The organism is Stieleria sedimenti (assembly GCF_025060895.1).
Classification (GTDB): Bacteria; Planctomycetota; Planctomycetia; order Pirellulales; family Pirellulaceae; genus Stieleria; species Stieleria sedimenti.
This window is the reverse complement of record NZ_JANZKV010000261.1, coordinates 1-57,671: the sequence shown is the minus strand read 5'-3', so window position 1 is coordinate 57,671 and position 57,671 is coordinate 1. Positions and strand designations below refer to the sequence as shown.

Below are 57,671 nucleotides of genomic sequence, written 5' to 3'. Positions count from 1 at the left end.
TCTTCGAAATCCGCGGCACCGTCACCAACGCACTCAAGAGCGCCGAATGAGTCGGCCATCGCGATGACGGAGCGTGGTTTCATCACGCCGCTCGGGGGCGCATTTCTGTCGATCGATCAACGTGTCTCTGGATGATGGGAACTCTACCAAGCGAATCGGGTGCAGCGGGCGGGGGCCGATATCTGATTCTGGTCGTCGAAGATTCTGTCGTCGATGCGATGGTCGTGCGAGAACGATTGGAACGTGACGGGCGTTTTACCGTCACGCACGTTGCGACCTTGGCAGAGACGCTCCAGCGGTTGTCTCAAGGGGCCTTGCCCGATGCGGTGATCTTGGATCTGAACCTGTCGGATTCATCGGGTTTGGAGACGTTTTGTCAGATTCACGATCCGTTTCCCAGTCAGCCGATCATCATTTTGACCGGCGAACATGATGAGTCGCTGGGGATCAAGGCGATGCGGTTGGGCGCCCAGGACTATGTCGGTAAATCCCATCTGGACGGACAGGTCTTGGTCCGATCGCTGCTCTACGCGATTGAGCGAAACAAGCGGCGTATGGTCGAACACCGTCAACGGGCGGTGGATCGTGAACTGCAGTTTGCCAAACAGATTCAAGAGTATTTGTTGCCCAATGATTCACCGAAGATTCCCGGGTTCGACGTCGCGGGCCGTTGTGTCGCGATCGATTCGACGTCGGGAGATTTCTTTGATTTCATCGACCACGGGGACGGCAAATGGGACATCGTTTTGGCAGACGTTTGCGGGCACGGAATTGGACCGGCCATGATCACCGTTGGAACGCGTCGATTGTTGAGATCGACCGCCGAACTTTATGAAAACGTGGGCCAACTGGTCACAATTGCCAATCGTGGAATTTGCGAAGACACGTTCCAGTCACTCTTCGTCACGCTGTTCTTTGCCAGACTCGATTCCAATGCAATGCGATTGACCTACGTCGGTGCCGGGCATTTGGGGTTCTTGATCGATTCCGATGGCGAAGTCGTTGAGTTGAGCACGCGAGGAATTCCGACCGGGGTCGATCCGGACTACACCTACCAGGTGGACGGATCGGTCGAGCTTTCGGACGGACGCATCGTGTTGCTGATGACCGACGGCATTTGGGAAGCCCGCGGAGACGATCACGTTCCGTTCGGGAAAGAGCGCGCCGCCGATGTCGTTCATCGCAACCGCAGCAAGCCGGCCTCGGAAATCGTTGCCGAATTGATCTCCTCGGTGACCTTGTATTGCCATCCCCATCCGATCAAAGACGACATGACGGCGGTGGTCATCAAATCGCTTTGACGTCCGCGTTGCTGGGGAGCGTCAGCGAAAATCGGGCTCCTCCCAATTCACTTTCAGTCACGCTGACCCGGCCTCCCTGCCGCTCGGCGATGCGTTTGACCAATGCCAAGCCGAGCCCTGTGCCGGTCTGGTCCCCTTTCGAATCGGTTCCTTTGGTGAGCCGCTGAAAGGGTTCAAACACCGTCTCACGGTCCTCGGGGGCGATGCCGGCTCCGTCATCGTCGATCCGGATGCAAAGTTCGTGGTCGGATTCGGCCGCCGAGACGACGACTTTCGATGCCGCGTGTCTGCCGGCGTTGCTGATCAGGTTGCCGATCGCCCGCGAGATGGCGGCGCGGTTGCCGGTCAATTCGGCGCTGTTCCCTTCACTGCCGGCATCTTCACTGCCGGCGGGCGAAACCCCGTTGTGGAATTCGACGTCGCCGTACAGCGGTCCGTGCAATTCGATCAGCTCCGTCACCAGTTCGCGGACGTCAACGGTTTCCATGTTCTTGGCGCCGCAATCCGATTCTGAAGCCTGCGCGTCCAGTCGCACATAGGTCAGCAGTTCGCCGACGAGCGCATCCAACTGATCGGTGGCCGACTCGATCGAGGTCAGGCGTTGTTTGCGTTGCTCGTCGTCTTCGGCCGTCTCGATCAGCTCGGTGGCGAATTTGATTCGAGCCAACGGGGTGCGCAGTTCGTGCGAAACCGTCTGCAGTAATTCGCGTTGGGACCGCAGCAGATTTTCGACGCGATCGGCCATGGTGTTGAACGCTTCGGCAAGCGGCCCGCTGTGTCGAAATTTTCCATAGTCAATTCGCGCACCCAAGTCACCGCCGGCGATGGCCAGTGCCGCTTTTTCGACGCCACGCAGCTGCTTGCTGACCGGGTGCAGCAAGATCGCGATGCCGATCGCGGTCAACAAGAACACGCCGCCCAACGCAAACGACAGCTCCGTCTGGCTCGGTTCGTCAAATCGGGGCAGCGGTCCCAGTTCAACCAGAAAGGGAGTGTCGGCAATGGCCGTCTCCAGTCGATCGTAATACAAGATGCTTTCACCGCGGTCCAACCGTGCGGTCGACGCTTCATCCATCGGACGTTTGTCTCGATGCAGCACACGGATCGGATAATCGAATTGATCGTCCAGGTACTGCATCGTTTCGGAAAACCCTTCTTCGCCCCCGTCAACGATCCGATCACGAGCCAGTCGCCCGCTGCTGGCAAAGATGTCTTCGATGACATGGATGTTCTCCTGGATCGAGCTCTTGCGAAACACAGAGGTCTGAATCAACCAGGCCGCGATCAGGATGCCGATGACGCCTAGGTAGAATCGCAGGAACAGTCGCGTCATGTCGTCACATCATTTGGCAAAAAGATACCCGACACCGCGAACCGATTTGATGCGGGTCGGCTTGTGGGGATCGTCGCCCAGCTTGCGCCGCAGTCGTGAGACGCGCAGGTCGAGCGACCGGTCCATGCCATCATAGGGGATTTCCAGCAAATCGACGTACAGTTCCTTGCGTGAAACCACGCTGCCGGCGCGACGGGCCAGGTATTCGATCAGGTCGAATTCGGCGGTCGTCAACTCGATCGGTTGATCGCCAACGACGACGCTGCGGCTGCCCAGACTGATGCTCAGGTCACCGACGACGATGTCCGCCGGTTTGACGCTCGAATCGGCAGGCTGCAAGTCGAATCGACGAAGGTGGATCTTTAGGCGTGCGAGCAGGGCATTGGGGCGCACGGGTTTGCTCATGAAGTCATCCGCCCCGGCTTCCAACGCGACGACTTCATCCAGTTCCTCCCCCCGCGCCGTGAGCACGATGATCGGGCCCTTGAAATGTGGTCGGACACTCTTGCAAACACTGAATCCGTCCGTCCCCGGAAGACCGATGTCCAAGATGACCGCATCGTAGGCTTCGGATGCAATGCGTCTGATCGCCGCCAAGCCGTCGGCCTCCACCGAGACCTGGTATCCCTTGCCGGTCAAGAAATCCTTCATCATGCCGGACAACTCGGTATCGTCTTCGACGAGCAGCAAATGATGCGGTTTGTCACTCATGCGACACTTCCTTCGGCGGGCTGGGGACGCCCGACGGTTGTGGATGATTCAGAATCCGTTGCGCCTGAATCCGTTGCCGCTGACGCGGCTTTCGGGCGATTCCGCTTGCCGTTGAGCAGGGTTCCGATCGGCGTGTAGCGGATCAATAGCTGATAGCTGAGTAGGAGTAAGACGCTCGTGACCACGCAAACGATCAGAAATTTTAAAAACGGCGGCAGCGGGTAATCACGAACCCAGTACTGCGCATAAATGATAAGCGGGATGTGGGTCAAATACAGCCAGTAGGATGGCAGGGCAATGCCCAGCAACATCGCGATCGCCCGGAGCGCGTCGAGATCATGTCGTCGGGGAATCGACGGAGCGGGTGTGGTCGACATCTTGAAACTTCAGTTTGCGAATCGCGGTCGGTTGAGACTGGACTGTCCATGCTCAGGGGCTCAACGGACCCTGGCGTCTGGCGCGTATCGATTTGTAAACAGGTGACGCTTCGGATCTTTCGAGTGGGATAGGCTTCCAGCCTGTCATCGAGCATCGGCGGACTGTGCCTGACGGCCCGTTGGCATGCACAGCATGCCCTACGCGGCGAAGATTTCAGACGCGTTGCTTCGGGGGCTTCGGCTATTCGTCGTTGGTGATGCAAACCAGCTTCGTCAACGTGCGAATCAGCAATCGCCCGTCGGCAACGCTCGGGGTCGCGATGCAAAGTTCGTCGAGCGGATTGGTGTGCAGGATTTCGAAGTCGCGGCCCGCTTGCACCACGTAGGTCAATCCGTCTTCGCTGAGGCAAAAGACTTTGCCGTCATACGCCCAAGGCGATGCGGTGAACGAACCCGACGGCGAGAACCGGCGTTTGCCATAGACCTCCTCGCCGGTCTTGGCGTCGTGACAGGTCATGAAGCCTTGATCGTAAACGGTATACAGGTAATCGCCGTAGACGATTTGGGACGTGTTGTACGGCGACGCGGTGGGCTGGTACCACTGAATGAACTCGCTGTCGCTGAAGTCGCCGTCGGGTGTGATGTCACCGCTGGCACCCGGACGAATCGCAAACGTCGGACGGTGCGAATCACCGACGTATCCCGAGGCGAGGTAACAATAGCCGTGTGCTGCAAACGGCGACGGAATCACCAACACCGACATGTCGCCATCGAATTCCCACAACAGGTCGCCGCCGAGCGAGTAGCTGCGATTCTTCTTTCGCCCCGTCACGACGATTTCGGTGCGTTGATCATGTTCCCAGACCAACGGTGTGGCCCAGGAATGGGTTTCGTCACGCGGGGTTCGCCATTTCTCTGCGCCCGTCTTCGCATCAAAGGCCGCGATCCATGATGATTCCAAGTTGTCGTACACGACGATCACCTGGCCGTCATGAACCACCGGTGACGCGGCGGCACCATAATCCAAATTGGTTTTTCGCGGTTCAATTTCGCGCGACCAAAGCGGTTCGCCATCCAGGCTGTAGCAATACAATCCGACGTCACCAAATAACACGTACAGACGCTGGCCGTCGGTGGTCGGTGTTTCGGCGGCGTACGAGCTTTTGGGGTGACGCGGTACGACCGGGCGCCCTGTCTTTGCTTCATGTTGCCAGAGTTCTTTTCCGCTGTTCAAATCGAAACAGTAAACCATCCAGTGGTGAATCCCCTTGGCCGGATCACGAACACCTTTGCCGAGATACAGTCCTTTTTGGGGCTGGATGTTCTCTTCATCGGCGACGACCGATGACACGAAGACGCGTTTGCCGACAACGATCGGACTGCCCCAGCCCTGACCGGGAACCTTGATCGACCAGGCGACGTTTTTGGTTAGATCCCACTGGGTCGGCAAACGCGGGTCGTCGGCCACCACGCCGGTCGCATCCGGTCCGCGAAACCGACTCCAATTTTCGTCGGCGTCACTGGTGGTGTCGAAAATGCACCACACCCCGATCAGTAAAACGACCGTCAACGATGGTCGATCGAACAGAGATTTTGTCATAGAAGACCACTCAACGGCAAAAAGCAAGGTGAAATGCGGGGACCAGGCGAGCGCATTGTGCGAGCGCATTGTGAGTGACACCCACGTCCATTGCCACGCTAAAACAAAAGCGTTCAGTATCAAACTGTAACGGAGCCCAAAGTGGGGTAAGCTTCCGGTTTGCCAATCCAAAGCCACGGGTAAGCTTCCGGTTTGCCGGTCCAACGCGGATGGCAAGCTGGAAGCTTACCCCACTTGATCAATGTCATGCTGAAACTTGTTAGCTCTGTTTTTGTTCTGATGACGATCTCGGTCGCCGTTGATTGCGGCGCCGCCCCCCCGATCACCTCCGTCGTGTTTGCTCCCGATGGATCGTCGGTGGTCGCGTGTTCTCAAGCCGGAGTCACGGTGTACGGCTGGCCGGATCTCAAGCCGCTGACAACGATTCAAACGTCGTCTCCGAATCTTCACGAGCTGGCGTTTGCCCCCGGCGGCGATCGGCTGGCCGTCGCCGGTGGGACGCCCGCGGAAGACGGCACCGTCGAAATCCTGTCCTGGCCTGATGGCAAATCGCTGCGTGTCCTGAATGGGCATTTTGATTCGGTGATGGCCGTCGACTGGTTGGACGAAACCACCTTGGTCTCGGCCAGCCTGGACCACCAGATCTTGCTATGGGACACCTCGACGGGCGAGAAATCGGTGACGCTGAAAGGGCACTCCCGTGGGGTTTGGGCGATCGGTCATCTGCATGACCCGCGGCTGCTGGTCAGTGCCGGCGGCGACCAGAGTCTTCGCGTTTGGGAGATCGAAACCGGAACGCTGATTCGCAGCATGGCGATCCATCTCCAACCGGTCGGCAGCGTCGCGGTGCGTCCCCCGCGTGAAGGCCTGCCGATGATCGCTTCGGCCAGCGACGATCAAACGGTACGGTTTTGGCAGCCGACGATCGGACGCATGGTGCGGTTTGCCAGACTGCCGTCCCAGCCTCGCCAGATCCGGTGGGTGCGTGATGGTTCACGGATCGCCGCTTGCTGCAACGATGGGCGGGTCTATTTGGTCAACCCGGAAACCGTCGAGGTTTCCGACGGCATCCCGGCGATCGAGGGTCGGGCCTACACGATCGCCGTCGATCCGTCCGGCGGAAACGCCGTCGTCGGCGGCAGCGACGGTGCGCTCCAACGGATCGCGTTGCCGTAGTGGTCCGTCGATCGATCAAGGTCATCATTCTGCCCCGAATCATTCTGCCACACCTCCCCTCGACACCGTTCCCCCGCCCCGGCGCACCGAGCACCCGGGGCATTCTATAATGCGTCGCTGAGTTGAAGTGCCGTTGAGTGCGTTTTGCCCCGTTTGCCTCCCCCACCGCGAGAAATGCCATGCGAGTTGTCCCGGTTTCGGTGATGTTGCTTTCTACAGCCATGATGGTTTCGAATTTAGATGCCGCCGATTGGCCCCAATTTCGCGGCCCCGGTGGCCAGGGCGTGACGAGTGAAACCAATCTGCCGCTGGTCTGGAGCGAATCGGAGAACGTCGCCTGGAAAACGGAGCTACCCGGATATGGTGCCTCGAGTCCGATCGCGCTCGGGGATCGCCTGTACCTGACCTGTTACAGCGGTTACGGCATCGACCGCGAAAATTCCGAACGGATGGAAGACCTGACGCTGCACGTCGTCTGTCTGACGAGCGACGGAACGATCGTCTGGGATCAACACGTCCAGCCCAAGCTGCCCGAATCGGAGCGCGTGCGAGACCACGGCTACGCGGCAGCAACCCCGGCAACCGACGGCGAGTTCTTGTATGTCTTCTTCGGCAAGACCGGTGTGTTGAAATTCGACTTGGATGGAAATCAACTCTGGCAGGCCGACGTGGGCGACCAGACGCACGGTTGGGGCTGTGGCACCTCGCCGGTCTTGTACAAAAATCTGGTGATCGTCAACGCGAGTGTCGAAAGCGGTTCGCTGGTGGCGATCAACAAGAACGACGGCCAGGAGGTTTGGCGTGCCGACGGGATGAAGGCTTCCTGGAATACTCCGCACCTGGTCGACGTCGGTGGCGGCAAGCAGGAACTGGCGGTCAGCGTCAAAGACAAAATCTTGGCGTTTGACCCGGCGACCGGCGCACCGTTGTGGAACTGCGACGGGATCCAAGACTACGTTTGCCCGAGCATTGTCTCGCAAGACGGCGTCGTTTACGTCATTGGCGGGCGAACGTCGCGTGCCATCGCGGTGCGCGCCGGTGGCCGCGGTGACGTCACGGACACGCATCGATTGTGGGAAGCCAAGGCGGGCGCGAATGTCGTTTCGCCGGTGATTCACGACGGGCACCTGTATTGGGTCAGCGACCGCAACACGATCGCTTACTGCGTGCGACTTGCCGATGGCGAAGTGATCTACGCCGAACGATTTCGAGGGCAGCCTTACGCGTCCGCCCTGGTCGGCGATGGCAAGCTGTACGTCGTCACCCGCAACGGCGGCACCTACGTCTTGGCCGCCAAGCCCGAGTTTGAGCAACTCGCCCACAACCGGCTCGATGATCGCAGCACCTTCAACGCCAGCCCGATCGTCGCCGATGGCAAGCTTTATTTGCGCAGCGACAAATATCTGTATTGCATCGGCAATTGAAACTGCGGTCATTGCGTTTTAAGACGTCGACCGATCATTCCATTGATTGACGCCCGTTGTCATCCGGTGGCGAACTCAATCGGTGATGCAATCGACACAACAGCGTCACGATGCAGGTCAATCCGATAAAGGCCGCAAACAGGTCAACCGTATTCGGATAGGACAGTGCCAGAAGAAGCATCCGATTTAGTTTCCGTGCCCGACGTCCGAACGCATTTTTCGCCAGGATGGGAACGGCGAGCTGATGAACGTCCATCAAGACCGCAACGCAGGCGATACCGATCGCGACGACCAACCCATTCGGAAACTCCGCGGCAACGTCCTTTTGAACTTGCTGCGCGGTAGGTTTGTTGCCGAGCGACTGGAGCCAATCGTCATCGACACGGTTTTCGAAAACCCGGTAGGCGATCGTCACCGTCAGCGAATACCAGCAAATGCTAAAAAAGAACACGCCAAGGCAAAAGGCGAGCCGAGCTGCCGCCGCGTCCCATTGATCACCCGCAGGCAGCTGGAATCCGACAAAGAAGACAATCGCAAACCAACTCCCGATTGCCAGGAGCGTGTAGGCGAGCAGCAGGAATTGCAAAGCCCTCATTGCTGTTGGGAGAATTTTGGTCGGCGTACGTCCGCTGCGTTTGGCATCCAAACGGTCAAGCCATACGCTCGAGAGAAAGAATGTCCCTCCGCCCAACACGGTCCATCCGAGACTGGCCCAGAACGGCTGGGCCCGCAACACGAACTGATTCGCGAAGATCGCGATCGCGGACAGCGCGGCGGCAATTCCCAGTAGCGTTGATAAAACGGAGTACATCTTCGCACCCGACGATTTGGTTGCGCGTCTGGAGAACAGCAATCATCTTACGGCAGCGTCGCCCGACTGCATGGGCGGTCGCTCGTGATCAACGCGCTCCCTTCGCCGTCAAGTCACGGCTTCGCGCTGTCTGCTTGATGGCCGCCAGCTCTTCACGCAACGATTCAACCAGCTCCGGATGCTGGTCAACCACGTTGTGCGTTTCCCCGAGGTCCTCGGCCAAATTGTAAAGTTGGCCTTTCGAATTCTTGGGATTGCCCTTGGTGCCGCGATCGCTGAACCCTCCCGATCCGTCTCCGTCGATGAACTTCCAGTCCCCACGGCGAATCGTCATCAGGCCTTTGCCGCTTTGGAGTGCGAGGGATGGACGTTGGGGCGCTGTGGAGGGTTTTCCGGTCAGTTCGCCGAGAAAGCTGAAACTGTCCGGTCCGACATCCGTCTTGTCTTTGTTTTGGAAGACTTTTGCACCGGTCAGTTCGTCGGCGGTGGCGAGGAAATCGACGAAGCTGATTGTTTTGTCGCTGACCGAATTGGCCGCAACGGTTCCCGGCCAACGCGCGATCATCGGCATCCGGTGGCCGCATTCCCAGGCATCGGCTTTCATGCCGCGCAGTCCGCCCGAGCTGTCGTGTCCGAAACGTTCGACGTCGGTTTCGTACCAGACCGGGCCGTTGTCGCTGGTGAAGATCACCAACGTGTCGTCGGTCATCTTTGCCGCATCGAGTTGCTTGAGAATCTTGCCGATCATCGCATCGACCATCATCGCAAAATCACCGTACATCCCCGCGCCGGACTTGCCGGCAAACTCATCGGCGGGCAACCACGGCGTGTGGGGCGCCGGATAAGCCACGTACAACATCAGCGGTTGATCGCGGCCGGCGTGCGACTGGATCACCTGGCAAGCTTCGTCGGTGAATTTTGGCAAGACGTCTTTCAGTTCCATTCCCGGTGCGATCCCGCCGGCCCGCCAAAAAGCGCCTTGGATCGGCGACCAGCCGTCGCTTTGATTCGCCTCGATCGAATCCGACGGCGGCGCGACCGCCATCCGGTCTCGGATGTAGAAGTACGGTGGAATATCCGTTGACGCCCGGATGCCGAAGAACGAATCGAATCCACGATCGACGGGACCGCCGGGCAAGGGTTTGTCATAGCCGTCCTCATCGAACCCCACGTGCCACTTGCCGACCATCGCGGTTCGATAACCGACGTCCCGCAGCAGCGACGGCAAGGTGACTTCGTCGGGCTCGATCAACGCCTGTTTGGGCCAACGCCCCACATTGATTCGAAACGGATAGCGACCGGTCATCAGCCCGTATCGCGACATGTGACACAGCGGCCCCGACGCGTGTGCATCGGTAAACCGCATGCCTTCGGCCGCCAAGGAATCGATGTTCGGGGTCGGGATCTTGCTGTCGGGATTGAAGCAGCTGGGATCCCCATACCCCATATCGTCGACCAGGATCAGGACGATGTGGGGCGACTCGGCAGACTGGGCCCTGCCCCAGGAGGCAAAGATCGACAACGCGACAATCGCCAGAGATGCGATCGATTTTGGAGGCACAGGCATCGGTGAAATCTACGTGCTAAGGATGTGGGGGGAGCATCCCGTTGGGACAGAGAGGGACAGTCGCCACATTCTAATCGACATTGGAGCACGTACGCGAATTGCACGCGATCTGATCGTGGACTGAAGACGGGCGACTGTTTATAACGTGAGGATGGTCCTGCACGCGATCGTTGGTTTTGCGTGGAAGGCTCATTTCGCAGGTCCTGTCAGTTTGCTCGGAACGTCTTCCGGATGACATCGCGCCCTGGGGGGCGCGCAGTACTGCCGTGATTTCTGGGAGATTCGTTTGCGTTTTAATGTGAATTCTTCGTCGTGGACGGTTCTGTTTGCCGCTGTAGCTATCGGCGTTTGGATGGAGCCGTTAACGGTGAACGCGGAGGAATCCGCGGCGCTGAGAATGCCGATTGAGATTCATTCGATCATCGAATCGGTTTGCGTGGATTGTCATCATGGAGAGTCGGCACAGGCGCGGGTTCGGTTTGACCAGTTTGCGACGTTGAACCGGGGAGCAAAAATTGACTTACTCAATCGCGTTCAGGATCAACTCTTTTTTGATCTCATGCCGCCGGAGGATGCTGATCAGCCGAGTGCTGCGCAACGTGAGCGGCTCAGCGGATGGTTACGGCAGGAGCTTCGGGCGCGGCAGGCGTCCAAACTGGATGAGAAGCTTCGTGAGCCGGCGTATGGGAATTATGTCGATCATGAAACGTTGTTCGATGGTTCGATCACAGAGAAGCCGTTTACATCGCCGCGACGCTGGCTGGTGAGTCCGCAAATCTTTCACGAGCGTGTCAATGCGATCTTTAAACTGGAAGGACGATCGCGGCAATCAAAGTTTTACGGCGTGACAAATCCGATCGTGTTGCCGGATCATTCAGGCGTTCGATACTACGATACGGCGACGCTCGATGGGGGGCATTTGCTGGTGATGCTCAATAACGCCCAGTGGATCGCCGACAAGCAGATCTTTGCGGCGATGCATCACGGAAAAGATCGACGCACGCTCCAGTTCCCAAATCCGAAAGACAAGTGGGTTCCCTCCTATTCACCGGAATCATTTGTTGCGGTCGTGCAGAAGGAGTCGCTGCCGAGTGAAGAGGAAATGGTTGCAGCCATTGAAGCACAATTTGATTGCGTGCTGCAACGAGATGCGACGGAATCGGAGTTGGATCAATATCTGCCGTTGGTGAAGTCCGCGATGGATCTGGGGGGCAACGTCGAAGGGCTGCGTCAAATGCTGATTAGCGTCCTGCTGAAATCCGAGTTCTTGTATCGGTTGGAATTTGGAGCGGGGAAGCCGGATGATTTTGGTCGCCGCAAGTTGTCACCGCGTGAAGCTGCGTATGCGATTGCATATGCGATTGATGATCGGATTCCGGATGAGCAACTTTTTCAGGCGGCTCGTGACGGGCGGTTGTTGACCAAAGACGACTATCACCGCGAAGTGACCCGGCTGCTGAACGACCAGCGATCGTTTTATGGGGCGGCGGATCCCACGTTGTCGGGGATTGTGATTCACGGAAGTTCCGTAACGCATCCCAAGATCAACCGATTCTTTCGCGAATTCTTCGGCTATCCCAACAGCACGAAGTTGTTCAAGGATGTGGCCCGCAGCGGCGGGTTCTACGACAATCTGGATCGAGGCTACAGCGGAACCGCTGGTTCTGTGACGGGGGAGGCGGATCTCATTGTCGATGCGATTTTGAGAGAGGACCAAGATGTCTTTGCCCGCCTGCTGACCACCGACCAGTATTTCGTGCTACGCAGCACAGGTGACGACGAGGGGCGAAAGCTTGTCGAGCAGTGGCGGCGCGCTTACGAAGGTTTGAAGCAGACGGATTGGAAAAATGATACCGAGCAGGCGCTGTTGGATAACTTCGAAAAACACAAAGAGCTGTTTCAGATTCTCCGAATTCAGGACCTGCGGGAAGACCGTCGCCGGGTGCATGTCCGTGACTACGAGCGGTTCATGAGCTTTTTTGAGAATACGTTCGGCAAAGGGCTCACGCCGATCACTTACCCGTGGTTCTTTCACGGCGGACAGAAATACCGCCATTCGGAAATCTACAACTTGCCACACGTCACGGGCGCGGGGCCGCTGCATTACAATGGGGTTTACTCACGCGGTGAATATGCCGACATCGAGACGTGGGACTACCCGATCGAACAGCCGTTTCAGATCGCGCATCGCAAGGGGATTTTGACGCATCCGGCGTGGCTACTCGCACATTCTCAAAACACGGCGACCGATCCGGTCCGTCGTGGACGCTGGATTCGTGAAAAGCTGCTGGCGGGGCGCGTACCTGATGTACCGATTACGGTTGATGCTCAGATTCCGGAAGATCCGCACCGGACGTTGCGCGAACGTCTCAATTCGGTGACCACGCGACAGGAGTGTTGGAAGTGCCATCAGCACATGAATCCGTTGGGACTGACTTTTGAGATCTTCGACGACTTCGGTCGGTATCGGACCGAGGAGAGTCTCGAACATTCGGAGAACATCATCCGCGAAGGCGACGGCGAGACCGTCGTTCATGTGTACAAGACAAAACCGGTCGATGCGTCCGGGACCTTGTCGGGAACCGGTGATCCTGCACTCGATGGTGACGTGCAGGATGCCTTTGATTTGATTGATCGACTGGCAAAATCAGATCGCGTCCGGCAGTCGATCATTCGGCATGCATTTCGCTACTTTATGGGGCGAAACGAAATGTTGTCCGATTCACTGACGTTGATTGACGCCGATCAAGCGTATTTGCAGAGCGGCGGAAGCTTTCGAGCGGTCATCGTTTCATTATTAACTTCGGATTCATTCATGTATCGCAAGGGCAAATCAGGTTCCTTCGACGATTAGACTATTAGCTGACCAGAGGTTCATCCGTGATGATCAGCACGCGGCGTTGCCGTGGTGATCAATTGAGCGAGCGCGGACCATCATCATCACCGCAGAAATCAGAAATCAGAAATCAGAAATCAAGCATGACAACTCGCCGAGAATTCCTATCGCACTCCCTGGCCGGTATTGGAGCGTTGAGTTTGGCGTCGCAGTCGCTGTCGGCTGTGAGTTCGCCGTCGAAGCCGCCGATGCGATTCATTTTCATGCACAAAGGCAATGGGCTGCTGCCTGATTCACTCATGCTGCCGACCTTTGAGCGGGAGCAACTTGACGCGGAGAAAAGAAAGTCTGCCTTTGTGGCTGATTTAGACGATCATGAACTGCCGGAGTGGATGAGTCCGCTGGCCGGTCACAAGCAAAACATGACGATCCTGCAAGGCCTCTCGGGCAAGATGTGTACGACAGGGCATCATACCTGGTGTTCCTGCCTGGGAGCGTACAAGGCGAACGAACGCTTGAGCACGATTCGATGGGCGACGGTCGATTTCGAATTGGCGGATCTATGTCCGTCGCCGTTTCACCACATCGAGTTGGCGTGTTTCCCGAGTGGAGGAGGCAATTCACGGGGCAACATCAACGGCATTGAGAAAGGTTTCTCAGCGCGTGGTCCCCAGCAACCGAACTATGCGTTCGGCTCGCCGAAGATTGCGATGCAGGAGTTGTTCAAGTCGGTCTCGGCCGACCAGGACGCACAGACGCGGTACCAACTCGAACGTCAAGTACTCCAGTTCTTGTCGAATGACGAATCATCCCTGGCGAGGCAACTCAGCGGGATCGAGCAGCGCAAAGTCGGGAACTATGCCAACGCGCTCAATGATATCCGCCAGCAAAACGCGCGTGTCGAGGCGATGGGCGAAGTGATACGTCGACATGTTCCGCAACTCGATGTGAAGTATCTGTCCGAGAACTTGACGACCGTCGATCGTCAAGATGGGCTGGTGGAAGTGTTGCTTTCGACGTTGATCTCTGGGATGACCAATGTCGTCGCCTTCACAGCGGATGAACTGGGTACCCCGTACACCGGTCTGCCGGGAATCGAAGGCGAGAACGTGAATCTGCATGATGTGGGGCACGGCAAATCGTTCGGCGGTGTCGAAGCACTCGATATCCGGGGTAAGGTGCGTCACCAGCACATGACGCTGATCGATCGGATGGTGAGCCGTCTGAAGAGTGTGCCGGAAGGACAGGGGAACATGTTTGATAACACGGTGCTGTTTTATCTGCCGAACAACGGGGAAACGCACCACAGTAAGGGGACGGAGTGGCCGTTTGTCGTGCTGGCGGGGAACAACGCGCGGCTCGATATTGCCCGGCGTTACATCCGACTGCCCGGTTACAATCAAAGCGGCCACAAGACCCTCGGGAACTGGTACACGACGATTCTGAATGCGTACGGGAATCCGATCAATCATTACGGAGCTCTCGATGTCGCGCTGACGATCGATCAGAAGGGGCCGATCGAGCAGTTCCTGGGATAGTGCCGTTGAAAGTCACTTCTCATTTTTCCGTATACGACCATTTCTCATGTTGCGTCTGCTCGCCTGCTGGTTGACTTGTTTCTGCTGTGTCGTCTCGACCGATTCGGCTCGCGCCGAGACGCGGCCTAACATCGTGGTCATCCTGGCCGATGGCCTGGGCTGTTGCGATATGGCCTTGTACGACGGCTGGGTCAAGACTCCGCGGATCGAGCAGATGGCGAAACAGGGGATGGTATTCACCGACTTCCACACCAACTCCTCGGTCTGCAGTCCGACAACGGTGCAGTGGGGATGAGCCCGAAAGCGTTTCGTCGGTTGCGTGGTGGCAAGTTCAGCCATTATGAAGGTGGGCACCGCGTACCGGCCGTCGCGTGGTGGCCGGGCAAGATCAAGGCGGGGAGCCGATCTGATAAGTTGATCGTTGGCTTCGATCTGTTCCCCACACTCACCGATATCGCCGGCGTTTCGAAAGATAACCCGGAGAATCTGGACGGGGCGAGTTTCAAGATGCACCTGCTTGAGCAAAAAGACTTTCCGGACAGGGACATCTTCTTCGGATACGAACCCAAACTCGGAACGGCGATGCGGCGCGGCGATTGGAAAATGATCGTCAAGGAAGAAAACGTTCAACTGTTCAATCTTGAGCTTGATCCGCAAGAAACCACCAGCGTGGCAGACCAGCATCCCGAAGTGACACGGTCCATGAAGCAGGCGATTGATCGGTTCAAGACAAACGTCACGCCGGGCTCGTAGTACTCCGTATGGCTTCGATGTCACGCCCAGGGTGGCTCGCCGGCCGGTATTCGTCAACAATGGACTGGAATGCAATTCCACGTGCGAAATCGAGAATTTGATACCCGTCGAACGGGGCTGCCCGAGCCACAGCTAATACGATGAAACGACTACCGCTTATTCTTTTGGTGCTCTGCATCGGGGCACACGCGTCAAAGGCGCAAGATCTCGCTCCTGTGAAACACCTGATCGACACCCACATCCATCTCTACGACACCACTCGCGATATTGAAATCTCGTGGCCACCAAAAGATGACAGAGTGCTCTACAAACCGCATCTGCCCGCGGAGTATTCCAGGGTCGCCAAAGCCTCTGGGGTGACGGGAGTCGTGATCGTTGAAGCAAGCAAACATCTGGCGGACAATCGGTGGGTCCTTGACCTCGTCGCCGGTGACGACTTCTACCTGGGGCTTGTCGGGAACATTGATGTCTATCGCGAGGACTTCGAAGACCAGTTGGTGACGCTCAAGCGAGACCGCCGATTCGTCGGCGTGCGTCCACGCGGAACAAAACCGATCGATTTCTCGGATGAAATCGTGCTCAAAAATCTGGCGTTGCTTGCCGAGCATGACCTGGCGATGGACTACCTCACCAACAGTGGCGGAATACCCGGAATCGAGACGATCGATGGCGTTGCCCGCAAGATCCCTCGTCTCCGCATCGTGGTGAACCATTGCCTGGGTTACAACTTTGACGGAAAGCGACCTCAGCGAGAATGGATCGCCGCCGTTGAAAACCTGGCACAGAACAAAAACGTCTACTGCAAGATATCCGGCCTGTACCAGCGATCCGTCCCACAGCCTGCCCCACAGTCGATCGATCACTACCAACCCGTTCTCGATTTGCTCTGGAAGAACTTTGGGAAGGAGCGCCTGATCTACGGTAGCAATTGGCCCGTCACGAAGCACACCGGTTCTTATGCAAGCTTCATGCGGCTGGTGGATCGGTTCATCAGTGAAAAAGGCCAAGATGCCCGAGAGCACTACTATTGGAAGAACGCCGCGACTGCTTATCGCCTTCCGCTGCGTTAGCGTCGGTACTCATTCAAGAATCCACCGCGGGATGCGGTCTCGGTGCGGGGATTGAAAATCTTTCGCGTGCGTTGCGGGGCGTAGGGTTGTTCGTGAACAGGATAGGCGGCCTGACCGGGTGACTCGATGATGATTTCACCTGTCGGTGGCCCATAGCTTTCGCTGATGGCTCCGCCGCAGTTGCAACCGCCTTCGCATCCGCACGCCGGTTCGCAACTGCAAGGGCCTTCACATCCGCAGGCCGGTTCAAAGCCGCAGGCCGGTTCAAAGCCACAGCCGGGTTCAATCCCACAGGCCGGTTCGAAACCACAGCCCGGCTCAATGACGGGGCAGTCGCATGAGCCCTCGCAACCGCATGCCGGCTCGATGCCGCAGCTGTCACAGCCATCGCATCCGCTTGCACACGTCGGGGCGAATCCGCGTCGCGTTGTGGAGATCGGACCCGGGTCGCAGCCGCAGCGGTATCCCCAAAGCGTTCGGAAGCCTGCGAACACACTGCGGCACTTGCCACAGCTTTGCCCGTTGTAGTTGCCACAGGCATCGCAGGGGTCGACGCAGTCGGCCGGATGGTTGATCCATGGATCGACGTACAGCTCGCCGCATCCGGTGCACGCATTACAGCTGCCGCAAGAGGAGTCGCTGCACCCGGCGTCGCAACTGCTGCCCCATCCCGGTCCGATCGACGTGCCGCAGCAGCCGGCTCCCATCGGTCCGACGCATCCGGTCAGCGAGACGGTGATCCATCCAACGAGTAACAAGCCCAACACGCGTGACATCGTGATTCATCCCTGAAACGAAATCGCTTGCGAATTCCTTTGCAAAAAGCTTTCGCACGCCTTGTGATCTAATCCAACAACAGGCGACCGGGACGCCCTACCTGCTGGCACGCCCTGTCTACCGTCGTCATCGTCAACGCAACCGTCAAAGTTGACTAAAACTGCTCAAACGGATTCTTTCGGTTCCCGGCTGGTGTTCCGGGCGGTGTGAAAATGCGTCTTTCATTCTGGGAGGAGATTTCGCTAGTGTCCGACGTTGAACGAGGATTGCCGGTCGCGACTTGGTTGGCACCCGGCGATCCTGTTTCACGAACCGATGTTTCACGGACACCGCTCAACGCCCGAGAGTTGCCTTCCTCATGCGATCTGCAGCACCACTCCACGAGACCCCCAGCGGCGATGAACCCGGCCGGCCGACACCGCGGTCCGAACCCGCGGTGGGCGATGCAAGCTTGCGTTTGGTCTATCCGCAGACCGACGGGTCTGTGGCTGCGTTTCGGGTCAGCGCCCTGCTCTGGTTCGCCGGAATGCTGTTGCTGTCGGTGCCGATGATCACGTTGATCGACATCTCCGTGGCGCGGTGGTTTTCGAGTGATCCGTTGCCCCGCGAGTTTCGCAACGGATTGGAATTGATGCAGATCTTCTCGCACGGCAGCGGTGTCTTTCTGGTGCTGTTCGGGATCTTTTTGATGGCTCCCCAGTGTCGCTGGCATTTGCCTCGCCTGGCGACGCTGGCGATCGGTGCCGGAGCGATTGCGACGTTGGCAAAGATGTTTGTTTTGCGTCCGCGTCCGTCGGGATTGAACTTGGACGTCGCGTCGATCGATTCGGCGTGGCTGTGGGCGTTCGACTGGACGCTTTCCCAAGTCGCCACGTTTGATGCCAGCACGCGCGCCTTTCCCAGTGGGAACATGGCGACGGCCACTGCGTTGACGGTTGGGTTGTGGATGGTGTTGCCCCGCGGCCGCTGGCTGTTCGCGGCGATCTGCTTGGGGACCGGGTTGCAACGGTTGGCGAGCATGGCCCACTTTCCCAGCGACATCCTGGGTGGTGCGGCGTTCGGATTGATTTGGGCGTCTGTGTGTTTGCACCCTCGGTTGCTGGGCAACTTGTTTGACAAGATGCAACCCGAATCGGAACCACGTCGACGCCGGCGGCCGGCTGGTGACGCCACAGAGCAGGACACGTCCCACGCAGCGGCCTAAACGCCCAAAGGTGTTAGCAGAACCCGACTAAACCGACGGCCCGCGAGCCGTCCGGTTACGCTTTAAAAACACCGTGAAAAACCGGAGGGCTCGCGCCCTACCGCTAACAAAAAACACCCCGTTTGTCGCGCTGCGTTACTCTTTGAAACGGTAGCCGACACCGCGAACGGTTTCGATCAAGTCGGCGGCGGTTCCCATTTTTTTGCGGAGCGCGCGGACATGAACATCGATGGTGCGATCCAGGACAACCGTGTCTTCGCCCAAGGCGGCGTCGACCAGTTCGCTCCGGCCGAAGGCGCGTCCGGGTTGTCGGATCAAGGCGTCGAGCAGTCGGAATTCGCTCTTGGTCAACTTCAGCGGTGACTCCTCGACCGTGACCACGAAGCGTCGTCGATCGACGGTCACGTTTTGGTGGCTGACCGATTCATGGTCGTCCAAGATCGGTTCGCGTCGACGCAGCAACGCTTTGATTCGTTGCAGCAGCACCTTATAGCTTTCGACGGGTTTGACGACGTAGTCATCGGCTCCGACGGCGAACCCGACCACCTGATCTGATTCTTCGCCCATCGCGGTCACCATCAGAATCAGCGTTTCCCGCGTCTTGGGATCGGCGCGCAATTGTTTACAGACTTCGATGCCACCGAGGATCGGCAGATCGATGTCCAGGATGACGAGATCGGGAAGATAGAGTTTCGCCTGATCGACGCCCTCGCGTCCGTCGCTGGCGCGATAGACTTCGTAGCCGGCTCGTTTGAGTTGGTACTCGAGCGACTCCGCCAACGGGCTGTAATCTTCGACGACCAAAACCTTGGTATTGGTGGACATGCCTCAGCGTTTGACTGGATCCATGCGGACAAATCTCGAAACGAGGCTGGCCGCCGTTTCCGCGTTTGGGGCGGTCGGCGGGCGGACAGCTCGCAAAACGACATCCTGGTGAAATTACCTGAAAAGTACACCCTACTGAAGCACTTTTTCACCATGAAGCTTTGGTGAAGGCGTGGCGGGAATCAGGGTTTGGGCAGCCAGACTTCGAACGTCGCCCCCTCCCCGGGGCTGCTGGTCACCGAAACCGTGCCCCCCAGGGCCCGGGTCAGATTCTTGACGATCGCCAAGCCGATTCCGGTCCCCCCGTCGACCGCCTTGCGGGCCCGTTTGACGCGATAGAACCGTTCAAAGATCCGCTCCTGGAACTCCGGTGCGATGCCGACGCCGTCGTCTTCCACGGCCATCATCCAACCCTCGTTCTCTTGGCGGCAAGACACGGTGACGTGCCCGCCGGCATCGGTGTGCCGAATCGCATTGCTGATCAGGTTTTGGGTGATCGCCAAGGCGGCTTCTTCGTCGGCCAGGACGTGAACCGGGGCACCGCTGGGACGCAGGGTCAATTCGATTTGCTTGGCCGCGGCGACCGGCTGAAACGAGCTGAAGGCCTGCCGGATCACTTTCTCCAGATCGATCGTCTGGACCATCAGCGTGCCCTTGCCGGATTGGGCGCGGGCCAATCGCATCATGTCCGCGATCAGGTCTTCCAGTCTCAAGCATTGCGTGTCGATTTGGGCGATGAAGTGCTTGGCCGCTTCGGGGTCGTCCTCGATCGCCAATTCCACGGTTTCGGCATACCCCTTGATGGCCGCCAACGGGGTTTTCAGTTCATGCGAAACGTTGGCGATGAATTCGCGCCGGATCGCTTCGACACGATGGGCGTCGGTTTCGTCGCGAAAGACGAGCAACAGGTGCGGCGGATCGGCGTCATGGATCCGGCTGATGCGGACGGCAACCGGTCGAACGATGGAGCCGTCGACGATTTCGACGGAGACGTTTTGATCGACGTTGTCACGTTGAGCCTTTCCAGTGGCGCGAATGATTTCGGGCACGCGAACGAGTTCTGCCAGACGACGCCCCAAGTAGACGCTATCGACCGGGATCGCCAACAACCGCGCCGCCGCTTCGTTGATCAGCAGGATCTCGGTCTTGGGGGACAACATCACGATCCCATCGGACATGTGTGACAAGACCGCGGCGGTGCGTGTCGATTCAGAATGCAGCTTTCGAAATCGCGCGTTCCAAGTCACCGCACTCAAGCGTTGTTTCTCGTAGGCGTTCTCTGCGTTCTCCCAGCGAAGCAGGTTGTTGATGACCAGCGCGGTGCCGGCCAGAAAGCAACTCGCAGCGGTCGCGACGAGTGTTTCGGTCGTGCCCGCATCCAACAGCGTGGTCAACCACACGGTGAGGAACACGAACGCGATGCCGGTCACGATCATGCCCGAACGCGGTTGATAGCCGACGCGGGGGAATGAATCTGCCGTCGCTTCTGTCGGTCGCGACGGGCCGGGTGGTTGGTGCGCGGGCGCGACGGCGATGCCGCCGGAGCGTGTCGGCATCGCAGTGGAACCCTCTGCTGTGCCGTCTGGTGACGTGTTGCTCATCACTCCGGTTGATCGCCGGGTTTCGGCGCGTTGAGAGGTTCGGCGGGGATTGGCAGTTCCACTCGGCGGCGTTTGGTGATCAATCGGTGGACAAATTTGAACGCATCGGCGACGAAAAGCAAAAACGCCGCCGCCGGGACTCGCCGGCGGAACCCCTTTTTGTCCACTTGGATGATCTCATTGGTGGCCACGTTCATACCGGTCAAAAAGCCGTTGCCGAAGCAATAGGTGTCGACGCAGACCAGGTAGCCTAGATCGAGCACCACGCCGGTGGGCTGAGGCGTGTGCCCGACGAAGACTTTTTTGCCCGAAAAGTGCGGGCCCGGCGTGGTGTTCAGGTGGGTCCAGTAACGCAGCTCTTCGGGCTGTTGGTCCATCGGCGTTCGCGCATCGTAACAGGCATGCACGAAGATCGACTGTTGCGTTTCGTAGTGCGGAAGCAACGACAGCAGAAACTTTTTGTGGGCGGCGGGAATCTTGTCGAGCGATCCGCCGTAGCTGGTCACGGTCGCCTTGCCACCGGCGGCCAACCACATCTCCCCGTCGAGCCCACCGAAGGCGACGCCGCACAGCATGATCTCATGGTTGCCACGCAGCGCGACGACACGGCAACGCGATTGCAGTTCGATCAACTGGTCGATCACGCCACGGCTGTCCGGGCCGCGATCGACGTAGTCGCCCAGGAAAATCAGCTCATCGTCCGGCTCCGGCGCGATGCATTCGATCAGCGTTCGTAGTGCCTTGTCGCAGCCGTGAATGTCTCCGATTACAAAACGCCGCATTCGCCCGACCGCTTTAATTCACCGACGGATCGTTGAAACGCAATCCGGGCGAGAGTGAAGAAAGGATTTCGTGGCCGCAGCGTTTGACCGCCGACTCCCAAACCTGTTCCGGGTCATCGAACACCACGTCGGCTTTGGCCGCGCCGACCAACCAGCCCCCGCACTGCATTTCGTGATCCAATTGACCCGGGCCCCAACCCGAATACTGCGACACGAATCGGACGCGGGCATCGACACGCGACAACAGCAACCGCAGGTGGTCTTCTTCACCGGTCAGCCATAACCCGGACGAATTTTGGCCGACCGGTGAGCCGATTCCGACCAAATCGTGTAACGCCAACAGCGGGCCGTCGACCGGACCACCTTCGAAAATCAAGTCATCGTCGCGGACCGAACCCTGCGGCATCGACAGTTCCACGATTTGGCTGAGCCGTTGGTCGGTGGGCCGATTGAGCGACAGGCCGAACGCCCCCTCCTCGTCATGGCTGACAATCAAGACGACGCTGCGCAAAAAGTTCGGGTCGTTTAGATACGGCGACGCGATGAGCAGTTTTCCGCTTAAGAATTCGACCATGGTTGGATGCTACCTGTTCAGTCGGACCCGATACTTTGTGGACCAGACATGGTCGCTTCTCGGGTGACGGTCACAACGCCATTGTTCAGCCCGCAATTCAGCCCGCAATTCAGCCCGCCAGATCTTGCCAGACGCAGCCTGCCCAGGACAGGCCGACACCGAAGCCGATCAGCATGTTAACGGATTCGCGGTCCAGTCGACCAGACTTGCGCAGCTGGTCGATCAGGATCGGCAGCGTGCACGAGACGGTGTTGCCGATGTCCGCCAACTCGATCGGAAGCCGCTCGGGCGCCAGATCCAGTCGAATTCGCAGCTCGTCGAGCATTTTCCAGGTCGCCTGATGCATTAAGTATTGCGAAATATCGGCGTCGGTCAGCTGCTCTTGCTGCAAAACTTGCTCGATCAATTGGGGCACGGCGTCGACGGTGAAATTGATCAGGCTCGGCCCGTCCATGTACAGACGGCTTTTCCAGCGTTTGCGATGTCGCGGTGGGATCGCGTCGTCGGGGGCTCGGGCGCCGCCGTCGCCGACGATCAACATGTCCGCACCGCTGCCGTCACTGCCGAATTTGAACCCTCGCAAGGAGGGCGTGTCGCCGGCGGTGACCAACGTCGCCGCGGCTCCGTCGGCGAAAATTGTTCGCAAACTGCGGTCCGCCGGGTCGATGTATTTGGTGTACGTTTCTGCGGTCAGAAACAGGATTCGCTTGGCCACCCCGCTTTGGATCAGACCATCGGCGACGGCCAGTCCGTAAACGTAGCCGCTGCAGCCGAGGTTGAAATCCAATGCCCCGCAGTGCGTCGGAAGCGCGAGCCGATCCTGGATCAGGCAGCTGGTCGTCGGCAGCGGGTAGTCGGGCGTTTGTGTGCAAAAGAGCACGAAATCGATGGAGTTCGGGTCGATTTGCTGTTCCGCAAACAGTTTCTCGGCCGCGGCCACCGCCAAGTCGCTCGATGTCTCGTTCTCGGCGGCAATGTAGCGCTGGCGAATCCCCGTTTTCTCTTCAATCAGCGCTAAATCCCACCTCGGGAATTCCCGCTGAAGCTCCTCGTTGGTTTCTACCTTTTCCGGTAAATGAACGGCGATAGGGCCAATTTGGGCGTACGGCACAGACGGCATCCTAAAATTGCCAAGTGAATAAAGACGTTCAAAAGGAAAGCCTACCAATGTTCGTCCCCAGCGCGGACCCGGGGACCGCCCTGACAGCCCATCAATCGCTTCTCGGTGACCACCCAATCCATCGAGACGTCATGATCGTCCAGCGGGACGTGTGGCACGATCTGGCACTCAAAGGCCACCCCGACGAGCACCGTTTCAGCCCGCACGCCGGCCAACAGACGGTCGTAAAATCCGCGACCATGCCCCAGCCGCCCCCCGTCGGGGTCAAAGGCAACACCCGGAACCACGATCAAATCCAGTTCCGTCGCGGCAACCGAGCGGTCCGCTCGGCCGCGTCGCTCGGGACGCGGTTCCAAGATGCCGAATGCCCCGGGTGACAGATCGTCCCACCCGCGCAAATCGAACAGATGCAGGTGCTCGCCGACACAATACGGCACCACGATCTTTTTGCCCGACCGCCGGGCTCCCCGCAGCGCGTCCTGCAACGCCTGTTCGGTGCGGACTTCGTCCCGCACGTGGACGTACCACAGCACGCAGCCGGCCGCGGCATACTGCGGCATCGATTGCAGTCGGTCGGTGATCTGGCGGCTGAGCCGTTCTTTGTCATCTTGAACGCGTCGTGCAGCGGCTGCGGCGCGGCGGATCGAGTCTTTGCTTGGGACTCCCATCGGCTGGTTCTCCCGCGGAGCCGGATGCATCAATCGGCCAGGCCGACGAAGCGCTCGGCGGGCTCGTCCCATTGGGCCGCATTTTGTGGCGTGTAGGTCTTCACCGCAAAACTCTCTCGCACCAGTTTGCGGGACTGGAGGACTGCGGTGGTGAGTTCCTGTGGATTGCCGCTGCCGATCACTCCGGTGCCCACCATTTGCATCAACAGGTTCCCGATCGCCGTCGCTTCGACCGGCCCGGTGATCACGGTTCGATTGCAGGCATCGGCGGTCATCTGGCACAGCAGCTCGTTCATCGTTCCGCCGCCGACGATATGAATCGTCTCGATCCGGTTGTCGACGAGCTGCTCCAACATTCCCAAACATACTCGGTACCGCAACGCCAAGCCTTCCAATGAGGCGCGATAGTAGCCGCCCTCGGAATCCGGTTTCGGCTGTCCCGTTTTCGTCGCAAACTCTTCGATCGCATCAAGCATGTCGGTCGGAGCGGCGAAATCCGGATGGTCCGGGTCGATCAACAACTGAAACGGTGCCGCCGACTCGGCTTGGGTGACCATCGATTCCCACGTCACCTCGTTTCCGCGGCGTTGCATGGACTTGCGAAGCTGTTGAAAGATCCACAAGCCGCCGAGGTTCTTCAGCAAACGGGTGCTGCCGCCCACGCCGCCTTCGTTGGTGAAGTTGAATTCCGAACACCGCTGGGTGACGCGTGGTGACGCCAATTCACAGCCCATCAGGGACCAAGTCCCGGAGCTGATGTAGCACCAATCTGGCTTTTCGGGCGCGAAACCGTCGACCGGCACCGCCAGCACCGCCGACGCGGTGTCGTGCGTGGCCGGCAAGACGACGGCGACATCTTGCAAACCCGTCACCTCGGCAACCGAGGGTTGAACATTGCCCAAGGTCGTCGCGGGCAAGGAAACGGGACCGAGCAGCTTGGTCGGAATGCCGAGTGCTTCGATCATCTCCGTCTGCCACCGGCCCGTTCGGGGATCGAGCATCTGGCTGGTGGAGGCGTTGGTGGCTTCGATGCTGCGTTTGCCCGAGAGCAACCAGTGAAAGAAGTCGCCCATCATCATGAAGCCGTCGGCAATTTGCAGTGACCGTTCGTTGTGGGTGACGGCCGAAAGCAGTTGAAAGACCGAATTGATTTGCATGAACTGCAATCCCGTCGCTTCGAACATCCGTCGACGCCCTTGTTCGGCACCGCCGAGAATCTCAAAGGCGCGTTCGACCATGCCGTTGTTGCGGGCGTCGCGGTAGTGCCGAATCGGCGCCGCGATCTGGTCGTTGTCGTCGACTAAGACATAGTCGACGCCCCAGGTATCGACGCCGACCGATCGAATCGACTCGAAGCGAGTCGCCGCGATCCGCAGCCCTTCCAGGATTTCGGCCCACAAACCGTGAACGTTCCACTGCAGCGAATTTTGAATCGTCACCGGATCGTTGGCGAAACGATGCACCTCTTCCAGCTGTAGCTTTCCGCCGTCGATGCGTCCGGCAATCACGCGGCCACTGGAGGCTCCCAAGTCAACGGCAAGATGAACGGGTGTGTCGGGCATGTGAGTGGCTCGGGGGGGAAAAGAGGAAGCAGGGGGGCAATATTCCAGGTTCGGCGTGTGAATCATGACAATATAAATCGTTGTGCGCGCCCCGAGTAGCAGTCTCCGGCCGCATGCAGGCTCAGGGCCTGCCGGTGCAAAAAAGGGTCAGGAGCCTTTTAGGAAGAATAGGCAAACGTCAGTTGCCCAGAGTACCAAAAAGGCTCCTGACCCTTTTTCGCCTCGGCTCGGTCCTAGACGGTCAGGCCGATCTCCGCATTCACTTCTCGGCCGCGACGTAACAACAAGCTGATGGTCAGGATCACGCCGGCATACTCAAACAACTCTTCGCCGACCGCAATCAGTTCAAAGGTCAACGAGTAGTGCGTTTCGCCATCGTAATCGTGACCCGCCGTTTGGTATTCGACGTAGGTGCTGGCCATTTCCAGCACGATGGCACCAAAAACGAAAAGTCCTGCGGCGGTGATCAATCCGATGGCCAGCCACTTCGGCTGTCGTGTCAGGAATCGAACAAAAAAAATGGCGACAACCAGACAGAGAATGCTAGCCGGGATGACCCAGGCATTCATCATGATGCCGCTGCGGTTCCCGAATAACTCACCGACGATGCGGCTGGGGGCATTATGGATTGACGCGATTTCATCGATTCCCATCAACAACAATAAAACCGCGATCGCTTGCCAGCTGAGTCGGTTTTCTACTTTGTCCCGGGGTGAAATGGACCACGCCACGAGCGCGGCAAAGTGCAACAACGCGGCTGAGAACCAGGTCGGCAAATTGCCCTCGGCATCCACGTCAACCAGTTGGCGAAACCCCATCAACGACGATGTCTCTGGACCGAAGATCAGATGGGCCGCGGCCGTCAAAACCAGAAAAATTGCCGCGATCAGGGCAAGGAACCAAGGAGTTCGCCGGCTGATCGTTACCGTGGGGCGACCTTGAGATGTGTCTTCTAGCACTCAAACATTACTGCTGTACAAAAATGAAGTTCCGCGACCGCCATCACCGGTTGGTTTGGGGCGGCGGTAGCGGCGGACGTGCCGACTGAACGTCGCCTGATTTTAGTTTGCCGGCACGCGGTGTCAGCCGAGTTGCGCAATCTTTGACACGAGTTTCTGTCTGAAAAAGCCTCAAGGCGTCGGTCACGCCGAAGATGATGCCAGAATCGAATTCTCTAACTGCTTCGCGCTTGAATCCCTGATAGAACGCAATGGTTCAGCCTGCGGCCAACGCACTCAGGATGGCGAGGGCATAGGGTCAAAAGATGGATTGGTCAGAAAATGTGAATGCGTGAGACGAGGGTGGGCAAGGAGTCGGGGCGCTCACATTTTATGACCAACACATTTTTTGACCAACATCCTGGCACGTCGTCCAAGAGACCTTCTGGAAAGCGCCGGAGTTCCGCCTCCCGGCGCAGATAGCTACGCTCGAGTGGAGCTAGCCGTTGTTGAGCTTTTGACGGTTACTCTTTGGACCGCATGTGTGGTAGTCGGCGGCCTTGGGACTGGGCGACGTCGAGTTGATTGTTCAGGTCGTCGATGGCCAGCGGAACGATCGGGATGGTCATCAATGACTCGGGATCGATCTCGCTGCTGGCGCTGCGTTTGGCCAGTTGCTCGACCTCTTCTTCCAAGGCCGCCAGCCAAGCGGGCACGTCCAACCCGGCACCGGTCGGCGTGCGGGCCAGCAACTCGGCTTCTGCTTCCAGCAATTCAAATCGCGAACTTTCGCGGCCGGCTTCGGCGTCCCGCATCGCGGGTTGGACCAGGGCGCGCATCCGCGCGATCGTCATCGGCTGGACGAAGCGTTCCAGGATGCGATCGGCGACGGTGGGCATGCGCATCGAGTAGTTCTTTTGCATCTTGCGAAGCCGCATGACGAACTTCTCGGCCTCGGCGCCGATTCGTTCACTCAAACTGCGGCGCCACATCATCGCCGCGTTTTCCAGTCCGTTTCCGACCAGCACTTCGTGCGCCCACATGACGGGTTTCAAGTTCCACGCGATGCGTTCATAGCTGGCCCGCAGACGGAGGAAGTCCATGAACATGTAAACCAGATCACCGCGATCGCTTTGCGTCGTCGTGCTGTTGTAATCTTGGTATTCGGCGTGATGATCGATCAGCGTTTCGTAGACCAGCGTGATCCAACGATTGGCTTGGTTCATGGACAGTTTTCCATTCCGCAGATCCTCGAACAGTTGCATGTCGGCGATCTGGGCGTCGTCTTCGTCGATCACCCGTTGCAGCCAGTCCGAGACGCCTTGGTGCAGGATCGCGCGGACGTTGCCGAGTTGCAAAAACACTTGGGTGAAAATCGGGTCCCCGTAGCGGCGAATGAACTCGACCAGTCGTTCCCAGCTTTGGCGGTCGTTGACCGTTTCGAGCGGCGACAAACGCAGCGTTTGGCTGTGGGCGAGCCAAGATCCGAGCATCGTTTCGGTCAATCGTTCGACCAGCGGAATCAAAACTTCGCCGATCGCGGTTTCGTCTCGGTTGAGTTCTTCGTAGTCGCGGTCTTGCCGCACCGCGGCGGTCAACGCGTCGACCAAAGCCGTGAACCCGTCACGGAATAGGCTGTCAAATTCCGTGACCGCGCCGATACCGACGCTGTTTTGCTGTTCCATCAAACGCGACACTTCGATCAAGCGGCACGCTTCGCTGACCAGTCCGCGGCGTGGCAGCCAGTGCATCAGGTGACGCAGCACGCGTTGACGCAATCGGGCCAGATAGATTTTGACCGGGTCGCCGCCGCGCGAGATGGGAATGTACAGCAGGTTTTCGCTGCTGATCGCGTCGACGTATTCGGGGAACAGTTTGCGAGTCGATTCGGCATCGCCGGCGATCAATGACGCATACAGTTTGACCGCTTGGACGTCGTCGTCGGACATCTCGTCCAGACCCGCTTCTTCGCCGGCCACCTGATCGGTCGACGATTCGCTGTGCTCGGCATCGGGACGGAGCGATTCATGGCGGCCGACGTGGGCGATGATCGCGCCGCAGATCAATCGCCGCGCGTCGGACATTTCGACCGCCGTGCCGATGATCCGTTCCATCAGCGAATCACGCAGCACCCGTGAGCGATCGTAGTCTCGCATCGACTCCTTGTCGCTGCCGCCGGGCGTGATCTTGTACTCGCGGACGGCATCGAGCAGTTCCAGCAGTCCGATCCGGTTGACCTTGGCCCGTTGGGACCAATCGCGAAGCGCGACCAGTTGGTCTTGGGCACGTTCGGCGTCGTCTTGGTCGTCGGTGATGACGATATCGGCAGCGACCGACCACATGCGAGCGAGCGATTGCAGGAAGGTGAGCCGATCGACCAGCCGTTTCCATTCGGCTTCCAGTTCGTCGCGGCTTCCGTCGCCGGAATATTCGAAAATCGCGCCGTCGATTCCGTCGTCGGTAGTGTCGCGATAGGAAACGCCGTCGTAAGCGGCGTCGTACAACCCGCCGGATTCGGAGTCGTCTTCATCGTCCGGGGTTTCACCGGCGAGTTCGCGTTCCCAGTCGCGGGGTGGTTTTGCGTTGTCAGCGAGTTCGAAGCGGGGGGCCGACCAAAAATCTTCGGCGTTGGCTTCCAAGTAATCGAAACACTTGCGTGCCAACGGCCAAATCTCCGACGTCTCGCAACCGGCGCGTTGGACATCGTCCTGAGATTCGTCTTCGAACTGGCCACGCAATCGCATCAGCCAGCGCTCGGCCAATCGCGGCAACGAGTTGCCGCCTTGGCGAAGTCCGATTTCATTGGCGTTGCCGAGCCAGTGAATCAGCAGTGCCATCGCGGGCAGGAAATCGTAGCGTTCCAACAGCGCCGAGATCACCAGCGAATAGGCTCGGGGGGAATCGAAGAACTCGGCGTGGGGCGCCCAGAATTTCACGTCGCCGGCGGCCGCACCGCCTTCGTGCCAGACGCGCAGGGCTTGGGCGACCAGACGCGCCGAATCGTAGGATTCCAGCGGATCGGCCGCTTCGAGCGATTCGACCGTGTGGGCACCGAATTGACGCCACCACTCGGCGACTTCGCGGTAGAGCTTGCTGATCGAATCGTAAGCCGCGGCATCGTTGCGTGCCGCCGCTTCGCTCCAGACCTTGGCCATGTAGCTGAACAGCTGGTCGATCAAGTACAGCAGATCATCGGCGCGAGAATCGTGAACGCTGCATTCGGGACTGGGGTGCAAGCTGAATTGGCCGGCAAAACCGATCAAGTCCCAGGGATCGGCCAGGGCGCCGCACTTGATGGCCCGTTTGATCAAGTCATAGACGCGCTGCGGCACTTCCATCGCCTGGTCGAGCTTGCCGAACCGCAGGGCGCGCAGACCCAGCGTGGTTTCGCAGTCGATGCGGCAAATCATCCGCGCCGAGGCGGCCGGAACGACGTCGATTTGTCGTCCCGCGGCGTCGGGGTATCCCATGCGGGCGTACAGCCGCGCCAATTGGACATGTTGGACCTGCGCGGCACGGCGTTCGGCCAATGCGGCGTTCAAGTTTTGGCGGGCCGCACCAAAGGGTTGCCGGCGAACCTGTTGTTCGGCGTCCAATCGTTCGCGATGGTCACCGGTCAGTTTGCTCAGCCGGTCCAAGTAAAACGCGTCGCGATATTCCGCGATCGGTTTCATCAACGTGCTCAGCGTGACATCGCTGGAATAAGCCGTCGGTCCCCAACCGCTGATGCCGCTGGCCATCAGGATCGTGCCGGCCAAAACCGTCGCCGCTTCGGTCATCAATTCGTCAGGGGCCAGTCCTTGGATTTCGACCTGTTCTTGATCGCTGACCCGTTTCAGTAGCGAATCGAGCGTGACCTGCCGCAGCACGAACCGATCGTAATACCCTTCGGGATTGACGCTGCGTTCGTCCCAGCCACCGAAGTGATAGTTGGGGCGTCGATTGACCGGATGATCGAAATCATAGGCCCGCGGGTCGAGCGACAATTCGGCGAGTTGTTCGAACTCGAACGAGGCGCTGCGGAGGACGTCAGGGTCGCTGTCTTGCAGGATCTGGATCGTTTGCGTGATCAGCTCGGAATAGGGGCCCGCCGAGACGCCGGCCCCGCGGACATAGAGCGGGATCGGGCGAACGAATTCGTTCGGGTAGGGCTGGCATCGCCGGTTTTCCAACACCGCGACGGGGCGATACCCGACGAAGTCATTGAGTTCACCAATCGCCTGATAGACCAAGTCGGACTTTGCGTCCTCGTCGGCCGACGCGTCCTGTTCGCTGTACAGTCGCAACAACGATTCTGCGGCCCGGGCCAAGAAGAACCCGTTGAACAGGACTTCGGGTTCCTGGTGGAACAGCAAGTCCCGGTGGTAGTCCATGTAGGCCGGCAGCAACTCGCTGAGCAACAGCCGTGAGACTTCGCGTGCCTGGGTGATGTCGGCAAACGCGGACGTCGACTCGGCCAGCGTGACCAAGGTTTGCTCGATCCAGTTATTGAGCACGAGCCAAGCCGGCGTTCCCGTCAGGGGATTGCCTTGGCTGGCGTGGCAATACGCTTCGTTCCAGAGCGCAGCGATCTTGGGATCGCTGCTGCCGCTGGAGAAATTCAGGTACCCCGCCAACCGCTTGAGCGAATCGCAGATCGATTCCGGTGGTGGAAGATTGGACATGGGGTGGGGGCAGCAAAAAGTGGGGCGACTCACCGAATCAGAGGACAAACAACGGTGGGCCGAATTCGACAGGAACCGGCCTCACCGGGGGGTCACTTTTTGGTCGTCTTTTTCTTTTTGACGCTCTTTTTCTTGGCGCTCTTTTTCGGGGCGGTCACGCTCTTGGCGACGACTTTCGTTGCCGTCTTCTTGGCGGCTTTCTTTTTCGCCGGCTTCTTTGCGGTCACGTCGGCGGCGGCGGCCTTTTTCTTGCCGGCCTTTTTGGCGGCTTTCTTTTTGCCCGCCTTTTTCTGCTTGCCGCCAAAAATGTCTTCCCAATTGTTGGAGTACTTTTCGTTCGTTCCGATACGAAGAATGGTCATAGCTAAATTTGGTTCGGGAAAAAAGGGAACTGCCGCATCGGCGGCATGACTGATTGGGGAATCAAGGTGTTCGGCGTGTCGGCGGATTGGCCGACCGGTGGTTCAACCGGCATGGATGCTCTTGTAGCGGGCCTGTTTGATTTCGTTTGGGTCCTCGCCCATCCGCTCGCGCAGCCCCCGGTCGTAGACTTCGAAGTTGCCTTCGCACCACGTGACTTTGCCGTCGCCTTCGAATGCAAGGATATGCGTTGCGAGGCGATCAAGGAACCAGCGGTCGTGCGAAGTGACGACGACGCAGCCGGCGAAATGTATGATCGCTTCTTCCAACGCACGCAGCGTGTCGACATCGAGGTCGTTGGTCGGTTCGTCCAGCAGCAGCACGTTGCATCCACGTCGCAACAGTTTTGCCAGGTGGACTCGGTTGCGTTCACCACCGGACAGTTTGCCGACTTTCTTTTCCTGGTCGGGGCCTTTGAAATTAAAACGCGAGACATAGGCCCTCGCGTTGACGTTGCGACCTCCCAGTACGATCGTCTCGGTGCCGCCGCTGATTTCTTCAAACACGGTGTTGTCGTCGGCCAGCGAATCGCGGCTTTGGTCGACGTAGCCCAAGTCAACCGTCTCGCCGACGCGGAACTGACCTTCATCGGCCGGTTCCTGCCCGGTCAGCATCTTGAACAGCGTCGTCTTGCCGGCTCCGTTGGGGCCGATCACGCCGACGATGCCACCGGCGGGCAAGCGGAACGACAGGTCATCGATCAAGACCTTGTCGCCGAACGCCTTGTGAATGTTCTTGCCTTCGATGACCAGTTCGCCGAGATGACGATTGGACGGAATCTGGATCTCCAACTCGTCGGGCCGATCCTCGAATTTCTCGGCCGCCAAATCCTCGTAGGCCTTGATCCGCGCCTTGCTTTTCGCCTGGCGGGCTTTGGGGCTCATCCGGATCCATTCCAATTCGTTGGCCAGCGTGCGTTCGCGTGCTTTGGCCTGGCGTTGTTCCAACTGCATCCGTTTCTGGCGCGCTTCCAGCCATGCGGTGTAGTTGCCTTCGAACGGAATGCCGCGGCCGCGGTCGATTTCCAGGATCCACTGGGCGACGTTGTCCAGGAAGTAGCGGTCGTGGGTCACCGCGACGACGGTGCCGGGGTACTTGGCGAGGTGTTGTTCGAGCCAGGAGACCGATTCGGCGTCGAGGTGGTTGGTCGGTTCGTCCAACAGCAGCAGGTCGGGCTGGCGGATCAGCAGTTGGCAGAGCGCGACGCGTCGGCGTTCACCGCCCGAGAGCGTGGTCACGGTGGAATCGCCGGGGGGCAGATTCATGACGGCCATCGCCATCTCGACTTGTCGATCGAGTTCCCACAGGTTGTAGGCATCGATCGTGTCCTGCAGCGTCGCCATTTCGTCGCACAGCTTTTGCATTTCGTCGTCGTCGGTGACATCGCCGAGCAGCATGCTGATTTCATTGAATCGATCGACGATCGAGCGACGTTCGGCGACGGCGGTTTGAACGTTTTCAAACACCGTCTTGGTTTCGTCCAGCGGCGGTTCTTGTTCCAGGTAGCCGACGGTGAAACCCCTGGTCAGTCTCGCGCTGCCGTCAAAGTCGGTGTCCTGACCGGCCATGATCCGCAACAGCGTCGACTTTCCGGCACCGTTGGGGCCGAGGACGCCGATTTTCGCGCCCGGGTAAAACGCCAGGTTGACTTCGTTGAGCACCGCCTTTTGACCGTGCTTTTTCGTCAAGTCTTCGACTTGGTAAATGTATTGCCTGCCCATGCCTTGCTTATTCCTGTCCTATTCCCATTCGATCGTTGCGGGCGGCTTGCTGCTGATGTCATAGCAGACTCGGTTGACGCCCTTGACTTCATTGATGATTCGTGTGCTGATCCGCGCCAGCAGCTCGTACGGCAATCGGCTCCAATCGGCCGTCATAAAATCGTCGGTGTTGACGCTGCGGACGGCGATCGCATTGTCATACGTTCTCGCGTCGCCCATCACCCCCACACTTTGGACCGGCAGCAGGACCGCAAACGTCTGGCTGGTCTCGCGGTACAGCCCTGCCGCTTCGATCTCTTCGATCACGATCGCATCGGCCGCCCGCAGCACGACCAGTTTGTCGCGTGTGACTTCGCCCAGGCATCGGACGGCCAAACCGGGGCCGGGGAACGGATGCCGCCAGACCAGTTTTTCCGGCAAGCCCAATTCCAATCCCAGTCGTCGCACTTCGTCCTTGAACAGGTCGCGGAGCGGTTCGATCAGTTCAAACCCCAATTCTTCCGGCAGCCCGCCGACGTTGTGGTGCAACTTGATCGTCGCGGCCGGTCCGTCGGGATCGGCGCCGCTTTCGATCACGTCGGGGTACAGGGTGCCTTGGGCGAGGAAGTGGGCGTTCTCGATCGATTCGGCTTCCTTTTTGAAGCACTCGATAAAGTCGTGGCCGATGCGTCGGCGTTTTTCTTGTGGTTCGACGACTCCGGCCAGCGACGCGAGGAACCGGTCTTCGGCGTCGACGACGTGCAAGTCCGCCTTGAAGTGATTGGTGAATTCGTCGATCACCAAGGCCTGTTCGTTTTTGCGCAGCAGCCCGTTGTCGATCAAGATGCACGTCAACTGGGGGCCGATGGCTTTGTACAGCAGTGCCGCGACGACGGAGGAATCGACGCCGCCGCTGAGCCCGCAGATCACGCGTCGGTCGCCGACGGCGTCGCGAATCTGGCGGACGGTGGCGTCGGCGAAATCGCTCAGCTGCCAATTGGGTTCACAGCCGCAGATGCCTCGGACAAAGTTCGCCAGCACCTTTCCGCCCAGCGGGGTGTGTGTGACTTCCGGGTGGAACTGCATGCCGTAAACCGGCAACTCCTTGTGACGGATCGCCGCAAAGGGGCAGGTGCTGGTTCGGGCGAGCGGTTCAAATTGCTCGCTGATCGCCGAGATCTGGTCTCCGTGGCTCATCCAGACGTCGATCTCGCCCGGCAGTTCGTCAAACAGCGTTCCGGGCTGAACGATTTCGCACATCGCGTGGCCGTATTCGCGCCGCGAGGTGTTGGTCACCTTGCCGCCGAACGCTTCGCAGGCGACTTGCAATCCGTAGCAGATGCCCAGGACGGGGATCCCCAGGCGGAACAACTCGGGATCGCAGCGGGGCGCCCCGTCCTCGTAAACACTGGACGGTCCGCCCGACAAAATGATGCCTTTGGGGGCCAGTTCGGCGATCCGGTCGGCGGACAGATCGTGTCGGATGATTTGACAGTAGACGTTCTGCTCGCGAACGCGTCGGGCGATCAGCTGGGCGTACTGCGAACCGAAATCCAGGACAACGATGCGTTGATCCGTCAGCACCGAAGCGCCGGCCTCGGAAAGGCTTGATTCGGTGGAGTTGCCCGTCGAGTGGGCGCTGGAAACACTCATGCAGGTGTGAATGGATTAAGGGGGGAGCCGAGGTGGCAGGGACGTCGGGCCAAACACGCGACGAATTGGAAACGTCGGCGGCGTCGATCAGCCGCCTGCGTTTCGCTGGATCGACTTTGTTGCGCGTGCCGTAGTCGCCAATGCCAAACCGGGAGTGTAGAAAATGCACCGGTAATCCCCAAGGGGCTAAACCGCCGACGCCGGGTAGATCGTTCGGCTACGCCGGCCCTGGGGGTCGTTTGCACTGGTTGTCGAGACGACCCGACCGAACCGGATTTCGGCCGCCAGCCCCCGGGATTGGCCAACGATTGGCCAACGATTGGCGCGGCCGATTGTTCGGCCGATTGCCAGAATTTCTCCCACGATGCCACCTTGATGAACCCATGCGAATTCTTTTGACCAACGACGATGGTGTGTTCGCACCCGGACTGGCCGCACTGGAACAACAGCTCCGCCACCTCGGGGAGGTAATCGTGATCGCGCCGGCGACTGAACAGTCGGGCGTCAGTCACTCGATCACCTTTCTCTCCCCGTTGGTGGGGAAATCGATTCATCGCGACGGCCGACATTGGGCATGGGCGGTCGAGGGTAGCCCGGCCGATTGTGTCAAACTGGCAATCGCCGAACTGCTGCGCGACAATCCGGTCGATCTGGTCGTCAGCGGCATCAACAACGGACTCAACGCCGGCATCAATGTGCTGTACAGCGGCACCGTCGCCGCGGCGATCGAAGGGGCCTTTTTCGGAACCACAAGCGTCGCCGTCTCGCTCGAATACGACCCCGATGCCGATTTTCAGTCCGCGGCGGTGATCGCAAAAAAAATCATCGGTGGGATCGCAAAGCACCCCGCCTCCAAAGGGAAGTTGTTCAATCTGAACATCCCGACCGTAGCCACCCAGTCGCCCGCGGAACTGCAAATCGTGCCGATGGGGCTGGCCCAGTACGGCAACCGCTACGAAAAACGCCAAGACCCCGGCGGACGCGATTACTACTGGGCACTGTGGGAAGAACCCAGCGAGCCGCCGCAAGAAAAGACCGACATCACCGAGCTGCGAAAAGGCAACGTGACGCTGACCAGCCTACAGTTCGACATGACCAACCACCCGCTGACCGATGACATGGAAAGTTGGGGCTTGAAGTTGTAGTGACGAGGTGGGTTCCGGCGTCGTTTTCGTAGGGCATGCTGCGCATGCCGGTTGTCTGCTGTCACGCACAGCGTGACCTACTGTTGCACCAGTTCGGTCAACCGATCGACGCCGCTGACCTCCACTGGAACGGGGGCTTCGCCGGGCCAGGTCACGGTCACCCGATCGACGGTTTCTGTCTCGCCGAGTCCGAAGGTCAGTTCCAGTTCCGATTGGCTGAGGTAGCTGCGGGTCGGCATGACGACGCGTGTTTGTGATTGGTCCCCGACCGTCACGGTGACCGCGGCCCCGATGGCGTCGCGGTTGCAACGTGTGCCCTGCAATCGAAATCGGAGGTAGTGATGTCCGCTGGCCTGGTCGTTGCGGAACAGCTTGGCCGGCCCGTCGCTGACCGAGATCACGATGTCTTGGTCGCCATCGTTGTCAAAATCACCAAACGCCGCACCGCGGCCGACGATCGGTTCGCAAAACGACTCTCCGGTGCAGTTTTCGTCCAACAGCGCCAATTCGGATTGCGCTTCACGTCCCGCGTTCCAGAACAACTGGGGCGGTTGGGCGTAACGCAACGTCCGCTGCGTCTTTTCAATCTCCTCTTCCAGGTGGCCGTTGGCGCCCAGGATGTCCAGGCGACCGTCCAGGTCGGCGTCAAAAAAGAACAGGCCGAAGGTCAGCCCCAATCGTGTCGGCGGGCCGAACCCGGTGAACATGGCCGCGTCGACAAACGTCTGCCGCTTCGGCGATGCCATGTAGAGCGCGCTGGCTTCGTTGGCAAAGTTTCCGATGCCGATCGCCAGCGTGCCGTCGCTGCGAAAGACGGCGGCGTCGATCCCCATCGCGCCGCGGGCATTGCCGCTGGCGAGGTCATAGGCGATCCCGGCCAGTCGTCCCGATTCGGTGAACGTGCCGTCGCGATTGTTTTCGAACAGAAAATTGCGCACGGTGTCGTTGGCGACGACGATGTCCAGATAACCGTCTCGGTTGACATCCACCGGAACGACGCCCATCGCTTTGCCCAGCACGACGTCGGTTTCTGCGCTTCGCATCTGAATCCCGGATGACTGCGAAACGTCTTTGAAGACGCCGTCGCCTTCGTTGTGGTACAGGTACGAGTGGGCGCCCGAGAACGCATCGGGTGGGCCGTAGGATCGGTTTTCTCCGTCGATCGAAAACGTTTGCGAGAGGTCCAGGTCGCGGCTCCAGGTGACATAGTTGCAGACGAACAGGTCCAAGCGTCCGTCGTTGTCGTAATCGAAAAAGCCCGCGCTGGTGCTCCAGGCGTCTGCGGATCCCGACACGCCGGCCTGGTCGGTCACATCGACAAACTTTCCGCCGTCATTTCGCAACAGGCGGTTGGATCCGACCGCGGTGATGAAGACGTCGCGGTCGCCATCGTTGTCGTAGTCACCGACGGCGGCCCCCATCCCGTAAAGCGACAAATCGAGCCCGGTTTGCTCGGAGACATCCACAAACTTGAACGTGCCGTCCCCTTGATAAAGACGACAGGGGCTTGCCGACGCGTTTTCGGTCCAGGGCCAATCCGTCGAATTGACGAACAATAGGTCCTGGTTTCCGTCTTGGTTGTAATCGAAGACCGCGACACCGCTGCCCATCGTTTCCGGCAGCAATTTCTCGCCCTGCTTGCCCGCGTAGTGTTTGAAGTCGACACCGGACGCCTGCGTGACCTCAACCAGCGGGATTTGCGGAAGCCTGGCCTGGTCGACCTGTCGGCCTTCGGGAGCCTCGGGCTGGATCTCGATCGCCGTGCGGTCCTTCTTACGGAGATTCAGAAAGGCCAACATCCCGATGATTGGGAGCATCATCACGATGATAAAAATCAGCGACTTTCGAAACGCGGATTCGATCACCGCGTCGTTCTGTACGTCTTCGTCTTCGTCTTCGGGGGGATCGTTCGGCAAATGGGTCATGGAAAAGCGGTGAGGAGGAGTGACGTGACGGTCGGGGGGAAATCAGTGTCGGTTCTGACCAATGGGACAGGCTTCCAGCCTGTCGATGCAGCGATGACGCGTCTGGAAGCCTGTCCCACTGCTTCAATCGCGATGCAAGTCATAGATCACGAGGGCCTCGGCCGCATGGCTGGCGGCCGGGTACTTGCGCCGCGCCGCCGGCAACGCGACAGCCGATGCATTGTCATCGAGTTTGTATCGATCATGCAATCGGCGATGGTGCTCTTGCGCCGCCCGGTCGCCTGCCAAGCCGGCGATCTTGGCCAGATTGGCGTGTGCGGTGGCGTTTTCCGAGTCCAGTTCCAGCACGCGCGTGAACTCGGCACGTGAGCGTTCCAAGTAGTCTTGGAAAGCCGCTTCGTCTCCCATCACGTCTTTCTGCTGGGCGATATCCAACAGCGCGAGTGCCAATTCGTTGCGAACGACGTAGTCCAGTGAAAAATCAAACCCCCGCTCGGGGACGCGCGTGTCCAGCGTGCCCTGCAGCAGTTTGGCGGCGGTCTCCAGGTTCCCCTGCTGTCGGTTCACCACGCCGCTCAGCCAAGCGTGTGTCCACGACGGCGGCGGGGGATCCATTTCGAGCGCCTCGGTCAAGCTGTCGGTTGCACCGTCCAAGTCACCTTCGGCAAACTGAACCCGCGCCAGATTCATCGGGCCGTCGGAACGTCCCAACTGGCCGACCCTGGTGAACGCTTCGGCGGCTTGTTTCTGTTCGGCTCTGCCCCTGAGCAACATGCCGATCCCGTAATCGTTCCAACGCTGCCAGGTCGGAATCGGTGGCTGGTCATCGGATGCTTCGGCCAGCGCCCATTGGGCGTCCAGCTCGACGTGCTCGTCGGTAACCGTCAGTGTGACCGCATCACGAGCGATTTCGATGATCGGCAAATCGTTGGGGTCGCCGACGTTGCCCAGGTCGAGCGGGTCGCGCTCGGGATCGCGATCGGCGCGGATGTAATCCAAATATTCGGTGTCAAACTTTCGATACAACAGCCGCGCCGTGATCTCGATCGGCGCATTTGATTCCTGGGGGACGTTCAGCAGGTAGTGCACCGTTTGGCCGGCCCCCGGTGGGATTTGGTGTGCGTACAGCACGGTAAAAATATCTTGGGCGTTGCGCCGATTGATGCGATTGCCTTCGCGGTCGACGACGAAGTTATTGACGAAGTGGGACCACTCGTCGACCCGTTCGCGCTCGTCACGACTGCCGCTCTTGCCGATCACCTTGCCGTCTTGAATCGCGGTGAACTCGATCCAAATCTGATTCGAATCGGTGGTGCCTTGGGTGAAATGGTGACCCAGGGTTAACGTTCGCAGCACGGTCTCGATCAGGTAGGACTCGCCCTTGACGACGCTGGCTCCCTGGTTGGGCAGCGGCGCGATCAGTTCGCCTTCGATCGACCCTCCGCGCCGCAGGCCGAACAGGTCCAGGCGCAGCGAACCCTCGAGCAACTTGCGATGCGCCTCGATGCCGTCCAGGTCACCGGTCCAGTAGGACAAGGCGGAATTGGCACTGGGGAACCGATGGTCATGGACGGCTAAACCGCCCAGTTCGGCGTTGTACTTGGCACCGAACTGGTCACTGGCACGCGGCGGCATGTGGCATTCGTTACAGTTCTCTTGTGCCTTGGGCGGATAATAGAAACTCCGCGCCCCGTGCCCGGACACGCCGCTGAGCAGATAGCTGTCGTAGTGGTTTTGCCCACGCAGCCAGTCTTTGTAATGGGTCAATTCGCCGGGCAGAGAAACCTTGTGACAGGTGCCACAGAACTCAGCGGTCTTGTGAAACGGTTTCAGCATTTCAGACTTGTGGAAAGCCGGTTTCGCCTTGACCATCAAATCGCTCAACGATTGCAGCACGCCGTGATCGCTGTAGGCAAAGGGGTAGTGTCGAGGTTCGTCGATCGTGTAATCCGCGTTGCCGACGTGTGAATCGATCGATTGAATCGCGTGACAGGAGGTGCAGGTGATTCCGGCGTGGGCGGTCACGTCGTCGACATCGTCGTAATTCGGATCGTCGAATTTGCCTGAAAAGAAGGGGACCGGATCGTGACATCCGGCGCACCATCGCGAGGCTTGGACGGAACCGTCGCGTTGGGCGGCCACTCGTCGTGTCTCGCGGACCGACGCGCGATAGGCCGGGTTATTGAAACTGCTTAATTTGTGAACGCTGTGAACCCAGTCTTCGTGGATGTCGCTATGACAGCGCAGACAGTAATCGTCGTTCTGTAAGACGTCTTGCGAAATGAATTTGCCCGTCGCCGTCGACGCGAGCGAAGGCTGGAAGTACTTGTCGCCTTCGACCGGCGCGATGCCTTCGCTGATCCGTGGGTCGCTCGCTTGGAACGCCACCATCACGGCCACGAAACAGCCGATCGCCACCGCGACGCGACGTCCGATGTGCCACTTGATCCTAGGACCGACCAAGCGATGCAGCCAGTACAGCCAAATGGCGATCAGCGGGGTCAGCAAATGCGCCCAGTAGATGACGCTTCGGACCGACGGGTTGACGATGTTGAGCGAGCCGATCCGCGTCAGCAACACGCCGCTGATCAGAATGATCAATGCGACCGCCAGCAACGCGTAACCGATCTTGACCGCGCGGCGATTGCGTCGATCCTTTGCACGCCACATGTGCGCGAATCCAAAAATCACCACCGGCAGGATCAGCAACAGACCGAGCCCGAGATGGCCCAGGAACATCAACTGATAAAAGTGCGACTCGTAGACCTGGCCGGTGAAAACCTGCAGCCACGTGACGCCGGTCAGGTAAAGCCCGTTGGCAGCCAGCACACCGAACAGCGTCAACACGACGTACAGCAAGACTCGCAAGCGAGGCGTGATGACGCGTCGAGGTTTCTTGGGGGTGGCAGGAGATGCGGTCATGGGAAAAGCGGAGGGAGGTTGTGGCAGTGGGGGGCTGGCGGCAAACGGCTGATCTTTCGGTGACGCCTCAATACGTTCTCCGCCACAGTCCATTGTTGCGGCGAATCTGATTCGCTCCACCAATCACGACGCAACCAAACCGCTTTCGGTTTGGTCCGTCCGCTCCCGATGCGACGTTTTTCCGCGGCTCGGTCCTGCTAACCGGCATCGACGGTCGTCAAAAACGGTTTGTTGCTCGGCAGACCGCGATTCCAAAACGCTCGGAACGACTGACGGCGACGCAGCGAATCGGCGTTCTTGCGTTCGACCGCGTCAAACTGATCGGCCGACTCGGCCGTCGGGGGGTAGCCACGCATGTCCCGAATCGGCAACGGTCCGATGGATTGCCCGGTCAGGGTGTTGAGGTCCGCGTCCTTGTCCCAGCCCACGCAGTGCAAGATGAAATCGCGTTTCCAACCCTCCGGCAGCGTTTGCTCGGGGGCGCGAAACCGCATCCGGATTTCATCGCCGCCGCTGATCACGACCATCGAGTCATCCCAGTCGCGTAGTCGGTCGCTGCAGTCGCCGAATTGTGTCACGGTCCCACGCAGCGGCGGCCATTTCGGTTGCGAATCGGCTTGCCCGTAGTCATAGGTTTCCGGACGCGTCGAGTCCGCTTGGATGCGTTTGGAAAACCCATGGAAAGCGACTTCGGCGTCGATCAACGGCATCGGCTGGGTCACGCTGGACGCCGGATCGTCCTGGATCGCCAGCGAGGCCGCGTCCCAATAGATTTGCGCACTGGTCCGCACGCGAAGGCGTGGATCGTGCGGCTGCAGGTGCTCGGAAACTTCGACGACGATCGTCTTGGTCTTGCCGCCCGGAAAGCCCATGAACTCGATGGCGTTTCGCCAACCCGATTCGGCCGACGCATCGGGCACCCACACCGACGGAAATTCGATCGCCGGCAGTTCGGGGTTTTGGTCGATTTGAATGTTCAACGACGTGTCGGTCGGCAAGATCCAACCGCGGAGCACGAGATAGACCGCCGCGTTGTCGTCGCCGCTGAGCCGTTGCTTGACCGCGTCACCGAAATCCAAATCGATCCAGTGTGGCGGGCAAAGTCCTTGTCGAATCCGTCGGTCGAAGCCTTGAACGTAGCGTTCATCGGCCGAGGTCAACCATTCCGTCACGTCGTTTGCCCGGGTGTCCGAAGCGACAGCGACCGGATGCAATTCGTTTTCATCAAAGGAAAAAATGGTGGGTGTCGCGACGCTGGGGGGGCCGACTTTTTCGTTGGAATAGATCGCGACGTCGGCGGGATGGTCGACGGCCGTCAATTCAATTTTGTCGACGTAGGCGACTTCCCACAGTTCTTCGGTCAGCCGAAACTCGTATTCGCCGTTTTTATTTTGCCGCACCAGATCGCCGTCAATTTTCAGATACTCCCACGGCCGATCCGGCTGAACGACGCCGGCGGCGACTTGTAGTCCCAACGGAGCCGCCCACAAGCAATCGGTGACAAATGCAAACCGCTCTCCGTCCCAGCTGTACAGGTACGGGCACGATCCCTTCAGCGTTTGCTCTTCTTCGATGATGGAGTCGACCTCGGGGCTGCGGATCGTTTGCGTCAATCCATTGGGCATGATGACACGGATGGTGTCGGCCGAGTCGAATCCGTCCATGCCGAAATGCGTCGCCGGTCCGCGGACGATCCGGCTTCGATAGTGCGGCCCGAATCGCAGTTCCAGCACCGATCCGATGGCGTAGTGGTTCACACGTCCGCTCGCCGCGGCGTTGTCGGCGATGCCTTTGAAGCGAACCGAGATCTGGTGCGCGTCGCCGGCGGACTGGTTGATGCCGACTCGGATGTCATCGCCGCTGAGCGAGACGAGGTCGATGCGGCCATCGCTGTTGAAGTCGGCTGCGGCGCCGCCCGTCAGGTTCTCGGGCAGTTCGGTGTCCGTGTTGACGACGTTGATTCCCCAGGGGCCGAGTTTCAACGTTTGTGCCGCCTTGGTTGATGACGCCGGGCCGATCAACTCGAGATAGGAATCGTTGTCAAAGTCGGCCATGGCCGGCCGCGATTGAAAGCCTGGCCCCGTTTCGACACGGTCGACGGTCCAGACGCCGATGTCGGCTGAGTTTCCGAAGGCGACCATCGATTGTTGGCTGGACGTCGTGATGACATCCCAGCCGACGTTGGCGTCCACGTCTTCGACCACGATGCTCAGTGAACGATCGTCTTCGGCGACCGGCAGCGTCGGCACGTCGTCCAACGTTCGGAAGCGGAATTGCAGGTGCAGCAGGTTTTCCAAGATGCTGACGCGTCCGGACTGGTGGATGGCCAGGACGTCCAGGTCGATGTCGCGATCCAGGTCGGCAATCGTCATGTCGGCGATCGGATCGTCGGCGTCTACGGTGCTGGTTCCGATGGGAGCTTCGAAAAAGGTCCGGTTGCCGCGATTGATCCAGACACGGATCTGGCCGTCCGCCGGCGCGACGATCAAATCCAAGTCTCCATCGCCTTCCAAGTCGCCGGTCGTCACGGCCGTAATCGCCGGCAGATCTTCCAGCCCGGTCGTCTTTTCGACCCACGTCAATCGCTTGTCGGCGGGAGTTTCGCTGCGGGTATCGATCTGAATCAGACGCAAACCGAACGAGCCGTACGCGATCAGGGCCGGCAATGTGTCGTGGCGGACTTTGGTCGAATAGTCTCGCTCGGTTTCATTGCCGGTGACCGGTCCGCTGCGTTTGATGCGATCGGAATCACTGCTGTCGACCATGAATAAATCCGCGGCCACCAAACCGCTCGGTGTGACACCGAGATCGAGTTCGGCGATCGCGTCCCAGGTGTCGCCTTGCTGCGTCAGCAAACTCAGTTTTCCGTCGCTGGTGACGGCGGCCAGATCCATTTTGAAATCCAGATCGGCGTCCAGGGGCAACACCCGTGCGGCGTCACCGGCGGACGAAAACTCAAATGAGATCGTGGCTTCGTCGCCGGCGATCGGTTTGGCGGTGGCGATTTCGGCGCTCAGCTGACGGACGGTGTTGAAGTTCAGTCGGTCCAACGGGTGTGGCGACGTCCGGCGCCGATCGGTGCGGACAATCTCCAACGGGTTCAGGACGTTGGACCACAAGACCGAGGACTGGTCGGCTTTGGCCCAGTCCCCCTTCTCGATCGCCGCTTTGATTTGATTGACCAGGTCTTCGGGCGAAAGACCGATCGGTTTGGTGTAGGCGGCCAAGGTCGGTTCGACGGCTTGGGCCAGACGCCAGGTGCGATCGACCAGTTCGGCAGCGGAGGGATCTTGGTTGTCGATCGCCAACCGCAGTGCCCGCAGCGCCAGGAACAGATTGTCATCGTTTTCGTCGGAAAGTCTTTGCAGCGACTTGGCAGCCGGTTTCAAGACGGAATCCGGTAGCCCATCGACGGGGTCGGACATTTTTTCCAACAGGTCGATCAGCGGTCCGCCCAAGATGACGGTCCTGGGGTCGTCTCCCATCGGTCCATCGATGGCTTGGGTCAGACGGTTGAACAGATCGCGGCGCAGCGATTTGCCGATCGTCGCCCCCAGCAGCGCCGCCTCGTGAGCGTCGATGCGGCTGTTCAGCCATCGTTTGGTGATCTCGTCGCCGGAATTCTTCTGATAATCTTCGATCGCCTTGCGCGCCGCTTCGATCGCGTCGGGAAGCCGCGACCGCGCCGCCTGTTTTTCTTCGCCGGATTTGACCGAGTCGGTCGCCGCGGCGGTCAGCATGTCGACCGCCAGCACGGCGTTGAGCGCCCGGTTGAGTGCCACCGAGGGGTCGTCGGAAAACTGATTTCGCAGCCCCGACCAGAGTTGTTCGGCTTGCTCGGGTTCCATGTTTTCCGTCGCCGCGAGCGCCTGATTGATTTTTACCAGGTTCGCCTCCGATTCACTGTTGAGCGGTGGCGTGGTACCGTTTCCGTTTCCGCCAGGGTCTCGAGTGCAGCTGCAACCGGCAAACGTCATCGTGATGGTTGTTGCGACCGCGGCGAAGGCGAAGGTCAACCGCCGATGCAGGCTCGGGCGGTTCGTCGGGGGTACGTTCACGATGTATGCCATCCGTTGGGACCATTCATTAATAAGGTTTGACATATGAAAGTAGCAAAATTCTTTGATGCTTCCGACACGATTCGCGTCGGACTGGTCCGCGAAAACGAATTATTTCCGTTGGTGATGACCGATCAAATCGCCAGCCTGTCGGATCTGATCGCCCATTCCACGCCAATTGCCGCTGCCGAGTCCCTACAAACCGAAGCCGCGATCGAGATCGATGAGCAACTGCGATGGCTGCCCCCGATCGACCATCAGGAAGTCTGGGCGGCCGGCGTCACCTACAAGCGTTCTCAAACGGCACGGATGGAGGAGTCCGAAGCCGCTGCGTCGTGCTACGACCGGGTCTACAACGCCGATCGCCCCGAATTGTTTTTCAAAGCAACTCCCCATCGTGTGTCCGGTTACGGGCAACCGCTGCGGATTCGATCGGATGCCAGCTGGAACGTGCCCGAACCCGAAATCACGCTGGTGATCAGCCCCCAAATGCGGATCGTGGGATTGACCGTGGGCAATGACATGAGTTCGCGAGACATCGAGGGCGAAAACCCGCTCTACCTGCCGCAAGCGAAGTGTTATGACCAATGCGCCGGACTGGGGCCATGGATCACCTTGTTCGACGCCTTGCCGCCGGCGGATTCGATCGGCGTGGACTTGCAGATCGTCCGCGACGGCCAGACGGTTTTCGATCAACAGACCAGCGGCGGCCAGATGGCACGAACGTTTGAAAACCTGGTCGACTGGCTCGCCAGAGACAATTCGTTCCCCGCCGGTGCGTTTCTGATGACCGGGACGGGGATCGTCCCCACCAGCGATTTCACACTGCTGCCCGGCGACATCGTCAATATCACCATCGACGGCGTCGGCACGCTCAGTAATCCGATCATTCAGGGGTAAACGAACGTGGGATAGGCTTCCAGGCTCGTCAGCCCCAGCATTGACAGGCTGGAAGCCTATCCCACCTTTCGCCCGTCGGCTGATACTCTTTCCAACTCCAATCTCAACCCATCGACAATCTTATCATGACCGCAAAAGTACTCCTCGCCGGAACCTGGCGCGACGCCGATTCGGTCGGCACGTTCCAAGCGACCAACCCGAACACCAACGAAAAGCTGCCCGCCGAGTTTCCGATCAGTTCGTGGGCCGATTGCGATGCCGCGCTGGATGCCGCCGCCGAAGCGGCTCGCGAAATGCGAACGCTTCCCGCGGCGAAGATCGCGGAGTTCTTGGATTTGTACGCCGACAAGATCGATGCGGCCAAAGACAGCTTGGTCGAGGCGGCACACGCCGAAACCGGTCTGGCCAAGTCACCGCGACTCGCCGACGGAGAGTTGCCACGAACCAGTGGTCAACTTCGTTCCGCCGCAGAATCCTGTCGCAGCGGTGATTGGGCGATGGCGACGATCGACACCGCCGCCGGGATTCGCTCCTGCTACGAGCCGCTCGGACCGGTTTGTGTGTTCGGACCCAATAACTTCCCCTTTGCCTTCGGATCGGTTTCCGGCGGGGACTTTGCCGCGGCGATCGCGGCCGGCAATCCCGTCATCGGCAAAGCCAACAGTTCCCACCCCGAAACGACGCGTCTGTTTGCAGGACTGGCATTGGAAGCCGCAAAAGAAACCGGCATGCCCGCCGCAATCGTTCAGTTGATCTATCGCACCGGACATGCCGACGGCGAGCGTTTGGTCGCCGATCCACGCGTCGGTGCGACCGGGTACACCGGCAGCCGGTCGGCCGGACTGAAACTCAAGGCCGCCGCTGACGCGGCCGGCAAACCGATCTATTTGGAACTTTCCAGCGTCAACCCGGTCGTGTTGTTGCCGGGTGCCCTGGCCGCCCGCGGCGACGAGATTGTCGACGAGTTTTGCGGCAGCGCGTTGATGGGATCCGGCCAGTTTTGCACCAATCCCGGCGTGGTGCTGGCGATCGCCGGCGAGGGTACCGACAAATTCATCGCCGCGGTCAAAGAACGCTTTGCCGGATCGCCCGCCGGAACCCTGTTGTCACCCGCCGTTGCCGGAAGCTTGAAAGACAGCATCGAGAAACTCTGCTCGTTTGGCGCCGAGTTGTTGGTCGGCGGCGGCGACGTCGAAGCCGGCCGATGTGCGCTGGCCAACACGTTGATGACCGCGACCGGAACACAGTTCCTGGCCGATCCCGAAGGATTTCAAACCGAAGCGTTCGGCAATGCATCATTGGTCGTGGTCACCGAGGACCTGGATGAACTCTGCAACGTCGTGGCCAGTTTGGAAGGCAACTTGACCGGCTGCGTTTACAGCGATCCGGCCGGCAGCGACGATGCGTCGTACGATCAGGTGGCGTTCGAATTGACGCCGAAGGTCGGGCGGGTGCTCAACGACAAGATGCCGACCGGAGTCGCCGTCTCGGCCGCGATGAATCACGGCGGCCCCTTTCCCGCGACCGGGCACCCGGGTTTCACCGCCGTCGGCGTCCCCGGATCGTTGCTGCGGTTCGGGAAACTGACCAGCTACGACAACGTCCGGCCGGAACGATTACCGGCGTTGTTGGCGGACAAGAACCCGACCGGCCAAACCCCACGCCGCATCGACGGCGTGTGGACAACGGCGGATCTGTAGTCTGACTTGTCGCGGCAGTGGGGTAGGGCATGCTGTGCATGCCAACGGGCCTCTCCCGACCTGCGCCTTGAGGCCATTTTCGTTTCGCTGCGGAGCAGCGAAACGGGCGGCTGAAGCCTGCACACCAGCGCACGTTGGTGTTTAGCCTTGAGGCGATCCCCGGTCGCTGCGGAGCAGCGAAACGGGCGGCTGAAGCCTGCACACCAGCGCACGTTGGTGTTTACCCGAACACGTAGTTCACTCCGTCATGGTCGACCGTGACGGTGCTGCCTTCGGCAAATTCGCTTTTCAGCAGCGCGGTTGCCAGTTCATTTTGAACTTCACGCTGGATCACGCGTTTGAGCGGGCGTGCACCGTAGGTCGGGTCGTAGCCGGTCTTGGCGATCTCATCAATGGCCGCATCGGTGACCTCAAGCGTCAGCCCGTTGTCGTGCAAGCGGCGTCCGAGATGGGCGAGTTGCAGTTTGACGATCTGGCGGATTTGGGCTTGATTCAACGGACGGAAAATGACGGTGTCGTCGATGCGGTTGAGGAACTCGGGCAAGAACCGAGTGCGCAAGGCCTGTTCCACGGCCTCCCGCATCTCCTCCTCGCCTCCGCCGTCGGCCGCGATCTGTTGGATCTCTTGGCTTCCCGCGTTGCTGGTCATCACGATCACCGCGTTGGTAAAGTTCACCGTGCGTCCGTGACCATCGGTCAGCCGGCCGTCGTCCAACACCTGCAGCAAGATGTTGAACACATCCGGGTGTGCCTTTTCGATTTCATCGAGCAGGATCACGGTGTAGGGGCGTCGACGCACGGCCTCGGTCAACTTTCCGCCTTCTTCGTAGCCGACGTATCCGGGCGGCGCACCGATCATCCGCGCGACGCTATGTCGTTCCATGAATTCGGACATGTCGATCCGCACCATCGCGTTCTCGTCGTCGAACATGATTTCGGCGAGCGCCTTGCACAGTTCCGTCTTGCCGACGCCGGTCGGTCCGAGGAACAAGAAGGATCCGATCGGCCGGTTCGGGTCGGCCAAGCCACTGCGGCTGCGACGGACCGCATCGGAAACGGCTCGCACGGCCTCGTCTTGACCGATGACGCGGGTGTGCAAGCGTTCTTCCATGACCAGCAATTTGGCCCGTTCGGTTTCCATCATTCGGCTTACCGGAACACCGGTCCAAGCTGAAACCACTTCGGCAATTTCCTCCGCCGTCACTTCTCTTCGCAGCAGCCGACGTTCGGGTTCGTCGGACGTTTCTTCGCCGGACGAACCTTGATCGCGTTTCTCGATTTCTTCCAGTTTCGATTCGAGTTCTGCCTGACGCGATTGAACTTCCAACATCTCTCGATACAGGTCTTCGGGGTTTTCTCCGCGAAGCTGAGTCTGCTTGGCTTCGGCGTCGAGCGTTGCGAATCGGTGCGCCAGTGTTTCGGCTTCCTGACGAATGGATTGCACGCCATCGAGCCCGATCTTTTCGCTTTCCCATTGTTCCCGCAGGTCGGCAAGCTCTTTGCCGAGCGATTCCATTTCGGATTGAATCTCTTCGCGGCGGCTCACAATCGAAGCATCACTGGAGTCTTCGTCTTGAAGTTGTCGCTGCGCGAGTTCCAATTGTCGTAACCGGCGTTGGATGCGGTCGATGGGTTCGGGCACGCTTTCTTTTTCCATCGCCAATCGGCTGGTCGCTTCATCGACCAGGTCGATGGCCTTGTCCGGCAAGAAGCGTTCGGTGATGTAACGATCGGCGAGCGTCGCGGCGGCGACCAGGGCGCTGTCGGTGATCCGCACGCCGTGGTGGGATTCGTAGCGTGATTTCAGGCCACGGAGAATTGCGATCGAGTCTTCGACCGATGGCTCTTCGACGTAGACCGGTTGGAATCGCCGTTCCAGTGCGGCGTCTTTTTCGATGTGTTGACGGTATTCGTCCAACGTCGTCGCGCCGACGCAGCGGAGCGCGCCGCGGGCGAGTTCCGGTTTCAACAAGTTGGCCGCGTCGGGTGAACCTTCCGCCTTGCCCGCGCCGACGACCAGGTGAAGTTCGTCGATGAACAGGATCACGCGACCATCGGAATCCTTGACTTCTCGCAGCACGGCTTTGAGGCGTTCTTCGAAATCGCCGCGGAATTTCGCCCCGGCGACCAAGGCTCCCATGTCCAGCGCGATGACCCGTTTGTTTTTCAGACTGGTGGGCACATCGGCTTCGAAAATCCGCAGCGCCAAGCCTTCGGCGATCGCGGTTTTTCCCACACCGGGTTGTCCGATCAGGACGGGATTGTTTTTCGTCCGTCGCGACAAGACTTGGATCACGCGGCGGATCTCGTTGTCCCGGCCGATGACCGGATCGAGTTTTCCGGCGGCGGCGAGTTGGGTCAGATCGACGCCGTACTTCTCGAGCGCCTGATAGGTGTCTTCGGCGTTCTGGTCGGTCACGCGTGCGCTGCCACGGATTTCGCTGGCCGCTTTCAAGACGTCGTCGGCACTGACGCCACACAATGAGAGCAGACTCTGCGCTTTCGTCTTGGCTTTGGTGATCCCCAGCAACAGATGCTCGGTGCTGACGAATTCGTCTTTCAGCGACTGGGCACTGGTGGCGGCTTCGTTGAGGGCCGATTGCAGTTCCGCGGCGATGCCCGGTTGTCGGCCGCCGCTGACCTTGGGCAATTTTTCGAACTCGCTGGCGGTCAGTTCACGCAGTTGATTCGCATCGGCATTCATCTTGGACAACAGCGCGGCCGTGATACCACCGCTTTCGTCGAGCATGGCCGAGAGCAGGTGCAGGGAGGTGATTTCGGGATTGCCGGCCGATGTCGCACGCCCCTGTGCTTCGGCGATCAGGCCTTGGGCTTTGGTGGTCAATTTGTCGAATCGGAAGGTCATCGCGAATGCTCCTGCGTGGGTGACGAAATCGTCTTGGTTGGTCCGCTGTGGTTTGCCGGTGGATCGGTTGGCTGGCTTGGCACTGACTGAGTTAGCGGAACGGCGCGTGCCGTCCGGTCGCGCTTCAAAAACACCGTGAAAAACCGGAGGGCTTGCGCCCTGCCGCTAACAAAAAACACCCTGTTTGGTGGTGATGGGGTTGGGTAGGTGCGTAAAAAAAGACGGGCGACATGACACCCGTCTGTCGTCGCCACCGAGCGGCGGTGTGCCGGTCGGTGGCGTTTGATCGTTCAGACAACCTGTCGTCGTTTAGCTCTTGACTTCGAAGTCGGCGTCGATGGCATCGTCGTCGTCGGAGTCGCCGGCGGGTGAGGCGGCACCGGCGGCCGCGGCGTCTGCGTCGCCACCGGCTGCGGCCGTCTTCTCGTACAAGACTTTGCTGAACGCTTTGGCCGCGGCGTCCAACTCCTCGGTCGCCTGCTTGATGGCATTCACATCGTCGGTACCCGACGCCGTTTTGACTTTTTCGATCGCTTTGTTGAGCGGTTCTTTGTCACCGTCGGAGAGCTTGTCGGCATGTTCGGTCATCTCTTTTTCGAGCTGGTGAACTTGCTGATTCGCCTTGTTGCGGGCTTCGGCCAATTCGAACTGTTTACGGTCTTCTTCGGCGTTTTGCTCGGCATCGCGACGCATCTTTTCGATCTCGTCATCGCTCAGCGCGCCGGCTTCCTTGATTTCGACCTTGGCTTCTTTGCCCGTCTTTAGCTCCTTCGCCGAAACGCTCAAGATGCCGTTTTGGTCGATATCGAACTTGACCTCGATCTGCGGCACGCCGCGCGGTTGCGCGGGAATGTCGTCGAGGTTGAACTCGCCGAGCAGCCGGTTGTTGGCGGCCATCTTGCGTTCCCCTTGGAAAACACGAACGGTCACGGCGGTTTGATTGTCCGCAGCGGTGCTGAAGACGTTTTTCTTTTCGACCGGGACGGTGGTGTTGCGTTCGACCAGCGGGGTCATCACGCCGCCTTCGGTTTCGATTCCCAAGGTCAGCGGCGCCACGTCGAGCAACAGGACGTCGGTCCGGTCGCCGGCCAGCACGCTGCCCTGGATCGCGGCACCGATGGCGACGACTTCGTCCGGGTTGACGCCCTGGTGGGGCTCTTTGTTGAAGATCTTTTTGACGAGTTCGCGGACCTTGGGAACACGCGTGCTACCTCCGACCAGGACGATCTCGTCGATGTCGCTCGGTGAGAACCCGGCGTCCTTGAGGGCATCCAAGACGGGTTTCTTACATTTTTCGACCAAATCATCGATCAGCTCTTCGAACTTGCTGCGAGTGATCTTCATCGTCAAGTGCTTCGGACCGGCTTGGTCCATCGTGATGAAGGGCAGATTGATGTCGGTCTCGGGAAGGCTCGACAGTTCCTTCTTGGCCTTTTCACACGCTTCTTGCAAACGCTGCAACGCCATCGGGTCGTTGCGAAGGTCGATCGCGTTTTCTTTCTTGAATTCGTCGGCAACGTAGTTGATCAACGCTTCGTCAAAGTCGTCACCGCCCAGGTGGGTGTTTCCGTGGGTGCTGATGACCTGAAAGACGCGACTTTCGTTTTCTTCGTCACCACTGTCGGCGACTTCCAAAACGGAAACGTCGAAGGTACCGCCACCGAGGTCAAAGACGATGATCTTTTCGTCCTTGGCTTTGTCGAGTCCATAAGCAAGTGCGGCCGCGGTCGGCTCGTTGATGATCCGCGCGACCTCCAGCCCGGCGATCTGGCCGGCGTCCTTGGTCGCTTGACGCTGCGCGTCGTTGAAGTAGGCGGGGACCGTGATCACGGCCTTGTTGACCTTGTGACCGAGATAAGACTCGGCAGATTCCTTGAGCTTGCGGAGCACCTTGGCCGAGATCTCCTGCGGCGTGAAGGTCTCGTCGCCGACTTCGATCTTGACGTACTCGTTGGCAGCCCCGGTGACACCGTAGGGGACCATCTTTTCTTCCGACTCGACCTCGTGATGGCGTCGACCCATAAAACGCTTGGCCGAATAGACGGTGCGTTTGGGGTTGGTGACCGCTTGGCGTCGTGCGGGTTCGCCGACAATCGTTTCCTTCTTGTCGGTAAACGCGACCACACTCGGCGTCAGCCGGTTGCCTTCGGCGTTGGGAATGACTTTCGGCTCACTGCCTTCCATGATGGCGACCACACTGTTGGTCGTCCCGAGGTCAATGCCGATGATTTTTTCGCCCTGAGCCATAACGCTTCATCTCCGTGAAAGGTGGATTGTTCGAGTGGATTCGGCCATCGCGTTTCCCATCTCTGAGAGGAACGCTTGGGGGCCGTCGTTGGGTTGTGCTGAACGTGTCAATGTTGATGGTGTTCAATTCAGGCGACCGCCGTCCGATCTGCCTGTCGTTTTCGCCTGCTGAGGCGTCGGTGTAATCGAAAAGCAAAGGACGTGCCAGTCGATGCGTCGTTACGCGAGAAATGCCGGTCTGCCACGTGGGGCGAGGCGTTTTTCTCGTAAAAAGCAAGCTTTGCAGCGAACGAATCTCCGCAAAAACCTTTTTTGGCAGCGTCGCCGGTAGGCGGTTTTGGGGCCTCAGACAGGCAATGCCAGATTGACAGCTGTCGACCGAGGCGCCACTTCAGCGCGCGCCGGGGATGGTCCAGCGCAGCAAAGACGTGACGCCCGGCGAAGGCCGCACACCGACAGACTCAACGCAGATGCGACATTCTCGTCATCGGGAAAGATTTCTTGTCAGAATTCATCCCCAGACGGGTCTTTTACGTGTTCCCCCACACGATCTCCTCCGTTCTGCGAGAATCGATTGAATGCATCCTTGGCCTGATACCGAACCGAAACTCGTCCGGCGTTTGGCGGATTCGCGAGACGATGCGGCGTGGAACCGCTTCGATACGCTCTATCGCCCTGTGATTTATCGCTACGCCAGGGGCCGTGGGTTGCAACACAACGATGCCGAAACCTTGGTGGCCGAGGTGATGTCACGGGTGTTTCGCGCCGCCAGTCGGTGGTCCAGCCATGCCGAGCAAGACACCCCTTCCCGTCCCCAACGATTTCGAGCTTGGCTGCGACGCATCGCCGAGAACGCCTTGCTGAATTTGGTCACACGCCAACTCTCCAAACGCGGCACCGGAGGCACCAGCGCCCAGATTTCGTTGTCGCAACGGGCACACGCTGATGACGCGTCGCGGATCGAGTGGGACCGACAGCACCAACAGCATTTGTTCGTCACCGCCGCCGGGAACGTCCAGTCCCGGGTCGATGCGGAGCATTGGGAAATCTTTTGGCAAACCCACGTTGACGGCCTTTCGATCGAACAGGCCGCCCTGCAATCGGGCCGCTCGATCGGATCGGTCTATGCGATCCGCAGCCGGATTGTCCGTCGGCTGCGCGATGCCGTGACGCGGATCGAACAACTTGAAGACGCCGGTCTGACGGAGGACTCGCGATGACCGATCAAGCGAGCTGCCCCGAGGAAGCCATCTGGCGAGATTGGCTGACCGGCAGCGGCAACGTTGCCGTGGACGAAATGGTACTACAGAGCCATCTGGATGTTTGCGAGCGGTGCCAGGGCATGGTGGCGCGTTTGTCGGCCGACGATCCGTTCCTCTGTCAGTCTCGCGAGGCGCTTCGATCGACAGGGCTGACCAGTCACGATTGGCAGGTGGGCGATGCCGACGGTGCGGATCGGTCGCGTAGCGAATCATCCAGCCCGGCGATCGTTTCGCTCGTGCAAACCCTGCTCGGTCCCACCGAAGACGAACGGTCGCTCGGTCGCCTGGGACGATTCGAAATTTTGGGCGTGGTCGGCAGCGGCGGCATGGGAATCGTGCTCAAGGCACGTAGCATCGACATGGATCGTGTCGTCGCGATCAAAATTCCACAGCCCCAGTACTGGCAATCCCCGGAGACGTTGCTGACGCTTGAACGCGAAGCCCGCTCGGCGGCCGCGGTCGTGCATCCCAACGTGATCTCGATTTATCACGTCGATCGATACCGCGACGTTCCCTATCTGGTGATGCCGTATTTGGCCGGGCAGTCCTTGGAACAGCGGATTCGCGATTCGGGTCCGATGCCGCTCGATGAAACGCTACGGATCACACGTCAAGTTGCGTCCGCGCTGGCGGCGGCACATGCCTGCGGTGTCGTGCACCGAGATGTCAAACCCGCCAACATTCTGTTGAACGCCGGAACCGAACGTGCGGTGTTGTCGGATTTCGGCTTGGCCAAAGTGCAAACCGATGCGACGTGCACCGCGACAGGAACATTTGCCGGCACGCCGATTTATCTGTCGCCCGAACAAGCCTCCGGCTGCGGCGCCGGCCCGGCCGGCGACATCTATTCGTTGGGGACGGTGCTGTGGACGATGTTGGTCGGCCAGCCGCCGATGTCCGGCATGCACACGCACGCGATCGTTCGTCGCATCGCCGATTCCCAGCTGCCCAATCTTGCCGATCATTGCCGCAACCTACCCGACTGGGTGAATCGATTGATCGCCAAGCTTCACGCCGACGTCCCCGCCGATCGTCCGTCGGCTGAACAGCTGACTCAGTGGATCGAAGCCTGCCAGCGACACCTCGCCGAAGGCGGGTCCGCCCCGATTCCCAAGGAGTTGTCCGTGAGCGAAACAAAGCGGAAACGCACTACGTCGATCGTTGCAATTTGCTTGGCGACACTGCTGATCGCGGGAGCGGGCTGGATGATGTTTGATGCAGTCGGAGGTGTTTCCGGCACCGCAACGCCTCAACTAAACCCACAAGCAGTGCAACCGCAAGCAGTGCAACCGCAAGCAGTGCAACCGCAAGCAGTGCAACCGCAAGCAGTGCAACCGCAAGCAGTGCAACCCACGGAATCTGGTTCGTCTGAATCGACGGAGACGGCGGAATTCGCCGTCCCGCCGCAATCGAATTCGATTGCGGATGAAACCGACCGCTATCTCGATCAACTCCAAACGGAACTTGATCAGTTGAACCAAACCACGCTGCCGCGTTGGGAATCCAAACTGCAATCCCTACTCCCTGATCCGCCTTGAGAGCCAGCCAGTGGGCCTCGTCGTTGCGGGAAACAGGTAAGAAGATTTTGGAGGTAAGAAGATTTCGGAATGCACTATCAACGCCATTGAGCCAATTTTCCTACCTCCAAAATTTTCCTGCCTCTCCACGCAGCCGCCCGGGATTTGAACCCATCGAATTTCCCCGATCGAAACGTCTCCAATGAATACGCTTATCAACGGAATCGACTCATGAATCGCACGACCCTCTTGATCTTCTTCTGTTGCCTGTTCGCGACCCCAATCGCCGCCGCCGTCGACATCACATTCGTGACACCCGACGATCAGCCGGCCGGTGGCACCAAGTTCTATCGCACCTATCAAGATCCGGGGATGGGGTACGGAGGAATGGATATGGAAATGGAAATGATGAGCGACATGGGCGACATGATGATGGGCAGCGGAGGCGGCGCCGACGAGTATGGCATGGACGAAGGTATGGACATGGGAATGGGAGCCGGTATGGGCATGGACGAGGGTTACAGCATGGACATGGGATATGAAGAGATGCAACCGGGAGATTCTGCTTCCGCTCCACACCTCGCGTTTCTTGACGGCAAGCCACTGCAACCGATGACCTCGCCGCTGGGCGAACTGTTGACCGCCGAGGACGACGGAACTGTTGAACTGGACAAGGACAGCCGAAGACGCAATCGCGGCGTCGGCGTGCATGCGGTGTCGGCATTGGCCGTCCATCAATCGGGTTTCAGCTTCATCCCTAAGGGTACGACGCTCTCAGCAAGGGTCACACTGCGCAGTGGGGGAAAGATCATCGTCTCCCCGCCGTCGGGCATCGACAGCTCGCGGTACCAAGTCCTGACGTGTTGGCAAAACGGCTTCGCCTATCCCAGCTTGCAAGAATACAAACAGGAACTCAATCCGTCACAGACGTTGGGCAAACAACTTGATGTCGACGACTGGCGATTCAGTCCACGGTTTCGATGGTACCAGGCTGCCGAATTGGGCGAAGTGATCTCGGTCCCGCCGGGAGAGGTTCGGGTGGCGATCGTGCCAAGACATTCCCTTGAATTGGAGCAATCGAAGGTCAATACGAAACGGTTGTTCAAGCTTTTGACCAGCGGCGGTCCCAGCACGATTGTTTTGGTTTCCGGAAAGTCGCCCGAGCCGATCACCGTTGACTTTCCGCCCCTGCGATCGTTGATTCTGCGCGCCCCGGAAAAGCGTGACGACGCGCTGCCCGAATGGGGTGATCAACCGTCGCCCCGCTACCACCTCGAAACCTTTCGTCGCCAATCCTTCGGGGACACGCCAACGCTGACGACACCTCCCGCTTCGGCCGTGACCTCGCGGTCGACGATGGCCAAGTTCTTGAACGAACATCGTGACCAGCGGGCTGCCTATCAACACGTGCGTTTGCCTTCATCGACCGATGGCAGAAACATACGATTTGATCTGCTGCGGCCCGGTTGGTACGTCGTCATCAAGCCGATTGAAGATGAGATGGAGGTTCGTGGGATTCCCATCACAAATTGGGAACACGGCGACGGAGTCACCACAGCCGTGTTGGCAGACGGAAAAGTCAAAGGAGTCGAGGGAGCGTTCGAATTGTCGGTCTCCGATCAGGGCGCGGCGACGTTCCGGTCAAACGGATCCTCGGCAAGCTTCGCCGATAACGCAGCCAGCATCCAACGGTCCGACGCCGAGAAGTTGAAGCTCGTCCAAACGCTGCGACGCGACATCGAAGCGACGGTGGCGCGACTCGTGCAGCATCGAAAGCGGTTGCTGGAACTCGAAGCCAAACTGCAACAGAACGTGTCGCCGGTCAATCCCAACCAGGATCCGTTCGGCGGACCGGATACGATGGAAGACCCCTTCGGCGGGCCAAGCGGCGGTGCCGATCCGTTCGGCGGTGGCGGTGGAGTTCCCAGCGATGATCCGTTCGGCGGCGGCGCGGCCCAAGCGGATCCGTTCGGTTGAGGGGACGATCCCGGAGGGATGACAGCAAGTAGCCGGAGGTAAGCGCAGCGACACCTCCGGGATTCCGAACCGAACTCCTCAGCGACCCCGGATGGGGTCGAAGCAAATCGAGAGAGACGAAAGCTCAGGATCGAATGCCGCGGGCAGGAGTGTTGGTGTGCAGGCTT

At 59.4% G+C, this 57,671-nt stretch carries 40 protein-coding genes (1 of these 40 running past the window's edge); 16 read left to right on the top strand and 24 right to left on the bottom strand.

Annotated features, from left to right (window positions below; translation table 11 throughout):
* Positions 1-50, top strand: partial view of a protein kinase domain-containing protein gene (locus tag NZK35_RS28820; protein ID WP_259635987.1) — the 3' end only. It extends 1,165 nt beyond the left edge of the window; only the last 50 of its 1,215 coding nucleotides appear in the window; its start codon lies beyond the left edge, outside the window; its stop codon occupies positions 48-50.
* Positions 51-131: 81 nt separating this feature from the next.
* Complete coding sequence (locus NZK35_RS28815; RefSeq protein WP_259635986.1) at positions 132-1,301, top strand: PP2C family protein-serine/threonine phosphatase; 1,170 nt, start codon at positions 132-134, stop codon at positions 1,299-1,301.
* On the opposite strand, the gene NZK35_RS28810 is transcribed toward NZK35_RS28815, so the two are convergent.
* The 4 genes from NZK35_RS28810 to NZK35_RS28795 form a co-directional block, all read right to left on the bottom strand.
* Positions 1,288-2,634: an ATP-binding protein gene (locus tag NZK35_RS28810; RefSeq protein ID WP_259635985.1), complete on the bottom strand. Its 1,347-nt coding sequence runs from the start codon at positions 2,632-2,634 to the stop codon at positions 1,288-1,290. The genes NZK35_RS28815 and NZK35_RS28810 overlap by 14 nt on opposite strands.
* A 9-nt stretch (positions 2,635-2,643) precedes the next feature.
* On the bottom strand, positions 2,644-3,345 hold the full coding sequence (locus NZK35_RS28805; protein ID WP_259635984.1) for a response regulator transcription factor: 702 nt from the start codon (positions 3,343-3,345) through the stop codon (positions 2,644-2,646).
* A complete protein-coding gene (locus NZK35_RS28800; protein WP_259635983.1) occupies positions 3,342-3,722 on the bottom strand; it encodes a hypothetical protein in 381 nt (126 codons plus the stop codon). The genes NZK35_RS28805 and NZK35_RS28800 overlap by 4 nt, the downstream gene beginning before the upstream one ends.
* A 241-nt stretch (positions 3,723-3,963) precedes the next feature.
* The gene (locus tag NZK35_RS28795; RefSeq protein WP_259635982.1) at positions 3,964-5,322 is read right to left on the bottom strand and encodes a PQQ-like beta-propeller repeat protein; all 1,359 of its coding nucleotides are present in this window, start codon (positions 5,320-5,322) and stop codon (positions 3,964-3,966) included.
* Between the two features lie 246 nt (positions 5,323-5,568).
* Between NZK35_RS28795 and NZK35_RS28790 the strand changes: the two genes are divergently transcribed.
* Together NZK35_RS28790 and NZK35_RS28785 are read left to right on the top strand one after the other, a co-directional pair.
* Complete coding sequence (locus NZK35_RS28790; protein ID WP_259635981.1) at positions 5,569-6,498, top strand: WD40 repeat domain-containing protein; 930 nt, start codon at positions 5,569-5,571, stop codon at positions 6,496-6,498.
* A 179-nt stretch (positions 6,499-6,677) separates the two neighbouring features.
* Positions 6,678-7,922 carry an outer membrane protein assembly factor BamB family protein gene (locus NZK35_RS28785; RefSeq protein ID WP_259635980.1) on the top strand — a complete coding sequence of 415 codons (1,245 nt, stop codon included), beginning with the start codon at positions 6,678-6,680 and terminating at the stop codon, positions 7,920-7,922.
* 34 nt (positions 7,923-7,956) lie between these two features.
* Here NZK35_RS28785 and NZK35_RS28780 read toward each other — a convergent pair whose 3' ends face one another.
* Complete coding sequence (locus tag NZK35_RS28780; RefSeq protein WP_259635979.1) at positions 7,957-8,733, bottom strand: hypothetical protein; 777 nt, start codon at positions 8,731-8,733, stop codon at positions 7,957-7,959.
* Positions 8,734-8,821: 88 nt separating this feature from the next.
* Complete coding sequence (locus tag NZK35_RS28775; RefSeq protein WP_259635978.1) at positions 8,822-10,300, bottom strand: sulfatase family protein; 1,479 nt, start codon at positions 10,298-10,300, stop codon at positions 8,822-8,824.
* Between the two features lie 397 nt (positions 10,301-10,697).
* Here NZK35_RS28775 and NZK35_RS28770 point away from each other — a divergent pair, with 397 nt between their 5' ends.
* The 5 genes from NZK35_RS28770 to NZK35_RS28750 all read left to right on the top strand — a co-directional run bounded on the left by NZK35_RS28770 (position 10,698) and on the right by NZK35_RS28750 (position 16,497).
* On the top strand, positions 10,698-13,154 hold the full coding sequence (locus NZK35_RS28770) for a DUF1588 domain-containing protein (protein WP_259635977.1): 2,457 nt from the start codon (positions 10,698-10,700) through the stop codon (positions 13,152-13,154).
* Positions 13,155-13,279: 125 nt separating this feature from the next.
* Positions 13,280-14,674: a DUF1552 domain-containing protein gene (locus tag NZK35_RS28765; RefSeq protein ID WP_259635976.1), complete on the top strand. Its 1,395-nt coding sequence runs from the start codon at positions 13,280-13,282 to the stop codon at positions 14,672-14,674.
* A gap of 46 nt (positions 14,675-14,720) precedes the next feature.
* Positions 14,721-14,969, top strand: coding sequence for a sulfatase-like hydrolase/transferase (locus tag NZK35_RS28760; RefSeq protein ID WP_259635975.1), 249 nt, complete (start codon positions 14,721-14,723; stop codon positions 14,967-14,969).
* Positions 14,966-15,427 carry a sulfatase/phosphatase domain-containing protein gene (locus NZK35_RS28755; protein ID WP_259635974.1) on the top strand — a complete coding sequence of 154 codons (462 nt, stop codon included), beginning with the start codon at positions 14,966-14,968 and terminating at the stop codon, positions 15,425-15,427. Before NZK35_RS28760 ends, NZK35_RS28755 begins: the two co-directional genes overlap by 4 nt.
* 140 nt (positions 15,428-15,567) lie before the next feature.
* Complete coding sequence (locus NZK35_RS28750; RefSeq protein ID WP_259635973.1) at positions 15,568-16,497, top strand: amidohydrolase family protein; 930 nt, start codon at positions 15,568-15,570, stop codon at positions 16,495-16,497.
* Here the strand turns inward: NZK35_RS28750 and NZK35_RS28745 are convergent.
* Entirely contained in the window at positions 16,494-17,273 is a 780-nt protein-coding gene (locus tag NZK35_RS28745; protein ID WP_259635972.1) for a hypothetical protein, read from the bottom strand. The two genes, NZK35_RS28750 and NZK35_RS28745, sit on opposite strands and share 4 nt — an antisense overlap.
* Before the next feature lie 359 nt (positions 17,274-17,632).
* Here NZK35_RS28745 and NZK35_RS28740 point away from each other — a divergent pair, with 359 nt between their 5' ends.
* Positions 17,633-18,478, top strand: a complete 846-nt coding sequence (locus NZK35_RS28740; protein ID WP_259635971.1) for a phosphatase PAP2 family protein — start codon at positions 17,633-17,635, stop codon at positions 18,476-18,478.
* 135 nt (positions 18,479-18,613) lie between these two features.
* On the opposite strand, the gene NZK35_RS28735 is transcribed toward NZK35_RS28740, so the two are convergent.
* The 12 genes from NZK35_RS28735 to guaA form a co-directional block, all read right to left on the bottom strand.
* The gene (locus NZK35_RS28735; RefSeq protein ID WP_259635970.1) at positions 18,614-19,303 is read right to left on the bottom strand and encodes a response regulator transcription factor; all 690 of its coding nucleotides are present in this window, start codon (positions 19,301-19,303) and stop codon (positions 18,614-18,616) included.
* A gap of 182 nt (positions 19,304-19,485) precedes the next feature.
* Positions 19,486-20,859, bottom strand: a complete 1,374-nt coding sequence (locus tag NZK35_RS28730) for a sensor histidine kinase (protein WP_259635969.1) — start codon at positions 20,857-20,859, stop codon at positions 19,486-19,488.
* Between the two features lie 44 nt (positions 20,860-20,903).
* Positions 20,904-21,686, bottom strand: a complete 783-nt coding sequence (locus NZK35_RS28725; RefSeq protein WP_259635968.1) for a metallophosphoesterase family protein — start codon at positions 21,684-21,686, stop codon at positions 20,904-20,906.
* Positions 21,687-21,699: 13 nt separating this feature from the next.
* Complete coding sequence (locus NZK35_RS28720; RefSeq protein ID WP_259635967.1) at positions 21,700-22,260, bottom strand: YqgE/AlgH family protein; 561 nt, start codon at positions 22,258-22,260, stop codon at positions 21,700-21,702.
* Positions 22,261-22,369: 109 nt separating this feature from the next.
* On the bottom strand, positions 22,370-23,371 hold the full coding sequence (locus tag NZK35_RS28715) for a ketoacyl-ACP synthase III (RefSeq protein WP_259635994.1): 1,002 nt from the start codon (positions 23,369-23,371) through the stop codon (positions 22,370-22,372).
* Between the two features lie 50 nt (positions 23,372-23,421).
* A complete protein-coding gene (locus NZK35_RS28710; RefSeq protein WP_259635966.1) occupies positions 23,422-24,048 on the bottom strand; it encodes a 5-formyltetrahydrofolate cyclo-ligase in 627 nt (208 codons plus the stop codon).
* Positions 24,049-24,077: 29 nt separating this feature from the next.
* Positions 24,078-25,610 (bottom strand): rhamnulokinase, encoded by a 1,533-nt coding sequence (locus NZK35_RS28705; RefSeq protein ID WP_259635965.1) that lies wholly within the window; start codon positions 25,608-25,610, stop codon positions 24,078-24,080.
* 233 nt (positions 25,611-25,843) lie between these two features.
* Positions 25,844-26,569, bottom strand: coding sequence for a hypothetical protein (locus NZK35_RS28700; protein WP_259635964.1), 726 nt, complete (start codon positions 26,567-26,569; stop codon positions 25,844-25,846).
* Between the two features lie 503 nt (positions 26,570-27,072).
* Positions 27,073-31,212: a hypothetical protein gene (locus NZK35_RS28695; protein ID WP_259635963.1), complete on the bottom strand. Its 4,140-nt coding sequence runs from the start codon at positions 31,210-31,212 to the stop codon at positions 27,073-27,075.
* Between the two features lie 92 nt (positions 31,213-31,304).
* Positions 31,305-31,574, bottom strand: coding sequence for a hypothetical protein (locus NZK35_RS28690; protein ID WP_259635962.1), 270 nt, complete (start codon positions 31,572-31,574; stop codon positions 31,305-31,307).
* Positions 31,575-31,676: 102 nt separating this feature from the next.
* Complete coding sequence (gene ettA, locus NZK35_RS28685; RefSeq protein ID WP_259635961.1) at positions 31,677-33,353, bottom strand: energy-dependent translational throttle protein EttA; 1,677 nt, start codon at positions 33,351-33,353, stop codon at positions 31,677-31,679.
* Positions 33,354-33,371: 18 nt separating this feature from the next.
* A complete protein-coding gene (gene guaA, locus NZK35_RS28680; protein ID WP_259635960.1) occupies positions 33,372-34,985 on the bottom strand; it encodes a glutamine-hydrolyzing GMP synthase in 1,614 nt (537 codons plus the stop codon).
* 383 nt (positions 34,986-35,368) lie between these two features.
* On the opposite strand from guaA, the gene surE reads away from it, so the two are divergent.
* Positions 35,369-36,130 (top strand): 5'/3'-nucleotidase SurE, encoded by a 762-nt coding sequence (gene surE, locus NZK35_RS28675; protein WP_259635959.1) that lies wholly within the window; start codon positions 35,369-35,371, stop codon positions 36,128-36,130.
* A 77-nt stretch (positions 36,131-36,207) separates the two neighbouring features.
* Here surE and NZK35_RS28670 read toward each other — a convergent pair whose 3' ends face one another.
* The 3 genes from NZK35_RS28670 to NZK35_RS28660 all read right to left on the bottom strand — a co-directional run bounded on the left by NZK35_RS28670 (position 36,208) and on the right by NZK35_RS28660 (position 45,035).
* Positions 36,208-38,055, bottom strand: coding sequence for a CRTAC1 family protein (locus NZK35_RS28670; protein ID WP_259635958.1), 1,848 nt, complete (start codon positions 38,053-38,055; stop codon positions 36,208-36,210).
* Between the two features lie 123 nt (positions 38,056-38,178).
* Entirely contained in the window at positions 38,179-40,977 is a 2,799-nt protein-coding gene (locus NZK35_RS28665; RefSeq protein ID WP_259635957.1) for a tetratricopeptide repeat protein, read from the bottom strand.
* 197 nt (positions 40,978-41,174) lie between these two features.
* On the bottom strand, positions 41,175-45,035 hold the full coding sequence (locus tag NZK35_RS28660) for a CRTAC1 family protein (RefSeq protein WP_259635956.1): 3,861 nt from the start codon (positions 45,033-45,035) through the stop codon (positions 41,175-41,177).
* Positions 45,036-45,080: 45 nt separating this feature from the next.
* Between NZK35_RS28660 and NZK35_RS28655 the strand changes: the two genes are divergently transcribed.
* Positions 45,081-45,935 carry a fumarylacetoacetate hydrolase family protein gene (locus NZK35_RS28655; RefSeq protein ID WP_259635955.1) on the top strand — a complete coding sequence of 285 codons (855 nt, stop codon included), beginning with the start codon at positions 45,081-45,083 and terminating at the stop codon, positions 45,933-45,935.
* A 125-nt stretch (positions 45,936-46,060) separates the two neighbouring features.
* On the top strand, positions 46,061-47,635 hold the full coding sequence (locus NZK35_RS28650; RefSeq protein ID WP_259635954.1) for an aldehyde dehydrogenase (NADP(+)): 1,575 nt from the start codon (positions 46,061-46,063) through the stop codon (positions 47,633-47,635).
* A 220-nt stretch (positions 47,636-47,855) separates the two neighbouring features.
* Here NZK35_RS28650 and clpB read toward each other — a convergent pair whose 3' ends face one another.
* Together clpB and dnaK are read right to left on the bottom strand one after the other, a co-directional pair.
* A complete protein-coding gene (gene clpB, locus NZK35_RS28645; protein ID WP_259635953.1) occupies positions 47,856-50,501 on the bottom strand; it encodes an ATP-dependent chaperone ClpB in 2,646 nt (881 codons plus the stop codon).
* Positions 50,502-50,810: 309 nt separating this feature from the next.
* The gene (gene dnaK / locus NZK35_RS28640) at positions 50,811-52,748 is read right to left on the bottom strand and encodes a molecular chaperone DnaK (RefSeq protein WP_259635952.1); all 1,938 of its coding nucleotides are present in this window, start codon (positions 52,746-52,748) and stop codon (positions 50,811-50,813) included.
* A 578-nt stretch (positions 52,749-53,326) separates the two neighbouring features.
* On the opposite strand from dnaK, the gene NZK35_RS28635 reads away from it, so the two are divergent.
* The 3 genes from NZK35_RS28635 to NZK35_RS28625 all read left to right on the top strand — a co-directional run bounded on the left by NZK35_RS28635 (position 53,327) and on the right by NZK35_RS28625 (position 57,504).
* Positions 53,327-53,968 carry an RNA polymerase sigma factor gene (locus NZK35_RS28635; protein ID WP_259635951.1) on the top strand — a complete coding sequence of 214 codons (642 nt, stop codon included), beginning with the start codon at positions 53,327-53,329 and terminating at the stop codon, positions 53,966-53,968.
* Positions 53,965-55,548, top strand: a complete 1,584-nt coding sequence (locus NZK35_RS28630; RefSeq protein WP_259635950.1) for a serine/threonine protein kinase — start codon at positions 53,965-53,967, stop codon at positions 55,546-55,548. Before NZK35_RS28635 ends, NZK35_RS28630 begins: the two co-directional genes overlap by 4 nt.
* A gap of 210 nt (positions 55,549-55,758) precedes the next feature.
* The gene (locus NZK35_RS28625; RefSeq protein WP_259635949.1) at positions 55,759-57,504 is read left to right on the top strand and encodes a hypothetical protein; all 1,746 of its coding nucleotides are present in this window, start codon (positions 55,759-55,761) and stop codon (positions 57,502-57,504) included.
* The last annotated feature ends 167 nt before the right edge of the window (positions 57,505-57,671 follow it).

What these genes read in the sequence shown, in the direction of transcription:
- NZK35_RS28815 (WP_259635986.1), top strand. Translation starts at nt 132, where the DNA reads ATGATGGGAACTCTACCAAGCGAATCGGGTGCAGCGGGCGGGGGCCGA.
- NZK35_RS28810 (WP_259635985.1), bottom strand. Translation starts at nt 2,634, where the DNA reads ATGACGCGACTGTTCCTGCGATTCTACCTAGGCGTCATCGGCATCCTG.
- NZK35_RS28805 (WP_259635984.1), bottom strand. Translation starts at nt 3,345, where the DNA reads ATGAGTGACAAACCGCATCATTTGCTGCTCGTCGAAGACGATACCGAG.
- NZK35_RS28800 (WP_259635983.1), bottom strand. Translation starts at nt 3,722, where the DNA reads ATGTCGACCACACCCGCTCCGTCGATTCCCCGACGACATGATCTCGAC.
- NZK35_RS28795 (WP_259635982.1), bottom strand. Translation starts at nt 5,322, where the DNA reads ATGACAAAATCTCTGTTCGATCGACCATCGTTGACGGTCGTTTTACTG.
- NZK35_RS28790 (WP_259635981.1), top strand. Translation starts at nt 5,569, where the DNA reads ATGCTGAAACTTGTTAGCTCTGTTTTTGTTCTGATGACGATCTCGGTC.
- NZK35_RS28785 (WP_259635980.1), top strand. Translation starts at nt 6,678, where the DNA reads ATGCGAGTTGTCCCGGTTTCGGTGATGTTGCTTTCTACAGCCATGATG.
- NZK35_RS28780 (WP_259635979.1), bottom strand. Translation starts at nt 8,733, where the DNA reads ATGTACTCCGTTTTATCAACGCTACTGGGAATTGCCGCCGCGCTGTCC.
- NZK35_RS28775 (WP_259635978.1), bottom strand. Translation starts at nt 10,300, where the DNA reads ATGCCTGTGCCTCCAAAATCGATCGCATCTCTGGCGATTGTCGCGTTG.
- NZK35_RS28770 (WP_259635977.1), top strand. Translation starts at nt 10,698, where the DNA reads ATGCCGATTGAGATTCATTCGATCATCGAATCGGTTTGCGTGGATTGT.
- NZK35_RS28765 (WP_259635976.1), top strand. Translation starts at nt 13,280, where the DNA reads ATGACAACTCGCCGAGAATTCCTATCGCACTCCCTGGCCGGTATTGGA.
- NZK35_RS28760 (WP_259635975.1), top strand. Translation starts at nt 14,721, where the DNA reads ATGTTGCGTCTGCTCGCCTGCTGGTTGACTTGTTTCTGCTGTGTCGTC.
- NZK35_RS28755 (WP_259635974.1), top strand. Translation starts at nt 14,966, where the DNA reads ATGAGCCCGAAAGCGTTTCGTCGGTTGCGTGGTGGCAAGTTCAGCCAT.
- NZK35_RS28750 (WP_259635973.1), top strand. Translation starts at nt 15,568, where the DNA reads ATGAAACGACTACCGCTTATTCTTTTGGTGCTCTGCATCGGGGCACAC.
- NZK35_RS28745 (WP_259635972.1), bottom strand. Translation starts at nt 17,273, where the DNA reads ATGTCACGCGTGTTGGGCTTGTTACTCGTTGGATGGATCACCGTCTCG.
- NZK35_RS28740 (WP_259635971.1), top strand. Translation starts at nt 17,633, where the DNA reads ATGCGATCTGCAGCACCACTCCACGAGACCCCCAGCGGCGATGAACCC.
- NZK35_RS28735 (WP_259635970.1), bottom strand. Translation starts at nt 19,303, where the DNA reads ATGTCCACCAATACCAAGGTTTTGGTCGTCGAAGATTACAGCCCGTTG.
- NZK35_RS28730 (WP_259635969.1), bottom strand. Translation starts at nt 20,859, where the DNA reads ATGCCGACACGCTCCGGCGGCATCGCCGTCGCGCCCGCGCACCAACCA.
- NZK35_RS28725 (WP_259635968.1), bottom strand. Translation starts at nt 21,686, where the DNA reads ATGCGGCGTTTTGTAATCGGAGACATTCACGGCTGCGACAAGGCACTA.
- NZK35_RS28720 (WP_259635967.1), bottom strand. Translation starts at nt 22,260, where the DNA reads ATGGTCGAATTCTTAAGCGGAAAACTGCTCATCGCGTCGCCGTATCTA.
- NZK35_RS28710 (WP_259635966.1), bottom strand. Translation starts at nt 24,048, where the DNA reads ATGGGAGTCCCAAGCAAAGACTCGATCCGCCGCGCCGCAGCCGCTGCA.
- NZK35_RS28705 (WP_259635965.1), bottom strand. Translation starts at nt 25,610, where the DNA reads ATGCCCGACACACCCGTTCATCTTGCCGTTGACTTGGGAGCCTCCAGT.
- NZK35_RS28695 (WP_259635963.1), bottom strand. Translation starts at nt 31,212, where the DNA reads ATGTCCAATCTTCCACCACCGGAATCGATCTGCGATTCGCTCAAGCGG.
- NZK35_RS28690 (WP_259635962.1), bottom strand. Translation starts at nt 31,574, where the DNA reads ATGACCATTCTTCGTATCGGAACGAACGAAAAGTACTCCAACAATTGG.
- ettA (WP_259635961.1), bottom strand. Translation starts at nt 33,353, where the DNA reads ATGGGCAGGCAATACATTTACCAAGTCGAAGACTTGACGAAAAAGCAC.
- guaA (WP_259635960.1), bottom strand. Translation starts at nt 34,985, where the DNA reads ATGAGTGTTTCCAGCGCCCACTCGACGGGCAACTCCACCGAATCAAGC.
- surE (WP_259635959.1), top strand. Translation starts at nt 35,369, where the DNA reads ATGCGAATTCTTTTGACCAACGACGATGGTGTGTTCGCACCCGGACTG.
- NZK35_RS28670 (WP_259635958.1), bottom strand. Translation starts at nt 38,055, where the DNA reads ATGACCCATTTGCCGAACGATCCCCCCGAAGACGAAGACGAAGACGTA.
- NZK35_RS28665 (WP_259635957.1), bottom strand. Translation starts at nt 40,977, where the DNA reads ATGACCGCATCTCCTGCCACCCCCAAGAAACCTCGACGCGTCATCACG.
- NZK35_RS28655 (WP_259635955.1), top strand. Translation starts at nt 45,081, where the DNA reads ATGAAAGTAGCAAAATTCTTTGATGCTTCCGACACGATTCGCGTCGGA.
- NZK35_RS28650 (WP_259635954.1), top strand. Translation starts at nt 46,061, where the DNA reads ATGACCGCAAAAGTACTCCTCGCCGGAACCTGGCGCGACGCCGATTCG.
- clpB (WP_259635953.1), bottom strand. Translation starts at nt 50,501, where the DNA reads ATGACCTTCCGATTCGACAAATTGACCACCAAAGCCCAAGGCCTGATC.
- dnaK (WP_259635952.1), bottom strand. Translation starts at nt 52,748, where the DNA reads ATGGCTCAGGGCGAAAAAATCATCGGCATTGACCTCGGGACGACCAAC.
- NZK35_RS28635 (WP_259635951.1), top strand. Translation starts at nt 53,327, where the DNA reads ATGCATCCTTGGCCTGATACCGAACCGAAACTCGTCCGGCGTTTGGCG.
- NZK35_RS28630 (WP_259635950.1), top strand. Translation starts at nt 53,965, where the DNA reads ATGACCGATCAAGCGAGCTGCCCCGAGGAAGCCATCTGGCGAGATTGG.
- NZK35_RS28625 (WP_259635949.1), top strand. Translation starts at nt 55,759, where the DNA reads ATGAATCGCACGACCCTCTTGATCTTCTTCTGTTGCCTGTTCGCGACC.